The 57671-nt window shown below is 72.1% G+C and carries 51 protein-coding genes and 1 pseudogene (1 of these 52 only partly in view); 27 read left to right on the top strand and 25 right to left on the bottom strand.

From position 1 onward, the window contains the following. On the bottom strand, positions 1-144 hold the start of the coding sequence (locus ACF059_RS03915) for a WhiB family transcriptional regulator (RefSeq protein WP_392050922.1). The gene continues 273 nt to the left of window position 1, outside the view; the window shows 144 of its 417 coding nt (coding positions 1-144); it begins with the start codon at positions 142-144; its stop codon lies beyond the left edge, outside the window. Between the two features lie 411 nt (positions 145-555). Between ACF059_RS03915 and ACF059_RS03920 the strand changes: the two genes are divergently transcribed. Beyond that, the gene (locus ACF059_RS03920; RefSeq protein ID WP_392050925.1) at positions 556-936 is read left to right on the top strand and encodes an Imm10 family immunity protein; all 381 of its coding nucleotides are present in this window, start codon (positions 556-558) and stop codon (positions 934-936) included. A gap of 217 nt (positions 937-1153) precedes the next feature. Next, positions 1154-1477, top strand: coding sequence for a hypothetical protein (locus tag ACF059_RS03925; protein WP_392050928.1), 324 nt, complete (start codon positions 1154-1156; stop codon positions 1475-1477). A 199-nt stretch (positions 1478-1676) separates the two neighbouring features. On the opposite strand, the gene ACF059_RS03930 is transcribed toward ACF059_RS03925, so the two are convergent. From ACF059_RS03930 to ACF059_RS03940, 3 genes are all read right to left on the bottom strand, one after another. Then, on the bottom strand, positions 1677-2336 hold the full coding sequence (locus ACF059_RS03930) for a DUF5701 family protein (protein ID WP_392050931.1): 660 nt from the start codon (positions 2334-2336) through the stop codon (positions 1677-1679). Positions 2337-2498: 162 nt separating this feature from the next. Continuing rightward, positions 2499-3236: a VOC family protein gene (locus ACF059_RS03935; protein WP_392050934.1), complete on the bottom strand. Its 738-nt coding sequence runs from the start codon at positions 3234-3236 to the stop codon at positions 2499-2501. Between the two features lie 143 nt (positions 3237-3379). Continuing rightward, the gene (locus ACF059_RS03940) at positions 3380-3799 is read right to left on the bottom strand and encodes a subtilase-type protease inhibitor (RefSeq protein ID WP_392050937.1); all 420 of its coding nucleotides are present in this window, start codon (positions 3797-3799) and stop codon (positions 3380-3382) included. 377 nt (positions 3800-4176) lie between these two features. Here ACF059_RS03940 and ACF059_RS03945 point away from each other — a divergent pair, with 377 nt between their 5' ends. Continuing rightward, entirely contained in the window at positions 4177-4704 is a 528-nt protein-coding gene (locus ACF059_RS03945) for a GNAT family N-acetyltransferase (protein ID WP_392050940.1), read from the top strand. An 81-nt stretch (positions 4705-4785) separates the two neighbouring features. Further along, on the top strand, positions 4786-5790 hold the full coding sequence (locus tag ACF059_RS03950) for an SUKH-4 family immunity protein (protein ID WP_392050943.1): 1005 nt from the start codon (positions 4786-4788) through the stop codon (positions 5788-5790). An 85-nt stretch (positions 5791-5875) separates the two neighbouring features. Here ACF059_RS03950 and ACF059_RS03955 read toward each other — a convergent pair. Further along, positions 5876-6068, bottom strand: a pseudogene (locus ACF059_RS03955) (IS5/IS1182 family transposase); the annotation flags it as partial. 108 nt (positions 6069-6176) lie between these two features. On the opposite strand from ACF059_RS03955, the gene ACF059_RS03960 reads away from it, so the two are divergent. From ACF059_RS03960 to ACF059_RS03970, 3 genes are all read left to right on the top strand, one after another. Then, a complete protein-coding gene (locus ACF059_RS03960; protein ID WP_392050946.1) occupies positions 6177-6851 on the top strand; it encodes a hypothetical protein in 675 nt (224 codons plus the stop codon). 342 nt (positions 6852-7193) lie between these two features. Further along, a complete protein-coding gene (locus ACF059_RS03965) occupies positions 7194-8234 on the top strand; it encodes a vWA domain-containing protein (protein ID WP_392050949.1) in 1041 nt (346 codons plus the stop codon). 239 nt (positions 8235-8473) lie between these two features. Further along, positions 8474-9466: a glycoside hydrolase family 26 protein gene (locus tag ACF059_RS03970; RefSeq protein ID WP_392050952.1), complete on the top strand. Its 993-nt coding sequence runs from the start codon at positions 8474-8476 to the stop codon at positions 9464-9466. 747 nt (positions 9467-10213) lie between these two features. Here ACF059_RS03970 and ACF059_RS03975 read toward each other — a convergent pair. The 4 genes from ACF059_RS03975 to ACF059_RS03990 form a co-directional block, all read right to left on the bottom strand. Beyond that, a complete protein-coding gene (locus ACF059_RS03975) occupies positions 10214-10822 on the bottom strand; it encodes a hypothetical protein (RefSeq protein ID WP_392050955.1) in 609 nt (202 codons plus the stop codon). 208 nt (positions 10823-11030) lie between these two features. After that, positions 11031-12026, bottom strand: coding sequence for a UDP-glucose 4-epimerase GalE (galE, locus tag ACF059_RS03980; protein ID WP_392050958.1), 996 nt, complete (start codon positions 12024-12026; stop codon positions 11031-11033). 81 nt (positions 12027-12107) lie between these two features. Continuing rightward, positions 12108-12644 carry a hypothetical protein gene (locus ACF059_RS03985; protein ID WP_392050961.1) on the bottom strand — a complete coding sequence of 179 codons (537 nt, stop codon included), beginning with the start codon at positions 12642-12644 and terminating at the stop codon, positions 12108-12110. 471 nt (positions 12645-13115) lie between these two features. After that, positions 13116-13478, bottom strand: a complete 363-nt coding sequence (locus ACF059_RS03990) for a transglycosylase family protein (RefSeq protein WP_392050964.1) — start codon at positions 13476-13478, stop codon at positions 13116-13118. Between the two features lie 451 nt (positions 13479-13929). On the opposite strand from ACF059_RS03990, the gene ACF059_RS03995 reads away from it, so the two are divergent. Next, complete coding sequence (locus ACF059_RS03995) at positions 13930-14418, top strand: hypothetical protein (protein ID WP_392050967.1); 489 nt, start codon at positions 13930-13932, stop codon at positions 14416-14418. Here the strand turns inward: ACF059_RS03995 and ACF059_RS04000 are convergent. The 6 genes from ACF059_RS04000 to ACF059_RS04025 all read right to left on the bottom strand — a co-directional run bounded on the left by ACF059_RS04000 (position 14400) and on the right by ACF059_RS04025 (position 24375). Then, positions 14400-15674: an MFS transporter gene (locus ACF059_RS04000; protein ID WP_392050970.1), complete on the bottom strand. Its 1275-nt coding sequence runs from the start codon at positions 15672-15674 to the stop codon at positions 14400-14402. The two genes, ACF059_RS03995 and ACF059_RS04000, sit on opposite strands and share 19 nt — an antisense overlap. Before the next feature lie 62 nt (positions 15675-15736). Then, complete coding sequence (locus ACF059_RS04005; RefSeq protein ID WP_392050973.1) at positions 15737-19054, bottom strand: PEP/pyruvate-binding domain-containing protein; 3318 nt, start codon at positions 19052-19054, stop codon at positions 15737-15739. A 265-nt stretch (positions 19055-19319) separates the two neighbouring features. Next, a complete protein-coding gene (locus ACF059_RS04010; RefSeq protein ID WP_392050976.1) occupies positions 19320-20294 on the bottom strand; it encodes a cytochrome c oxidase subunit II in 975 nt (324 codons plus the stop codon). A gap of 175 nt (positions 20295-20469) precedes the next feature. Next, positions 20470-21783, bottom strand: a complete 1314-nt coding sequence (locus tag ACF059_RS04015) for an acyltransferase family protein (RefSeq protein WP_392050979.1) — start codon at positions 21781-21783, stop codon at positions 20470-20472. A gap of 2 nt (positions 21784-21785) precedes the next feature. Next, a complete protein-coding gene (locus tag ACF059_RS04020; protein WP_392053029.1) occupies positions 21786-23861 on the bottom strand; it encodes a bifunctional polysaccharide deacetylase/glycosyltransferase family 2 protein in 2076 nt (691 codons plus the stop codon). Between the two features lie 106 nt (positions 23862-23967). Continuing rightward, positions 23968-24375, bottom strand: coding sequence for a hypothetical protein (locus ACF059_RS04025; protein WP_392050982.1), 408 nt, complete (start codon positions 24373-24375; stop codon positions 23968-23970). A 363-nt stretch (positions 24376-24738) separates the two neighbouring features. Here ACF059_RS04025 and ACF059_RS04030 point away from each other — a divergent pair, with 363 nt between their 5' ends. Further along, a complete protein-coding gene (locus ACF059_RS04030; RefSeq protein WP_392050985.1) occupies positions 24739-25689 on the top strand; it encodes a glycoside hydrolase family 16 protein in 951 nt (316 codons plus the stop codon). A 69-nt stretch (positions 25690-25758) separates the two neighbouring features. Here ACF059_RS04030 and ACF059_RS04035 read toward each other — a convergent pair whose 3' ends face one another. Together ACF059_RS04035 and ACF059_RS04040 are read right to left on the bottom strand one after the other, a co-directional pair. Further along, positions 25759-26163 (bottom strand): ChaB family protein, encoded by a 405-nt coding sequence (locus ACF059_RS04035; RefSeq protein WP_392050987.1) that lies wholly within the window; start codon positions 26161-26163, stop codon positions 25759-25761. Positions 26164-26272: 109 nt separating this feature from the next. Continuing rightward, on the bottom strand, positions 26273-27205 hold the full coding sequence (locus tag ACF059_RS04040) for an SDR family oxidoreductase (protein ID WP_392050991.1): 933 nt from the start codon (positions 27203-27205) through the stop codon (positions 26273-26275). A gap of 191 nt (positions 27206-27396) precedes the next feature. Here ACF059_RS04040 and ACF059_RS04045 point away from each other — a divergent pair, with 191 nt between their 5' ends. Then, complete coding sequence (locus ACF059_RS04045) at positions 27397-27981, top strand: DUF6328 family protein (RefSeq protein ID WP_392050994.1); 585 nt, start codon at positions 27397-27399, stop codon at positions 27979-27981. 31 nt (positions 27982-28012) lie between these two features. Here ACF059_RS04045 and ACF059_RS04050 read toward each other — a convergent pair whose 3' ends face one another. Further along, a complete protein-coding gene (locus ACF059_RS04050) occupies positions 28013-29278 on the bottom strand; it encodes an MFS transporter (protein WP_392053032.1) in 1266 nt (421 codons plus the stop codon). A gap of 574 nt (positions 29279-29852) precedes the next feature. Between ACF059_RS04050 and ACF059_RS04055 the strand changes: the two genes are divergently transcribed. Next, positions 29853-30302: an Hsp20/alpha crystallin family protein gene (locus ACF059_RS04055; RefSeq protein WP_392050997.1), complete on the top strand. Its 450-nt coding sequence runs from the start codon at positions 29853-29855 to the stop codon at positions 30300-30302. Positions 30303-30332: 30 nt separating this feature from the next. Here ACF059_RS04055 and ACF059_RS04060 read toward each other — a convergent pair whose 3' ends face one another. After that, positions 30333-32648, bottom strand: coding sequence for a prolyl oligopeptidase family serine peptidase (locus ACF059_RS04060; RefSeq protein ID WP_392051000.1), 2316 nt, complete (start codon positions 32646-32648; stop codon positions 30333-30335). A 42-nt stretch (positions 32649-32690) separates the two neighbouring features. Next, positions 32691-34472, bottom strand: a complete 1782-nt coding sequence (locus ACF059_RS04065; protein WP_392051003.1) for an N-acetylglutaminylglutamine amidotransferase — start codon at positions 34470-34472, stop codon at positions 32691-32693. Between the two features lie 240 nt (positions 34473-34712). On the opposite strand from ACF059_RS04065, the gene ACF059_RS04070 reads away from it, so the two are divergent. Further along, positions 34713-35807 carry a glutamate--cysteine ligase gene (locus ACF059_RS04070; protein WP_392051006.1) on the top strand — a complete coding sequence of 365 codons (1095 nt, stop codon included), beginning with the start codon at positions 34713-34715 and terminating at the stop codon, positions 35805-35807. A gap of 40 nt (positions 35808-35847) precedes the next feature. On the opposite strand, the gene ACF059_RS04075 is transcribed toward ACF059_RS04070, so the two are convergent. Next, positions 35848-36018, bottom strand: a complete 171-nt coding sequence (locus ACF059_RS04075) for a hypothetical protein (RefSeq protein WP_392051009.1) — start codon at positions 36016-36018, stop codon at positions 35848-35850. Between the two features lie 278 nt (positions 36019-36296). Continuing rightward, a complete protein-coding gene (locus ACF059_RS04080; RefSeq protein WP_392051011.1) occupies positions 36297-36725 on the bottom strand; it encodes a VOC family protein in 429 nt (142 codons plus the stop codon). A 501-nt stretch (positions 36726-37226) separates the two neighbouring features. On the opposite strand from ACF059_RS04080, the gene ACF059_RS04085 reads away from it, so the two are divergent. The 10 genes from ACF059_RS04085 (at position 37227) to ACF059_RS04130 (ending at position 49700) form a co-directional block, all read left to right on the top strand. Further along, positions 37227-38525, top strand: coding sequence for a phenylacetate--CoA ligase family protein (locus ACF059_RS04085; RefSeq protein WP_392051014.1), 1299 nt, complete (start codon positions 37227-37229; stop codon positions 38523-38525). Then, entirely contained in the window at positions 38522-39910 is a 1389-nt protein-coding gene (locus tag ACF059_RS04090; protein ID WP_392051017.1) for an MFS transporter, read from the top strand. Before ACF059_RS04085 ends, ACF059_RS04090 begins: the two co-directional genes overlap by 4 nt. Beyond that, positions 39907-41052: a GNAT family N-acetyltransferase gene (locus ACF059_RS04095; protein WP_392051020.1), complete on the top strand. Its 1146-nt coding sequence runs from the start codon at positions 39907-39909 to the stop codon at positions 41050-41052. The genes ACF059_RS04090 and ACF059_RS04095 overlap by 4 nt, the downstream gene beginning before the upstream one ends. Positions 41053-41057: 5 nt before the next feature. Continuing rightward, a complete protein-coding gene (locus tag ACF059_RS04100) occupies positions 41058-42206 on the top strand; it encodes an acyl-protein synthase (protein ID WP_392053035.1) in 1149 nt (382 codons plus the stop codon). After that, positions 42203-44719 carry an acyl-CoA reductase gene (locus ACF059_RS04105; protein WP_392051023.1) on the top strand — a complete coding sequence of 839 codons (2517 nt, stop codon included), beginning with the start codon at positions 42203-42205 and terminating at the stop codon, positions 44717-44719. The genes ACF059_RS04100 and ACF059_RS04105 overlap by 4 nt, the downstream gene beginning before the upstream one ends. Positions 44720-45029: 310 nt before the next feature. Then, the gene (locus ACF059_RS04110) at positions 45030-45137 is read left to right on the top strand and encodes a keywimysin-related RiPP (RefSeq protein ID WP_158688462.1); all 108 of its coding nucleotides are present in this window, start codon (positions 45030-45032) and stop codon (positions 45135-45137) included. Between the two features lie 152 nt (positions 45138-45289). Next, positions 45290-47185, top strand: a complete 1896-nt coding sequence (locus ACF059_RS04115; RefSeq protein WP_392051027.1) for a lasso peptide isopeptide bond-forming cyclase — start codon at positions 45290-45292, stop codon at positions 47183-47185. Continuing rightward, the gene (locus tag ACF059_RS04120; protein WP_392051030.1) at positions 47173-47430 is read left to right on the top strand and encodes a lasso peptide biosynthesis PqqD family chaperone; all 258 of its coding nucleotides are present in this window, start codon (positions 47173-47175) and stop codon (positions 47428-47430) included. Before ACF059_RS04115 ends, ACF059_RS04120 begins: the two co-directional genes overlap by 13 nt. A gap of 70 nt (positions 47431-47500) precedes the next feature. Next, positions 47501-47917: a lasso peptide biosynthesis B2 protein gene (locus ACF059_RS04125; protein WP_392051033.1), complete on the top strand. Its 417-nt coding sequence runs from the start codon at positions 47501-47503 to the stop codon at positions 47915-47917. A gap of 16 nt (positions 47918-47933) precedes the next feature. Beyond that, positions 47934-49700 (top strand): ABC transporter ATP-binding protein, encoded by a 1767-nt coding sequence (locus ACF059_RS04130; protein WP_392053038.1) that lies wholly within the window; start codon positions 47934-47936, stop codon positions 49698-49700. A gap of 31 nt (positions 49701-49731) precedes the next feature. Here the strand turns inward: ACF059_RS04130 and ACF059_RS04135 are convergent, their stop codons facing one another. From ACF059_RS04135 to ACF059_RS04145, 3 genes are all read right to left on the bottom strand, one after another. Beyond that, positions 49732-51408, bottom strand: coding sequence for a N,N-dimethylformamidase beta subunit family domain-containing protein (locus ACF059_RS04135; RefSeq protein WP_392051036.1), 1677 nt, complete (start codon positions 51406-51408; stop codon positions 49732-49734). A gap of 133 nt (positions 51409-51541) precedes the next feature. Beyond that, positions 51542-52276 (bottom strand): hypothetical protein, encoded by a 735-nt coding sequence (locus tag ACF059_RS04140; protein ID WP_392051039.1) that lies wholly within the window; start codon positions 52274-52276, stop codon positions 51542-51544. A 178-nt stretch (positions 52277-52454) separates the two neighbouring features. After that, entirely contained in the window at positions 52455-52766 is a 312-nt protein-coding gene (locus ACF059_RS04145; RefSeq protein ID WP_392051042.1) for a hypothetical protein, read from the bottom strand. A 151-nt stretch (positions 52767-52917) separates the two neighbouring features. On the opposite strand from ACF059_RS04145, the gene ACF059_RS04150 reads away from it, so the two are divergent. From ACF059_RS04150 to ACF059_RS04170, 5 genes are all read left to right on the top strand, one after another. Beyond that, positions 52918-53706, top strand: a complete 789-nt coding sequence (locus ACF059_RS04150) for an alpha/beta fold hydrolase (RefSeq protein ID WP_392051045.1) — start codon at positions 52918-52920, stop codon at positions 53704-53706. Positions 53707-53794: 88 nt separating this feature from the next. Next, entirely contained in the window at positions 53795-54751 is a 957-nt protein-coding gene (locus tag ACF059_RS04155; RefSeq protein ID WP_392051048.1) for a GlxA family transcriptional regulator, read from the top strand. A 139-nt stretch (positions 54752-54890) separates the two neighbouring features. Further along, entirely contained in the window at positions 54891-55889 is a 999-nt protein-coding gene (gene gap, locus ACF059_RS04160) for a type I glyceraldehyde-3-phosphate dehydrogenase (RefSeq protein WP_361944499.1), read from the top strand. A gap of 165 nt (positions 55890-56054) precedes the next feature. Then, on the top strand, positions 56055-57110 hold the full coding sequence (locus ACF059_RS04165) for a MerR family transcriptional regulator (protein ID WP_392053041.1): 1056 nt from the start codon (positions 56055-56057) through the stop codon (positions 57108-57110). 28 nt (positions 57111-57138) lie between these two features. Then, positions 57139-57648: a hypothetical protein gene (locus ACF059_RS04170; RefSeq protein WP_392051051.1), complete on the top strand. Its 510-nt coding sequence runs from the start codon at positions 57139-57141 to the stop codon at positions 57646-57648. Positions 57649-57671: the final 23 nt, after the last annotated feature.

The raw sequence follows: 57671 nt of genomic DNA on the forward strand, positions 1-57671 counted from the left end.
GGCGTGGGCCAGGCATTCCGTGCGCACCACGCAGCCAGAGCAAAGAGCCTTCGCTCTCGTCTGCGCAGCGCCCTCCACGAAGAGCTTCTCCGGGTCGCCGGTCCGGCACGCGGCCCGTTGCCCCCAGCCCTGATCCCCGCCCATTGTTCGCCGCCCTCTCCCCGACCCGGCTCCCCCACCCCGCACTCCACGGGCGGCTTGAGCGCGACCGTACGGAAGGGTCCACCCTGCCGTCTACAACAGCAGCGGCACTGCCGTCTGGGCCTGCAACACCATGAACGGCGCCGGCGAAACCGTCGACATCAACACACGAGGCGTCGTGTACGTCGGCCACACGCCCATCACCGCCAGCTGCTGAGCCGGCCCCCGCAGAACGAACACCCCGCCGGAAGCGAACGTCCGGCGGGGCTTCTGTGCGAGCCGGGCGACCAGGGAGGGGCTGGAGAACCGTTCACGTCCGCATCGCGGCAGTGCTCGTTGGCGGAGGGATAGACGTCGGCTGTGCTGGGCCCCTGGTAGAACCGGTGAATGGCATACAGGTTCACAGCCCGTGCGGTGGCTGCCGAGATCGACGTTGATGGCGAGATGCAGGCTGGCGTGGCGGAGGAGGATGGAGGCTTCTTCCTGCTGTTCACGAGCGCCATGGGTGAGCCGTCCGCACAAGACGTCTCGCTCGGGCTCGACACTTACTGCGTGATGACCCCGGACCAATGCACGACCTATGGCTGTGTCCGCGAGGTCGCCCTGACAGGCAGCCTGCTTACGGTGTTGCTGGACCCCGAGTGTCTGGATGACTTGGAGTTGGAGGAAGCGAAGCTCGAGGCGGTGCTCGACGTACCGGCGGAGAGTATGGACGAGATGCGCGAGGTACTTGCGAAGGTGTTGACCTTCGGACGCGAGGAGGCCCGGCCTCGGCTCATCGGTTTGTCAGGTTGATCCCCCGGATCGGTGGAGTGCCTCATACGAGCGATGCGAGGCCGAGGCTGTCGTGATCCAGGCGGGAGGTGCCCTCCAGGGGCATCCGAGCGGACCGAATGCGCGGGCAAGGGGGCCGAGACAGCCGTCGACAGGCGCGTTTCGTAGGCAAACCGTTGTCAACACGTGGTTGCCCCGCGAGTCCGTCACCCGCATCCTGACGGTTCAGCACGATCACGTGGAAGAGAACGAAGGTTTCCCGCACATGCAGCACACCCCCGACCTCGGAAGCAACTCGCTCAGCAAGCCGGATCCGTGGGCCAAGTTCCGGGGGCTCGTCTGGTGGCAGTTGGTGCTCTCGATCGCGCCAGTCATCCTGCTGCCGATCGGCGGGGCGATAGGCGGCGCCTTCGGGGCGGCGGGGCTCTACGCGAATCTCTCCCTGGCCCGCAAGCCGTTGGGGACGTCGGTCAAGCTCTTTGTGATGCTGGGCGTGGTACTCGGCTCTTACCTTGGATACTTCCTCGTCGCCGGTGTCCTCTACAACATGTTCAAGGGCTGATCCCTCCAGTCAGGGGAGTGCTGATCTCGGCGACCGGGCCGCGGGCGCGGGGTAGCTGGCCCCACCCCGCGGGTTGGGGGGCAGGGCCGGGTACCCGGCCCTGCCCCCCGCGGCCGCACGTAGGCGGGACCGCCCGCGTCCGGCTCGTGGTGCAGTTCACCGGCGCCGCTCAGAACCGGCCGGCCTGGTGAAACAACCTTTAGTGTCCTCGGCCGGTGGCGGAGGCGATGCCGAGCCAGGTGTGGCGGTTGCCCCACCAGCACCAGCCGACCTTCGGGGCGTTGCGGTGCTCGCGGCCGTCCCGGCCCGAGCCGTTGCTGATCCAGATCGCCGGGGTGCGGGCGTCCAGCGAGCCGTTCGCCTTGCGCAGCCGGGAGCCGATGGTCATGAAGCAGCGGTTGCGCTCAAGGACCTCCGGCTGCTGCAGCACCCAGTGGATGCCTTCGGTGAGCAGCAGCGGGGTCCGGTCCTGTTCGGTGAGGGCAGGCAGCGCCTCCTCCGGGGTCCAGTTGGCCATGTGGTCGCCGCGGTCGAGGCCGGTGACGAGGTAGAGGGGGCCGTCGGGCAGCTCTACGGCGGAGGGGGTGAACCGGTCGACGTCGGTCATGTCGGTGACGACGAAGCCGGACTTGCCGTCGCGGTGGAGCAGCGGTGCGAGGACGGACGCGGGGGCGCGGTCCGGGTGGACGGCGAGCAGGGCGTCGGCGTCGGAGCTGCCGGTGGCTTCGGCGGCGAAGGTGCGCAGTTCGTCTTCGGTTATCCCCGCGAGCTCGTGCACCCCCAGCCGGATCAGGTGATCGGCCTGGGTGACCAGCGGCGGGAGGGGGAGCAGGGTGGCCGGGGACGAGGTGTCGGGCAAGGTACTCCTCGGTTCGCGGTGTGAGCAGTAGACCTGGGGCCAACGAAACGTCCTGCGGGATTGTTCCCGGCGCGGCGACCCTCCGCACCCTCCGCAGACCGGGCCGCCGCGGGACGGACCGGGCCGTCGCCTCGACGTCCTGGGCGGGCGGTGGGCTCCGCCTCAGCGCGGGGTGAGGACGCAGAACTCGTTGCCCTCCGGGTCGGCCAGGACCGTCCACGGCACGTCGCCCTGGCCGAGGTCGACGTCGGTGGCGCCGAGGGCGCGCAGCCGGGCCACCTCTGCCGCGTGATCGTCTCCGGGGTACGGGCGGAGATCGAGGTGGATGCGGTTCTTCACGGTCTTCACGTCGGGTGTGCGGACGAATTCGAGATACGGGCCGACGCTCTTGGCGGAGCGCAGCACCGCCTGTTCGTCGGTCACCTCGTGCACGGTCCAATCCATCGCCTCGCCCCAGAACCGGGCCATGGCCCGGGGGTCCGCGCAGTCGACGACCACCGCGGCCATCGGCCCCGTGTCCCGGTAGACGGCGCGAGGCTCCAGGACGCAGAACTCGTTGCCCTCGGGGTCGGCCAGGACCGTCCACGGGACGTCGCCCTGGCCCACGTCGGCGGGCGTCGCGCCGAGGAGCCGGAGGCGCGCGACCAGGTCGGCCTGGTGGGCCGCGGAGGTGGTGGCGAGGTCGATGTGCACCCGGTTCTTCACCGTCTTGGGTTCCGGGACGCGAACGATGTCGATGTAGAGGGCGGCGGGGTCGGGATAGACGAGGCCCACGGGTTCGAGGTTCGTCACGCCGGGTTCCTCACTGTCGATGCCCCAGCCGAGCACCTCCGCCCAGAACCGGCCGAGGGTGGAGTCATCGCGAGCGTCCATCGCAATCTGAACAAGCCGTGTCGCCATACCGCCGACCTTATGCACGCCGTCCTGCGACGACAAGCGCATGTGCTGTTGGGAGTCCTGAGTGTGTGTCAGGGACGCGCTGCCGCCCCCGCCCGGGGAGGGACGGGGGCGGAAGCGAGGGTACGGGCGACCCGGGTGGGCGGTCAGAACGCGAAGACGGGGTTTGCGTTGAAGGTCGCGGCCATGACGCAGGAGTTGGAGAAGGTGTGCTTCCAGGAGATGCGGCTGCCCTGCCAGACGCCGTCCGCGGTGACGGTGACGGGGGCGTAGTGCATCGGACAGGCGCGGTTCGTGTCCGGGGCGGCCAGGAGCCCGTCGAAGGTGCCGTCAGTGGCGGCGAGCGCCGCGCAGGCGGCCTTGGGGTCGGGGTGCGTTCCCTGGGCGGTCGGCGCGCAGCTGAGAGTCGACGCCCGAACGACGGTCGCCGCGTCCTCGCCCTGAGCGACGGTCAGGACCATGGCGGAGGGGGCGTACAGGCTGGCGGGCTGTGCCTCGGCGATACCGGTGGCGCCGGCCAGGGTGAGGAGGGCGGCGGCGGAGACAGCAGCGATGCGGTGACGCACGACGGAACTCTCTTTCAATTCGAAGGGTATTCGCAGGAGATGCCTGCGATATGCCGACTGGACGTCACCGAGTCTGTCGGTCGCGAGGGATACATGCACATCGAACGCCGATTATCAGACATCTCGTTCGATTATCGGCGAACGAATGGTCGTTCGGGCAGCTCGGGCCGGGTGCGCGCCTCTTCGTGATCAGGCAACAGCGGGTGGTAACGGTGGATGCGGAGGCCGTTCGTGAGGCGTTGACCTGCTGTCGGTCGCGCGCGGTTCACCGAACATCCATCCAGGCTGACCGGATAGCGCCGGTTTCGCCGCCGACGCGCCCCGGAGCATGCCGGTGCTCCCGGCTGCCGGGGACGGAAGCTCGTACGTTGCCTGTCATGACTGAACTTGGACCCGTTGTGTGGCCGCCCGCGCCTTTGCGGACCGAGCGGCTTGTGCTCCGCGCTTCGGAGGGCCGCGACCGTGCGGCGTTCATCGAGCTGTTCGCCTCGCCCGAGGTACGGACGTACCTAGGTGGCCCACGACCACGCGCTGAGCTTGAGAATGCGGTGCCGGAAGTACCCGGGCGGCGACCCGGCGTGTTCGTAGTCGATCACGAAGGGGTGACGATCGGCGTCGTCACGCTCGACCGTCGAGACCCGGAGCGTCCGGGGCACGTCCGTCCTGATGGCGGGGAGGCCGAGCTCAGCTACATGCTCCTGCCGGAGGCATGGGGACGTGGCTACGCCTACGAGGCTTGCGCCGCGACGCTCGGCTGGTTCGCGGACGCGTTTCCCGGCGAGCCGGTGGTGCTCTGCACCCAGGTGGCCAACGGCCGCTCGGTGCGGGTCGCGGCGAAACTGGGGTTCACCGAGGTGGAACGGTTCGACGAGTTCGGCGCGGAGCAGTGGTTCGGCGTGCGTTGATCGGTCCCGCGGGCTCCCGCTTCGAGCCGGAAGCCGCTTCGAACCTGGTCAGTTGGGCGAGCTCAATGATGTGATGGCCACATGGCGGACCCTCACGACGACGAACCCCCCGAGCACCGGCGCTATGCCCAACACCTCAAGGCTTTGGACAGCGTCGCCGAGGCGGACGAGGTGAACCTGCTGGCTGCCGTCCTCCGCGACGACGACACGTCCATGGCCGAGAGCGCCGTGAACCACCACCTTGAACGCCGGGCGGCCGAGCAGCTGACCAGCCCTCAGTTTCGCTGCTGGGCGCAGATGATGGCCACGGTCATCGGCGACCGTACATTCCTTAGCCGCCGCCTGCGCGAGTGGACTTTGCTCAGATCCATCGCCCTGGACGAGCCCTGGACCGACGAGGAGTTGCTGACCGCGTCCGACTGGTTCCAGCGCACGGCCGCCTCCGCGCAGCTCGTCACCTCGCCCGACGCCCTCCGCTTGCTCGCCGAGCACGGACGCACCCGCCGCGTCCGCAACGCGGCGAGCCGCAGGACCCAACGGCCACCACACGCCCCAGTGACTGGGCCACTCTCCGGCAGCCGCCCGTTCCGGTGGCTGCCCTATGACGCGAGCTCTCTCGCGCGCCTGGGTGTGGGCGGTGAGGCGGGGTCTGCGCTGGTCGAGCGGGGGTTGCCGACCGACTGCAATCGCATGTTCGTGCGGGACTCGGGTCGGGAACTGGATGTCCGCGACCTTCCGCCGGGTCGGGCTGCGTTCCTCGGTGCGTTCGAGGACGGCCTCAACACGTACTGGCTGCTGATCGACAGCGGTGAAGTGTGGATGGTCCGCGGCTATGAAGGCGAGGGGGATCAGCAGTACGGGCTGGTCAACTCTTCGGTCGGCGGTCTGCAGAACGTTCTGGAGGTGTGGGAGGCTTTCGCCTTCTCGGGAAAGAGCGATGCGGACGACGACTACGAGGACTTTGTCGAAGTCGTGCTTGAGCGGGCCCGCCAGAGCGATCCGCGGGTGTTCGAGGACGACAACGCCTGGTGGTCACGCGTTTTCGAAGAAGTCGAGCTCGGCATGTTGGTCCCGGAAGAGGGATAGCCGCGGGACGCGATGGTCACGGGCGGGGCCGATTGTCATAGCGACCTCATTGCGCGCGCCAGTAGACCGTCATGTCGAAGCCGGTGGGGCGTCCGCCACCCCGCCTTGGGACTCTGACCTGTTCGAGCACAGGTATGAACTGCGGGCGGGGCGTCACCCCACTGTTCGGATTGAATCTTGCAGTTCAGCCCTCCCCGGGAGCGGCCCAGGGCCTCGTCGGAACGGAGTCCGGCCGTGCGACTGCGGCCCAGAATGCGTGGCGCGCGGGTGAGCGCGCCGGTGCGAGTTCGTGGAAGCACGCGGGCAGTCATAAATGTCTGCCGCAGGGGGCGGGGTACGTGATTCGGCGTCATGGGTACACGTGAGTGCGTACCATCGCCTCACACATGCTCTCCCCCGCAGAAATCGAGGAACCCATGACGACAACCACCAACGTCACTCGCGTGCAAGACGACTACGCCCAGCAGATCGCCAGCGACCTCTCGACGAACCAGTCGGCACAGGAGCAGACGCGAAAGGAACTGGAGCGGCTGCAGCAGGAACTGGAGGAGCTTCAGGAAGGCGAGAAGGTTCTTCTCAAGATGCAGGAGGCCTTGGGTATTTCGGCGAAGCCCGCGTCCGCGTCCGCGCCGTCCGCCAAGCGCAACGTGAAGCGTGCCGCGGTGCCGGCCGCACGCAGCGCAGGCTCACGGGGTGCGAAGAAGGCTCCGGAGCCCAAGGCCGCAGCCACCGCGGCGCCGCGCAAGCGCAAGGCGGCCGGTGAAACCGAGGTGAAGAAGGACACGAGCGGCGGCCCCTCCTGGCTGGAGCTGGTCATGGCCACGCTGGCCGGTCAGACGGAGCCCCGGTCCGCCGCCGAGGTGACCGAGACCATCAGCGCCGCGCACCCCGAGCGCAAGGTCCAGGCAGCGGTCATCCGCAACACCCTTGAGCAGGGTGTCGCCCGTGGCCGCCTTGAGCGCTCCAAGCAAGGCCGGTCCGTCTACTACACCCCCTCCGGCTCCGCTCCGGCGGACGCGGGCACCGATCAGCCCCAGCCCAAGCCCCTGCCGCAGCCGTAAACCCCTCCCCCGGCAGCCCCGCTCCACCGCACACTCACCGAACCGGGCTGCGTCCGGTGCCCCACTGCACCGACAGTCCCGCGGGCGGCCAGGACCGCGCACGGCTCGACGCCCGCTCGGGACCTTCCGGACCCGAGCGCGAGCGGTTCACGGAGCTGGCCACCGAGACGCCGCCGTCCGAGGCGATCAGCCGACGGCGGCGGCAGCGGGGGCGGTGACGGTGGCCGACAGCCTCCGCGATGACCCCCGACCCGGCGCTCCTCGCTCCGCCGGGAGCCGAGATCGATTGTCAGTGGTGGGTGAGACGGTAGGAGCATCCAGTCGGAACGAGGGGGAGCTGCCATGTCCGGTACTCAGAACTACATCAATCACGTTGCTCTTGTGCTGGATGCCAGTTCGTCCATGTCACACCTGAGCCACAAGGTCGTCGACGTCGCCGATCAGCAGATCGCCTATCTCGCCCGCCGATCGAGGGAGCTGGACCAGGAAACCCGTGTCACGGTGTACGTCTTCGCCGACAAGGTGGAGTGCGTCATCTACGACAAGGACGTGCTGCGCATGCCGTCGCTGAAGCAGCTGTACCGGGTCGGCGGAATGACGGCTCTGCTGGCGGCGGCCCTGAAGTCACAGCGGGAGCTGGCACAGACGGCGCAACTGTACGGCGACCACAGCTTCCTGACGTTCGTGCTGACCGACGGACAGGAGAACGCGAGCCATCGCTGCCCGGACGCCCCCGCCAGGGACCCGCGTGAACTAGTCACGGCCGTGGCCGAGATGATCGAGAAGCAGCAGGACAACTGGACGCTGGCCGTCCTCGTGCCGGACCAGATGGGCAAGCGCGAGGCCATGCAGTGCGGTTTCCCCAAGGAGAACGTCGCCATCTGGGACGCCACCAGCACTCAGGGTCTGGAGGAGGCCGGGCAGGTCATCCAGCAGGCCACCGAGAAGTTCATGGTGGGCCGCACGAAGGGCATCCGCGGATCGCGCGCGGTGTTCTCCACGGGGGCGGACGCCATCAACAAGGACACCGTCGCGGCGGCCGGCCTCACCCCGGTGGATCCGACGGCGTATCAGCTGATTCCGGTCGCTCGTGACGCGGCGATCCGCGAATGGGTCATCGAATCCGGTCACACCTACCGCACCGGTGGTGCGTTCTACCAGCTGAGCAAGTCGGAGAAGATCCAGGCGCGGAAGCAGATCGCCGTGCTGGAGAAGAAGACGGACCGGGTGTACACGGGTCCCGAGGCCCGCGCCCTGCTCGGACTGCCGAGCGTGGAAGTGCGCGTCAAGCCGGACCACAATGACGACTTCACGATCTTCGTGCAGAGCACCAGCGTGAACCGAAAGCTCGTACCGAACACGCGGCTCCTGCTGATGGTCTGACACCCGCGATGTGAGGCGTGGGGCGGTTGGTGGCCCGCCGGGCGGGCGCCTACACGCAGAAATCGCGTTGATACGTGGACACGCGGGTACGGGTGGCGATGTTCACCCGATCGGGCCAGGCGGAGGCGGCCGACGGCCTCGAACGGCTCAACATCGGGACATCGGACAGGCCATACGTCCGATGAAATGCCTACGGTCACACACCGAGAGACATCGATTCCCGAACGTGTGGAGACGGCATGTCCCATCGAGGCCGCTGGCTGGCCGGCGCCTGCATCACCACCGCCCTCGCCGGCATACTCGCCACCGGGGGCGCCCGGGCCACACCCCCGGACGAGCCTTACGGCCCTGACGACGGGCCCGACGTCGCAGTGGGCGCCTATCTCCACTACGACTCAGCCGCCGTTGAAAGGATGGAGGGGCTCTCGCACTGGCTCGGCGGTGCCGAGCTGCGGGCCGGGCACACCTACCTGCCGGGCGACAAGTGGAGGAACATCGAGGGGGAGCCCAACTCCCTTGACAGCTGGGCCGAGTGGCGGCGGGCCGAAGCCGATCGGCTGTTCGTCCTGAACGTGCCCATGTTCGAGGGCAACGAGGCCGGTGTCCCCGACCGCCGGGTCGCCGAGCTGATCCGCTCGGGCGCGCAGGGCAAGTACGACCACCACTTCCAGCGGCTGGCCAGGCGGCTGGTCGGCCTCGGGATACCGGACACGGTGATCGTGCTCGGCTGGGAGATGAACGGCTTCAACTACACCCACCGCTGCCGGCCCGACCCGGAGAACTGGAAGAAGTACTGGCGGCGCATCGTGGCCGCCATGCGTTCGGTGGAGGGGCAGGACTTCCGTTTCGACTTCGCCCCCAACCGCGGCGGTGACGCGATCGCCTGGACCCGGTGTTACCCCGGCGACGACGTGGTCGACATCATCGGGATGGACAGCTACGACCAGCCGCCCGGCCATACCTTCGACGAGCAGGTCACCCAGCCCTACGGACTCCAGCAGCAGGTCGACTTCGCGAGGGCGCACGGCAAGCGGATCTCGTACCCGGAATGGGGGCTGTTCCGTAACGGCGACAACCCGGAGTACGTACGGAACATGCTGACTTGGATCTACGAGCACGACGCGCTCTACCACAGCATCACCGACTACTGCCCGCACGGTGTGTGGCAGTGCGGCAAGAACCCGCGCTCCTCGCAGGTGTTCCGGGAGTTCCTGTCCCCGGAACACGGCTGACGGGCCTCTCCGCGCGCGAGGCGCGGGGGTGGTGCCCGATTCCCGGCGCGCCGTCACCCGTCCGAGGGGTGCGGCGGGGGCGTCCGGGGCGCGCTCGGGGGTGTGTGCGGCACAGTGATCTTCATGCGCCGCTGGTCACTTCCCCTGCTCCTCGCCGCCCTTCTCGCGGCCTCCGGATGCGTCACCGTCGACCCCTTGCCCCCTCGCCCCGCCGGGGCCCCTTCGGCCCCGGTGCCGGCGGACCACGAGCATCCGGCCGTACGCCGGCCCGCGCGGCTCGGCCCCGGGGCGGCTCTGCCGCTGTCGCGCTTGCCCGAGGCCCCGCCGGCCGCCCCGGCCCCCGCCAGCGGGGCATCGGAACCGGAGCCCGCTGCTGGTCCTGGCCGCGCTAGGGCCGCGGGCCGCGATGCGTCCGGCGAGGGCCGGAAGGCGGGCCCGGCTCCCCGGCGCCAGGACGGACCCGGGTGGGGATCACCACGCCGGGCCACCGCACCGAAGGCGCCGGCGCGCAGGGCGGCGAAGCCCCAGCAGAAGAAGAGGCCGCATGCCCGTACCCCCGCCCCGCGTCGCCCGGCCCGCCCGACCCGCCCGGCTCCCGGGACCGGCGGCGGGGCCCGGGACATGGCGCAGCTGTGCCGCGCGGCGCACGGCGTCACCAGCCCCGGCGTCGCCGCCCTGTGCCAGCAGACCTACGGCCGGTGATCCACAGCCCGAGCCACACCGCCGCAGAGCCGGGATGGAGGCGGTTCAGTACAGGCGGTTGACGACGTTCTTGACGGTGGTGTTCTTGAAGTAGTCGACGGGAGGGGCGCTCCAGTTGCTCTCCCACTCGATGAGCGTGACCGTGTCGCCGTCCCTGCCCACGCCGAAGAGGTGGTTGTGGTACGTGTCGCCGAAGGTGTAGGTGATGCGCAGACCCTGGACGGTGGCGCCTTCCTCCACGTCCACCGTCCCGTAGTCGAAGCCGGTCTCGATGCTGAGGGGGCTGTCGTCGTACGTGGAGGGGCATTGCGCGTAGGTCTGCCGCGCCAGTGCGGCGAACGCGATCGCCTCCGCCTCCGTCTCGAAGACGACGGTGTTCTGGAGGCCTGCGGCGGTCTCGGACGTGTAGACCTCGCGGCTCCAGACGTTGACCTCGGGCACCGTCCACGAGCGGCCGCACATGGGAGTGCGCCAGCCTCGCGCGGCCGCCGCGCCGTACCAGGTCGTTCCGTCCTTCGGCATGTCGGAGAGGTAGACCATGCCCGGCCGGGGCCGCCAGTCGACGGCGGCCGCCTCCGCCCCTGAGGCCACCACCATCAGTGTGGCGGCCACCGCCACCGTCGTCGCGCCGCGCAGCCGCTTCCCTACCGTCATGCGATCCCCCCGGAGAGATGTGGGAGCCGTCGGCGGTGCGCCCACACTCGGGTCACCGCCCAGCCCGTGGGTCCAGCGTGCCGTCCGGCCCGCGCGCACGAGCTGTCGCGGAGGGCGGAATGGCGGGGACCTCCCTGATATCTGTCCGGTAGGGGCCGCCTCGTGCGCGGGCCCGGTCGGTGGGGCGGCCGGGCCTGCGGGGCGCCTCTCAGGCGCCCAGCACGGTGTCGCGCCGGGCGTACCAGCGGAGGGAGTCGCGGATGCCGTCCTCGAGGGAGCGCTCGGCCTTCCAGCCGAGGAGCTCCTGGGCGAGGCCGACGCGTGCGTACGCGCCCGCGGAGTCACCGGGTCGGCGGTCCGTCTCGAGGGTGGTCAGCGGGGTGCCGGTGACGGACTCGAAGGCCGTGACGAGTTCGCGCACGGTGGTGCCCCGGCCGGTGCCGAGGTTGAGCACCCGGTACGGCGTCGTGCGGGTGACCTCGTCGAAGGAGGTGAGGGCCTTGACGTGGGCGGCGGCCAGGTCCCACACGTGGACGTAGTCGCGGATCCCGGTGCCGTCGCCGGTCGCGTAGTCGGTACCGGTGATGGTGAAGGGCTCCCCCGCGTGGTGGACGTCGATCAGCTTGCCGAGGGCGTGCGTGGGCGTGCGGATCTGGAGGCCGCTGCGCAGGTGGGGGTCGGCGCCGATCGGGTTGAAGTAGCGCAGGGAGATGACGTTGAGGACGCCGGAGGCGGCGATGTCGCGCAGGATCGTCTCGAAGAGCGCCTTGGTGCGGGCGTAGGGGCTCAGTGGCTCGATGGTGGAGTCCTCGTCGACGGAGAAGTCGCCGGGGTCGGCCCGGTAGATCGATGCCGAGCTGCTGAACAGGAGGTTGCGGCAGTCGTTGCGGACGAGGTGGTCGACGAATTGGATGCCCTTGGAGACGTTCTCGCGGTAGTAACCGAGGGGGTCGGCCACCGAGTCGGGGACGACGATGAGGGCTGCGCAGTCGACGGCCGCATGGATGTCCGGGTGTTCTTCGAAGATGCGGTCGATGAGGTCGCCGTCGCAGATGTCGCCCTCGTAGAAGGGCCGCCCTTCGGTGAACTCGCGCCGTCCGGTGACCAGGTTGTCCAGGATCACCGGCTGGATGCCGCTGTCGAGACAGGCAGAGGCGATCGTGCTGCCGATGAAGCCTGCGCCGCCTGCGATGAGGATCTTCAAGATGCTCCTACGTTGGGGATGTACGGACGCCGGGGCCGCCGGAGCTGTCTGGGGCGGCCGGGCCGGCGGGGCTGGCGGGCCTCAGGCCTGGTCCACCCTGGACAGGGCGTTGGTGATCAGGCGTGTGGCGAACTCCCGGTCGTCCGTCAGCCGGTTGATGTGTTCCGCGAGCAGGAAGGCGGTGGCTTCCAGGGCGTTCATCTCGCTCTCGGTCCAGTCCCCGTACTGCTGGCGCCACAGGTTGGGGCTCAGACCGGTGCCTGCCGCGATGACCATCCCGGCCATGGTGGGGATCGCCTCGGGGCGGATGCTGCGGGCCATCGTGCGCAGCGTGCCCACGAGGTCCGGCACGACGTACTCGAAGACGTCCTTGTCGTGGGCCTCGTACGCCTGCCGCAGCCACGTCATGAACATGTAGATGAGCGTGCACGCGCCGTCGAGCAGATCGTGCGCTCCCCGGGGTCCCAGGGACGCGAGGAACTGGTCGGTGAGCAGGCGTTGTTGGGGGTCAGCCGCGGTCGTGCCGTCATAGATGGCTTTGAGCCGGGAATCGATCGCCATGAGCGCCGCGCCCACATCGCCGGCGGGAGCGTACTTGGGGTCGTAGGACGAAGACACTGGTTCCCTCCCTTGGCGACTGCAGCGTGCAGCACGCCGTGGGTCCTACCGTAGGGGGCCGATCAGACGGGATGCGGCGAATCGAGAGGGAATGCCTCGTGCTGGCCGAATCCCCCGCGTGCGGAAGGGCGCGAGCGCCCGCTCGGAGCCGCTCTGCCGCAGCAAGCGCGGGTGCTGGCTCAGGCGTTACGCGAGCTGTTCGACGGACTGGACGTCTCGGTGCGACGGTACGCGGCCCGCCGGGGCTTCTGGAGCGGCAGTTGGAGGCCGTGGAGCAGGCACGGCGGACCGCGGTGCCCCTGCCCGCAACGGCGTCGGCCTCGCACCCGGGACGTGCCGATCATCTTCCTCGCCGCCATGGGGCCGGTTCGGCGGGAAGATCGATGCGGTGGCCGCCAGCTGCTGACCCTAGGCGCATCGTGGGGGAACCGGCCCGACAGGGCGGCCGGGCCGCCCTGTCGGAGCGTGTGCTCAACGGCGGCGTGCGCAGGTCCAGGCCCCCATGCCCTGGATCTTGGCGAGTCTCCTCGCGGTCGCGATCTGTTCCGACTTCGTGGCGAGGTCGGCGCGTGGTGCGTACTTGCGGCCTCCCGCCGCGTTCCAACTCGACTGGGTGAACTGCAATCCGCCGTAATGGCCGTTCCCCGTGTTCGCCCGCCACCTCCCGCCCGATTCACAGCGGGCGATGGCGTCCCAGTCGGGCTTCGGTTTGGAGTGGACGGCGGCGGCATGGGCCCCGGAAACGTCCAACAGGGCCAGGGTCAACATCATTGCGGCGGCCATCAGTTGGGCGATCCTGCTTCGGCTTCGCCGGTCCTTCGGGTGGCGCGACATCAGTCCTCCTTCGCTGTTGAGGCGGGCTCGCCGCGAACAGCGGGTGGGCCCGCGTACGACCGTCTTCCGGCCGTGGCCACAGCAGAGCACGGACCGAGGTCCATCCAGCGGCACTTGCCGTCGGTGAAGGTCTGACGCCACCCGAACGGACGCTCTATAGCCCCTCATAGGGGCCACTGCGGCCGCGATGAGGGGCGCTGTGGTCGCGGTGGCCGCTGGCTGCCGGCGAGCGGGCCCGTTCGCGCGCCCGGGCCGTCGTCGCAGGAGCCGCGACGGCCCGTGATGCCCGCTCCCCCGGGCCCGCCACCCCCGCGCCGGAGCCGCGCGCGGCCCGGCGTCCCGGGGCGGCCCTACGCGCCTGGGAGTGCGGAGCCTGCCCGGATGGGGGAAGCTGGGCATGGCCGCATGCGTCGCCGGCACGACGGCAGGACGGACGGGCGAGGAGGGCCACGTGGATGCATCAGGAGACGGCCGGCCCGTCCGCGCGCCCCGACCGGGGGTACGGGCGGCCACCTTGCTGTGTGCGGCGGCGGCTCTCGTGGCGACCGCGGTGCCGGCCTCCGGGCAGGCGCACCCGCGGGCCGTAGCGGATCCGCCGCCGGGTCCGGTCGTGGTCGTCGACTGCTTCTCGCAGGCTCAGGTACGTCCCACCGCATACCTGCTGGCCTGCGGGGACGGAAACAACCGCCTCGTCGGACTCCGCTGGGACACCTGGGGTCCGAAGACCGCGACGGCCACCGGCACCGACATGGTGAACGACTGCCGCCCCTACTGCGCGGCCGGCCGCTTCCGCCCCTACCCCGTGACGGTCACCCTGAGCAGCCCGGAGCCCTGGCCGGGCCAGGCGGACGTCCGGCGCTTCACCATGATCCGGCTCCTCTACACGGACACGGCACCGTCCCCCGTCCCGAAGGACGTGACCTACAAGCTCGTGTACTGACCGCCGCGCGGCAGCCGCTTCAGGACGACGCCCACGACGAGGAGCAGCAGGCAGGTGGCCGCCGCCGCGTGGACCAGGAGCGCGTCGAGGCGGTCCGCCGCCAGGTAGGCGCCGACGGCCAGCGCCACCAGCGCGCACACGCCGCGGTCGATGATGGACTCCACCGACAGCAGGGTCGCCCGGTAGGGGGTCGGCGGGATGGCCCCGTTGATCAGGTTGCGTTGCACCGGGTACGCGAGGCCCGCCGCGGCGGCGAACACGCAGAGCCACAGGATCGTGCCCGCGCCTCCCGACAGGGTGGTCGCCGCGAGCGTGAGGGCCATGACCACGCTGAGGACGGTCACCACGGTGGTGTCGGAGAGCCTGCCGCGCACCCAGCCGGTTCTGGCCGAACCGACGGCCTCGGCGACCGTCATCGCCGACAGCACCGCACCGTGGTCGGCGACGGGGAGGTCCTTATCGAGGAGTAACGGTTGGAAGAGGTTGACCTGGCAGATGCGGGCCAGGGTGAAGACGGCTACGCCCTGGACCATCAGGGGCCCCAGGGCCCGCGACGTTCTGAGCACCTTCGCGGCCTGGCGGGCCCCGGCGAGGAACCCGACGCGCTCCTCGGGCGGGTGCGAGCCCCGGCGGGCGGCCAGGACGGCAGGCACGGCCGGCAGGGCCGGGAGGGCCGCCGCGCAGGCCAGCGAACCGAGCGCGGAGAGCGCGGTCAGCACGTACGGAGCGTCGTGCCGGACGTGCATCAGGACGCCGACCAGGGGCCAGCAGGCGATCTTCGCCCAGAGGCCGAGCGCCCGGGCGGTGCCCTCGGCCTGGACGTAGTAGGCGCCGGCACCATGCGCGTGCAGGTACTCGTACAGGTAGGCGCTGGACGCCCCGGACACCAGCGAGCGGGCGGCGGCGATGGCGAGGAAGTGCGCCATGAAGCCCACGAAGGACGGCGAGACGACGGGGAGGAGGTTCGCGGCGGTCATGGCGGCCGCCCCGAGCTGCATGCAGCGGCGCTGTCCGATGCGGTCGGCGATGAAGCCGGTGGGTATCTCCAGCAGGCAGAACGCCACGTAGTAGACGCTCTGGATGCCGAAGATCTGACTGTCCGAGAGGCCTGCCTCCTTCTGGTACTGGTAGAAGACCGGCATCCACCACAGCAGGTTGAACAACAGCTGGAAGCCGTTGTTCAACCGGATCACGCGGAGCGCCGCGGCGGGCGGGCGGACGCGGCGTTTCGCGCGCGTGCGCAGGAAGACGGGCATGGGCGACCTCGGGTGGGGCGGTACGCGGAACGTACGGACCGGTCAGCTCAGGTCAGGTCAGCTCAGGCGCTGTACGGGCGCAGCTGGAGGATGTGGAGCGCGCCTCCCGGCCCGAGCAGCCACTCGATGTCCAGCGGGCCCGCGAAGGTGTAGTCCGTGGCGAAATGGGACTGGAGCAGGCGGCCCGCCAGCGCGAGTCGGCCCAGGTGGGCCCGCGTGTCCTGCGGCAGGTCCTCGGTGGCCGCGCCCAGCGAGACCGTGCGGCCGCCGCCCTCGACCGTGTTGTACAGGTACTGCAGGGGCATCGTCCGGCCGTCGACGACGTCGGCCGTGGAGCCGTGCGCACAGTTGAGGTACACGTTGCGGAAGTCGGCGCGGTTGGTCGGATTGCACGTGACCATGACGCCTCCGAGCGGGGACGGCTCGTAGCGCTGGACGATGACGCCCATGTAGGTGTCGTCCAGGGAGATGCCGGCCTGGTGGCGCAGGCGCACGCTGCGCGGGGAGAGCAGCGAGGCCCACACCCTGCGGATGGCGTCCAGCACGCCGGGCAGGTCGGTGACCTTGGTGTGGGACTCGTAGATTCCGGCCGCGGAGAAGCCCGGCAGGTCCTCGGCGTTCGAGGAGGACCGCACGGCGAAGCGGCCCGTGCCCGTCAGGTGTTCGACCAGCTGCGTGTCCAGGGCGCGTACCAGGTCCTCGGGCACCGGGAGGGTGCGTACCACGTGCTGCAACTGGAGGCAGAGCGTGTCCACGGCGTCCATGGAGTTCAGCTCCAGGGCCATCTTCAGCTTGCCGATGCTCTGTTGCACGGCCGGCGACGAGTCCAGGAAGCGCTGTTGGACGGAGAAGGGGACGGCGATGCCCGCGGGCGCCTGGACGTGCCGGGTGAGGAACTCGCTCGCGTACTGGGCGAGATCGCCGTCCTCGGGCATCCCCAGCCGGGCGGCCAGGTGGCCGAGGAGGTCGGCCCGGGGTGGGCGGGGCACGCCGTAGTAGCCGGTCAGGCGGCTCGATCCGTGGCGCAGTACGTGGTGCAGTTCCCCGAGGTTGGCGGCTTTGGTGCCGTAGCGGTTGCGGTCGCCTGCGCGTAACGCGGACAGCGGTACGAGCGGTACGTCCGTCACGTGCGGCGTGTCGAGGCGGACCCGCTGCGTGTGCCACGTCGGTTCGGCGAGGTCCGGCGGCTGCGGCGCGGGCTCGATGACGTACCCGTCGGCGGTGACCTCGTAGCGGACCCAGGAACCGTCCAGCTTCTCGTCGGCGATCGTGTCGAGGACTCCGCGGACGATGGCGTTGGGTATGCCCCAGCCGGCCGCCAGCATGTTGGTGTGGGAGAGCGGAGTGGTGGGCTGGGAGTTGATCAGACCGGCGAGCCGGGGGATGTCGTCGGGGACCACCGGCATGGCGACGATGTCGTACCACGTCAGGTCCGCTCGGGCGGCGAGGTACTCCTCGCGCGAGGCGAAGGCGCGGAGCCGGCCGGTGGCCGAGGCGAGCGTCAGCGGCACGAAGGGCGTGGTCGCGAGGAGGGCGTGGCCGCGTGCGCGGGGCACCACGGTCTCCGGGACGGCGGCGAGGGCGCTCTCCTGCGCGTGGTTGGCCGGCTTCACCAGCAGCTCCAGCGCGGGATCGAGGTGGGCCCGTACGAAGGCGTGGAACTCGGTGAGCAGGTCCGCGCCCATGGTGTCGGCCTCGGTGGTCTCCAGGACCATGAACGGCTCGTCGCGCTCGGGGCCGCCCCGGGAGTGGAGCGAGAGGACGCCGAGGAGGAAGCGCCGCGCGGGGTCCTGGTAGACGTCGTGGTTGAAGCGGTCGAGTTCGGCGTCGAGCTGGTCGAGGCTCAGCCCCTGGATCTCGGTGGCTATGTAGTTGACGTGGAAGGAGTGCACGGAGCTGTCGAGGACGTGCCAGCGGCCCTGGTCGCGGTCCACGACGACCTTCACGTACGGGTGTCCGCCCAGCATTCCGGCCAACTGTTCGAAGAGGGGCAGGGTGAGCAGGGTGTCCACGGCGGCGCCCCGGGGGGCCGGGTCGGCGGTGAGGGCGTGCGGCAGCGCGGCGAGGATGCGGCCGCAGTCGGCCAGCAGCTGTGGCGCGGACTCGGCGGTGAGGAAGCACAGCGCGGCCATGGAATTGGCGCCTCCCGCCTCCTCGTACGGCGGGATCGGGCTGCCCGGCGCGAGGCTGTGCTCGCGCACCAGTTCCACGCGGGATCCGGGTGCGACCAGGGCGGGCCAGTCGACGGCGTCGAAGTCCCAGGCGGGCCGTTCGGTCCAGGGCCGGCCCTCGGGGTCGGCGGCGAGGATGACGAGGGATCCGGCGGCGCCCTTGCCCTCGGTCAGCATCTTCTCCGGATAGCCGACCTCTCGGCCGAGCAGCTGGCGCACCAGCATGCCGATCATGTCGAGCCCGAAGACGGTCTCCACTTGGCGGGTGGTCATCACCCCACCGAAGCGGGCCGCGGTCTCGATGAGCCACATGGCTCCGGCCGGACCGAGTTTGATCTCGGTGTGGGTGGCGCAGGTGTCGAGTCCGAGCGCGTCGACGGCGGCGCGCGACACCTCCTCGATCCTGTGCTGGAGGGCGGTCGGGAGGGCGGCCGGGGCCAGGCTCGCCCGCTCGGTGAAGGGCGCGATCGTCGGCATCCGCCCGGTGATGCACAGCGGGTGGTAGTGGCCGTCGGCCACGATCCCCTCCACGCTGGCGTAGTCGCCCCACCCGTCCCCCTCGAACCAGTCGGAAGCCTCTCCCGTCACGATCTCCTCCAGCAGGAAATCGCTGACGCCCTCGTCCGCGGCGTGCAGTTCCGCGTACCCCTGCGCGGAGGAGGCTTCCATGACGCGGCGTCCGGTCTTCCAGGCCGCCGCGGCCTGCTGCTCGTTCCACACCGTGAGGTGAGCCGTGGAGCCTGCGCTCCAGGCGGCCTTCAGGAGGAGCGGCGGCGTCAGGGTGTCGAAGGCGGCCTTGATGTCCTGCGGGGTGTGGACCTCCGCGAACCCCGGTACGGGCAGCCCGGCGTCCCGCCATATCCGGCGCATCAGACGCTTGTCCCGGGCCCCCGCGACCCGCTCGCCGGCGCCGCGGAGCCCCAGCCGCAGGCTCGCGTGGGCGACGGCCACCACCGCGTACTCCGAAAGGGTCAGCACCGCCTCGGCGCCGACGCGGCGGGCGTGGGAGCAGATCAGATCGACCAGTTCCGCCCCCTCGCCCGGCGGGGCCGTGGTGACCGACGCGCATTCGGGCCGCCACACCGGTTCGGTGGTCCGGGGCAACGGCGCGAGCGCCAGGACGTGCACGGCGGCGTGGGCGGCGATGCGCGGGACGGCGTACTCCAGCGGAGGGCCGCCCTTGGCGTAGACGAACAGGACCGGGGTCATGGTGCTCCTGGGGTCGAGGAGACGCGGCGCGCTGCGGCGCGTCCCGGCGGACGATCCGTACGCGGTGGAGCCGCGTACGGACCAGGGCTGACTGGACCACGACGGAAAACTGTGGGCGTACGTACGGATGTACGCCTACTCGGTTACGCGTTCGCCAAACAACCGCGCTCGCCCGAGGGAGCCGGCATGAGGGTGTTTCAGCCATCCGGGCGGGGAGCCCGGCGATCGGTCCTCCCCGGGGGCCGGGGCACGGACCGCGAGGGGGTCACAGCTTGCGGGGTTCGGAGTTCCTGGCCGGGTCCGTGATGGTGGTGCCCGCGGGGATGAAACCGCGCTGGCCCTTGGCGGCCAGGTCCTTCAGGTGCTGCCGGTAGCGCTCGGGCGAGACGACCTTGGCGTTGAAGAGCATCCGGGAGTGGTCGACGCCGCAGAGCTCGGCGCACTTGCCCCGGAACGTGCCCTCCTGGCTGGGCGTCACCTCGAAGACGTTGACGTTGTGGCCGGGGAAGACGTCCTGCTTCATCAGGAACGGCAGCACCCAGAAGGAATGGATCACGTCCCTGGACGTCAGGATGAACCGGACCTTCTCGCCCTTGGGCAGCCACAGCGTGGGGCCGGGGTTGCCGGTCTGCGGGTTGCGCGTGCCGGGGACTCCTACGTCGTAGACGCCCTCGGCGCCCGCCGGGAAGGCCTCGATGGTCCTGTCGGGAACGATCTGGAGGTTCCGGTCGGCCTTCGCGTCGCCCGTGTCGGCCTTGCCGTCCACGTCCTCGATGTAGTTGAAGCCCCAGCTCCACTGGAATCCGACCACGTTGACGGTGTGGGCGGGCTTCTTGCTGAGGGCGAGGAGCTGGGCCTCGTCACGGGCCGTGAAGTAGAAGAGGACCGAGACGATGATCAGCGGGACCACCGTGTAGAGCGCCTCGATGGGCATGTTGTACCGGGTCTGCGGGGGAATCTCGACCTTCGTCCTGGTGCGCCGGTGGAAGACGACCGCCCAGATGATCAGACCCCACACCAGCAGTCCGACGACGAGCGCGGCCGCCCACGAGCCCTGCCAGAGGGAGAGGATCCGCGGCGCCTCTTCGGTGGCGGGGGTCGGCATGCCCAGACGCGGGAAGTCCTGCCAGTTGTACTCGCAACCGGAGGTCGTCGCCAGGAGCAGGACCGCGATCGGCACACGCTGCGGCCTGCGCCGCCTGGGCCGCTGCGGGGAGCTGTCACAGCCGTTGAGGTTCACGTAGCGCCTTCCCGGGGATGCTGCCGGCAGACCCGGGACGGACGGCGACCGGCTTCCCGCGCGGTCGCCGACCCGACGCCGGCAGGACGTGCAGATCTTTATGCCGGCAAAACACTACTGATCAGGGGTGGGCGAGGGCTCCAACGCGCCGACGCCGTACGTGAGCGGCGTCCCTTCAGGCGGCGCGGCGCCTGCCCCGTTGACGGCGCGGGTACGGGAAGATCCGCGGGGAGCGCTTGGCGGCCACGTCTTCGACCCAGCCGAAGGTCAGGACCAGCAGGCCGAGCAGCGGGATCGCCACCAGCAGCGTGAACCAGGGGCTCATCAGCAGCCACTGGAGGTGCTGGTAGAAGAAGCGGACGCTCCAGAGCGGGTCGATCAGCGGGACGGCGACGACCAGCGCGACCTCGTGCCAGAGGTAGACGCTGACGGCGCGTGCGTTGAGTAGGCTGACCAGGCCGTTCCAGCGTTCCAACGGTTTGGGCCACTGCTCCCAGGACGGGCTGACGTGGAGCAGGATGGCCACGAAGCCGAGGGACCACAGGGCCTGGGCGATGGGCCAGGACTCGATGTCGGTGGGCTCGCTCGGATTGACCGGGCGCGTCTGCAGGTACCAGAGGCCGGCCACCATGATCAGCGGCGCGATGGACGGCACCACGTACTGCGGGATCTTCTTGAGCAGTCCCTCCTGGTGGGCCATGCCGAGGATCCAGCAGGAGCCGAACATGGTGAAGTCGTTGGCGGTCTCCCAGACCCGGCTGTAGATGAACTCCTGGTCGGCGAAGAAGGTGTTCATGACGATCGACAGCGCCAGCGGGGTGAACAGCGTCACCACCGGGAAGCGTCGCAGGGCCCGCAGCATCAGCGGGGAGAGCAGGACGTACCACAGGTACGCCCGGAGGTACCAGAGCGGGACGATGATCTGCGCGGCCCAGGTGGCTTCCACGTGCTGGAAGCCCGCCAGGCTGTCCGCGTACGGCGGAGTGCTCAGCGGCAGGATCCAGAACGCCAGCTTGGACCACCACCAGGTGGCGTGGCCTTCGGACTGGGGGCCCCAGCCGTCGAGGATCTCAAGGGTGATCATGACGGCGCCGAACAGCCACATGGGCGGCAGGAGCCGGCGCAGACGGCCGCGGATCACGCCGAGCGCGGGACGGCTGAGCGAGCGGGCCATCAGCGAGCCGGCCAGCGCGAACATCACGCCCATCGACGGGAAGACCAGGGGCAGCCAGAACCAGCCCATGTTGTGGTAGAGCACCACGCGCACCAGCGCCAGCGCGCGCAGCAGGTCGAGATAGCGGTCCCGGCCGCCCTTGCGCGGGGAGGCCGCCTGCGGCTCCGTCTCCGGCTCCTGCTCCTGTGCCGGCTCCGGCTCGTGTCCCCACTGCGGCTCCGGGTTCCGCTCCGGCTCCGGCCTCGGTCGCAGGCCGGCGGGGATGCTGAGCTTGAGGGTGTCGTGGGTACGCCCGAACTCGATGGGTGCGGTCATGGTCAGGCCTCCACGGGTGCAGCGACCTCGCCGGTACGGCGGAGCTTCTGCCAACGCAGCCGGCCACCGGTCATCGCCGTGATCGCGGACTGCAACAGGACGATGTACATGAGCTGCCGGTACACCACTTGCTGGATCGGCAGGCTGATCAGGTGCCAGGGCTTTTCGTGGTCGAGCCGGAAGGCGTACCAGGACAGGGCGCCCTGGAGCAGGATGAAGCCTCCCCAGCTGGTGAGGGTGATGGTGGCGTCCGCGAACAGCACGCCGTACAGCAGGAAGATGTCGACCAGCGGCGCCAGCAGCGGGGCGACCACGCCGAACAGTACGACGAGCGGCAGCCCGACCCGGCCGAAGCGCCCGGCGGGGCCGCGGGCGGTCACGGCGCTGCGGTGCTTCCACATCGCCTGCATGCTGCCGTAGCTCCAGCGGTACCGCTGGGACCAGAGCTGCTGGAGGCTGGCCGGAGCCTCGGTCCAGGCGCGGGCGCGCTCGGCGTAGACGATGCGCCAGCCGTCGCAGAGGACCGCGATGGTGATGTCGGTGTCCTCGGCGAGGGTGTCGTCGCTCATCCCGCCCGCCTGACGCACGGCCTCCTTGCGGAAGGCGCCGACCGCGCCGGGGATGGTCGGGATGACATTGAGCATGTCGTACATCCGGCGGTCCAGATTGTGTCCGAGGACGTACTCGATGTGCTGCCAGGCGCCGATCAGGCTCTCGCGGTTGCCGACCTTGGCGTTGCCCGCGACCGCACCGATCGCCGGGTCGCCGAAGGGCTGGACCAGCTCGCGCACGGTGGACGACTCGAAGACGGTGTCGCCGTCCATCATCACGATGATGTCGTGCGAGGCCGCGGCGATGCCGGTGTTGAGGGCGGTGGACTTGCCACCGTTGGCCTGGCGGATCAGCCGGACGAACGGCAGGTCCATCTCCTCGACGATGTCCGCGGTGCCGTCCGTGGAGCCGTCGTCGATGACGATCACCTCGATGGGATGGTCACTGGCGGCCAGGGATATGAGGGTGTTGGCTATGCACTCGCGCTCGTTGTAGGCCGGGACGAGGACGGTGACCGGCTCGGTGACGGGCGGTCCCCAGGCGTCCAGCTTCTTGGAGCGGCGTGCGTGGATCGGTGCGAGCACGAGCATCAGCGCGAACCGGCCGAAGTTGAGGAAGCCGACGAGGGCCAGCAGCCCGACCAGCACCGGCAGGGTGAGCACGGCGGCCTGGCTGGCCGCGATGAACCCCTTTCCCGCCCACAGCTGGAAACCGTGCACCGGCACGGTGGCGTTGGAGGCGCCCAGGGCTTCCGAGATGGTGGTGAAGCGGTAGCCCTCACCCTTCAGCTTGACGATGATCTGTTCGAGCGCGGCGATCGTCTGGGTCCGGTCCCCACCCGCGTCGTGCAGCAGGATCAGCTCGCCCGCGCCGGGCTTGGACGGCATGGCCGCCTTGACGATCGCGTCGACGCCGGGCCGCTTCCAGTCGTCGGTGTCGCGGTCGATGAACGCGGTGAGATAGCCGCGCGCGCCCACGTACTTGATGACCGGGTAGTTCCAGTCGTCCAGCGCCGAGGCGTCGGAGGAGTAGGGCGGGCGGAACAGGGCGCTGTGGACGCCCGCGACGCCGGCCAGCGCCAGCTGCGTCTGCGCCAGCTCCCAGCTGACCCGGGCGTGGGACTGGTACACCAGGTCGGGGTGGGTGAAGGTGTGCACGCCGAGTTCGTGACCGTCCGCGACGATCTTCCGGATCAGCTCCGGGTGGCGCGTGGTCATGGCGCCGGTCACGAAGAAGTCCGCACGGACGTCGTGGGCGGCGAGCAGCTCCAGGATCTTCGGGGTCCACTCCGGTGAGGGACCGTCGTCGAAGCTCAGCACCACGGTGCGGTCGGGAATGTGGTAGCTCACGGGGTGCGCGTTCTTGGCGCCGCGCGCGTCGATGACCGGTCCGCCCTTGAGCAGGTTGTCCGGCACGGTCGTCTTGTCGACCGAGATCGCGATCCGGTCGTCGTGGAACACCTCGTTGGTGGCGAGGCCGCGCAGGACGATGAGCGCGAGCAGGCAGGCCAGCAGGGACAGCGGCATGAAGAAGCGCAGTGGCGGCGCGGCCAGTCGGCGCGGCCTCAGCAGGGACTGACGGCGGCGCTGGTGGCGGGACAATGGCGCTCCTGGAGATGGGTGGTGCGGACGATCAGGGGTGCTTGGCCGGCTGGCCCGAGGGCTTCGCCTTGGCCGCGCGCGACGCGGTGGCCGTGGGTTTCGGCGTGGCGGCCGTGGTTTTCGCCTGCGGTGTCGCGGACCGCGTGGCCGTCCGGGGCGGGGACGACGACGAGGACGACGACGGGCGGGACGCGGTGGGCGACACCGAGGCCACGGGTGACGGCGAGGGGGCGGCCGACCGCGAGGGCTGCGCCGGTACGCCCATCGCCGGGGCGTCCGCCTGCACACCGATCAGGCTGCTGCCCATGGCGACCGCGAGGATCGCGCCGACCACGGAGACCGGCCAGCCGAGGCCCCGCAGCAGGCGGCCGCGCAGACCCGACTGGTCGACGAACACCGGTGCGGGAAGGGCGGACTCCGCAAAGCTCGACTCGTACATGTCAGGCTCTGGGTGCGCCGACCCGCGTTCCAAGGAGGTGATGACTGGACGCACCGTGCGAGGCCTTTCAGTGCCGGGTCCGCAGACCCGGGAGCGTAGGGCGAACGCTAGCGGACTGGCTTGAAACCAATCCGCTCGATGTGTGCATTTGATCCGATGTATGGAGGTGATGTGATCGGATTGAAATGCCAATCGGCACGTACCCACCAGTAGGCGGCCCCCGCGCGCCCACCCGGAGCCGCGTCCTGCCCGGAGTGGTAGCTTGCACGCCTCAAGAAGATGACCACCTCATGTGATCAGCCACTGATCTCATGTAAAAGGGTGTGTCCTAAAACCACCTGTACTGCCCCTCAAGGAGCCCGTGTGAGCCAGCCCCGCCGCACCTCTCGTCGCCGCGCGTGGACCGTGCTCACGCTGCCCGCCGTCCTGTGCGTACTCGCCGCGTGCTCCGGCGGCCCGGCATCCGGCTCGGGCGACGATGCCGCCGGGCCCGGGCGGAAGGCCTCGCCGACCCCGTCGGGACCGCCGGGAACCCTGTTCGACGCCTTCCACTACAGCGGCGCCGACGATCCCGAACTCAGCGCCCACGGCTGGCAGGTCCGTACCGACGGGGGCGGCCCGGGGATCAAGGACACCTGGTCCACCGCGGGCGCCGGTTTCCCCTCCGACCCGACCGCCCAGGGCGGCAGGGCCATGCAGCTGCAGTCCTCCACCGACGGCACCCAGCAGGGCACCAAGCAGGTGGAGGTGCAGACCACCGGCACCAACCTCTTCACCGGGACCTTCGCCGCCCGGGTCCACTTCAGCGACAAGCCCGCGAGCGGCCGCAACGGCGACCACGTCGTGCAGACCTTCTTCCCGATCTCCCCCTCGGACTCCTCGGCCAACTACAGCGAGCTGGACTTCGAGTACCTGCCGAACGGCGGCTGGGGTTCGGTGGGTCCGCGACTCGACAACGTCAGCTGGTTCAAGGCCGACCCGCCGGACCGGGTCAACAAGACGCTCAAGCAGCGCCTTGAGGGGTGGCACCTCCTCATGATCACCGCCGTGGACGGCAAGGTCACGTACGCGCTGGACGGCAAGGAGCTGTTCACCAGCTCCGGCAAGTACGTCCCGCGCGAGAAGATGAACGTCCACTTCAGCAACTGGTTCATCGACCTTCCCTTCACCGGTGGCCCGCGCACCTGGGACATGAAGGTCAACTGGGTCTACTACAAGGCCGACCAGGCCGTTTCCCAGGCGGACGTCCAGAAGACGGTGGACGGCTTCTACGGCGCCGGCACCCACTACGTCAACACCGTGCCGAAGTCCTGACGCGGGCCTGCCTCCTGCCCCGCGCCCAGGGCCCAGGGCGCGGGGCGCGGGGCGCGGGGCTGACCGGGCCTACCGGGAGCGGGCCTCACGCGTCCTGGAACGGTTCTCCTTGCGGATCGCCTCCACCAGTTCCGACCGGCTCATGCGCGACCGGCCGCCGATGTCCAGCCGCCGGGCCAGCTCGTACAGGTGCTGCTTGCTGGCGTTCTCGTCGACGCCTTCACCGCTCGGGGCCGACGTGTCCCCATGCGTCGCGGCGCGCGCGTCGGAGGGGCCCATGCGGCCGTGTTCCTTCCGCTCCCAGTGGTCCGCGACCTTCTCGTACTTGTGCTTGAGCGCGCTGAAGGCCACCCGATGGGCCCGCTCGCCCTCCCCGTACTGCTCCACGGCCGAGTCGTGGGCCTTGATCCAGGTGTTCTGCGCGTCCTTGGGCGAGCGCTCCAGCGTCGAGGGAAGTTCTTCACGTCCGGGCATGATCCACCTTCCGACTCAGCGGGCCGGTTCCTTCTCGCCGACGCCGGCCGACTCCTCCACGACCTTCGCGCGCCGTCCCGACGGGGCCGCTGTCCACTTCCAGTTCGAGTTACGGCTTCTGGTCCGGCGGGCCCGTCCGAGCGCTCGGCGCGGCCGCGGCCGCCTCGCCGCCGGGCCCGAGGAGGCCGGTGGGGGGCAGCGGGCCGTCCCGGCGCGCGAGCACCCGCCGCGAGCGGTGCGCGACCAGCGACGGCAGGCAGGCGCGCACCAGCTGGGCGCCGCGCAGCCAGGCCGGTGCGTACACGCGGGCCGACCGGCGTTCGATGCCGCGGACCATGACGCCGACGAACGGGGCGGTGCCGTGGACGACCGAGGCCGGCCAGGGCAGGTGGGTCCTCAGCTCGTGGAAGACCTCGGTCCTGTCGCCTTCGCGGATCATGTCGGTGTCGGCCCAGCTGAGGTAGGCGATGCCGACGGCGACGCCCCGGTGCCCGACCTCCGCGCGCAGCGCCTGCGCGAAGGCCTCCGCCCCGGACTTCGAGGCGCAGTACGCAGTGAGGAGCGGGGCCGGAGCCAGGGCCGCGAGGGAGGCCACCTGGAGGTAGTAGCCGCGGGTGCGCAGCAGATGGGGCAGGAAGCAGCGGGCGGTGAGGGCGCTGCCGACGAGGTTGACGTCGATCACCCTCCGCCAGTCCCCGGGGTCGCACTCCAGCAGCGTGCCTCCGAGGGCCACACCGGCGTTGGCGACGACCACGGAGGCCTCGCCCAGCGTGCCCCGCACGGCTTCGGCGGTCACCGAGAGCGCGTCCGCGTCGGTCACGTCGGCGTGCCAGTGGGCCGCGCGGCCGGGCAGATCCGCGGCCAGCCGGGCCAGCCGCTCCTCTTCCAGGCCGATCAGGGCGACCCGGGCGCCGCGCCGGGACAGCGCGTACGCCAGGCCCGCGCCGAGCCCGCGGGCCGCGCCGGTCACCACCGCGACGCGGCCCTGCAAGGGGCAGGAGCCGTCCGTACGGTACCGGGGGCCGGGGCCGCGGGCTGTCATGGCAGGCACCTTCCCGCCGGACCTGCTCGCACACCCGGATGCGAGCGAGCCCCGGCCCGCTGCGCGAGGGGGCGTGTCGGCGGCCGGGCCGGGTAGGCGGCTGGGTGAGGTGGTGGGGCCGCGACGCCGGATCCCAGGAGGTGGCCGATCATGGTCATGGACCTGCATGCTTCTTCGCACGGCGGTGCGCCGTGATCGCGCGAGCGGCGAACGTGGGGCAGCGTCAGGAGACCTGCGACGAACGCGCCGACCGTCTCTGGCTGGAACTCATGCACGAGCTACGGGTGGTGCTCACCGCCGTCCAGCTGCTCCTGGCCTTCCTGCTCGCGGTGGCGTTCACACCGGCCTACGGTCAGCTGCGGTCCACCGACCGGGCGCTCTACCTCGTGTGCGTCCTGTGCGGGGTCGGCGCGATGGCGGCGCTGACGGGGCCGGTGGCCCTGCACCGGCTCGTGACCGGCCTCAGGCTCAAGACCGAGATGGTCGCGTGGGCGTCCCGCCTGGTCGCCGTCGGCATGACCTTGCTGCTCGCGATGACGTCCTTCGGCCTGCTGATCGTCCTCCGCCAGATCACCAGCCCCGGCGCCGCCCTCCTGCTGGACACCGCCCTGGCGTTGTGGTGCGCCGCGTGCTGGCTCGTACCGGCGTCCCTCCTGCGCCGCCGCCGGAGCCGGACCGGCCCCGTCCAGCGGCCGTCCACCGCCGCACCGGCAGCCCCCGTAGGCGAGCCCGGGCAGCCCGGGCACCGCACGCGGCATCAGACGCCGGTCAGCTGACCCAGCAGGTCAACCGACTGAAGCGGGGGCCTCAGGCCGCCGTGCTCAGGCCCGGGCGCAGCGCCGACGGGCTTCCCTCGGACAGGTAGCGGACCTCGACGGTGGTGCGGCGACGGCGCAGCAGGAAGCCGGAGCCGATCGCGGCGGCGGTGGCGATGCCGCCGAGGACCAGGGCTCCCCGTACGCCGGCCGCTTCCATGAGCAGGCCCAGCAGTGGCGGCGCGGCCAGGCTCCACACCGTGCGTACGGTGCTCCACACGCCCAGGACCCGGCCCCGCAGGTGCGCGGGGGGATCGGTCTGGAGCACGGTGGTCCCGGCGGTGTCGGAGACGGACTCGACGACCGCCATCGGCAGGACGAGCACCAGCAGTACGGCGAGGGAGGGTGACAGTCCGGCCGTCACCTGGAGGAGGCCGCCGGCGGCGGCGAGCACGCCGACCATCCGTACGGTGGGCTTGCGCAGCCGGGCTCCGAGCACCGCGCCGACGATGCCTCCCGCCGCCAGGACGGTGGAGACCGTGCCGAAAGCGGCGGCGTCGCCCGCGAGGGGGCCGGTGACCAGTACCGCCAGGGTGAGGCCGTAGTTACGTCCGAAGAGGGCGCTGACCGCGCTGATGGCGGCGAGCGCGACCAGGCGCGGACGGCTCAGGAAGAAGGCGAGCCCCTGGCGCGCGGTCATCGCACCGCCGGGTGCGCGGCCCTTGTCCGCCGTCCCCTTCTCCAGGGGTTCCCGCGCGGCGCCCCAAGCCCGTCCGGCGGGCTTGAGGAACGGGATCACCGCGGCGACGAAGAGGAAGGAGACGCCGTTGCCCGCGTAGGCGGCCGCCGTACCGAGGAAGGCGACCGTGACGCCGCCGAGGGCGGCTCCCGCGAGGCGGCCCGCGTTGTGGACCAGCGAGCCCACCCCGATGGCGGAGGGCACGTCCTCGGGACGGACCAGGTCATTGCCCAGCAGGGCGCAGGCGGGCCCGTCGACCGTGGCGATGAGTCCCGTGACGGCGGCCAGCGCCATCAGCACGCCGAGGTTGAGGTGGCCGAGTGCCACGAGGACGGCGGTGACGAAGGCGACGGCTCCCAGCAGGGCCTGGCTCACCGCGGCGGTCAGCTTTATGGGCCACCGGTCCACCGCGGCGCCGCCCATGAGCCCCATCAGCAGGCCGGGGGCCGCCTGGACGGAGAGGGAGAGCCCCGTCGCGGCGGCGGAGCCGGTGATCTGCAGCACGAGCAGGTTCTGCACCGTGAGCTGCATCCACGTCCCCGCGTTGGAGACGAAGTGGGCCACGGACCACCAGCGCATGCTGCGGTAGCGCAGGGAGCGCCAGGGCGAGCGGTCGGGGGCGGCGGAGGGCAGCGAGACGGCAGGGGAGGGCGACGAAGAAGACACAGTGGGGTACCTGAAAGAGCGCAGGGCTCGGCTGTTCGCGAGGGCGGAACCGGGGGACGGGACGACCGCCATGCTCCGGCGTGCCTACCGCGGGGCGGTGGGGGCGGCTGGCGGAACGCGGCTCGGAGGGGTCTCCGTCCCGCCGATCCATCGTGGCAGACGCTGCTTACAGCCCACGGCCGGGACCCGTCCGGCGGACGGTTCACGGGGCCCAATACGCCTGGACGGTGCGTGCGTTGGCGCTTCGCGTGGGTTTGCTCACAGGAACCGGGTCCTGACCTTGCGGTGACCGCCGTCACCCCCGGTCGGAAGGGGTGCCGCACGCGCCGTGGAGGCCGCGCGGGCCCGTGCCCCCGTCCCGGCGGGGCAGGTCCTCTGGGTGCTTGAGCGTCGCCGCCGTGGGAAGACGCCCGGGCAGCAGCACAGTGGCCATATGCACCGCTCGGCGCGGGACGTGCGCCGAGCGTGACGAGCAGCGGAGATCGCGATGAACCTTCCCTCCTTCGACTCACGGCAGAGCGGCGACGCGGCATTGCGGGGGCGCCGGCGCGGTGGTCTGGACCCCTGGCACGACTTCGAGAGGGTCCAGGGCCAGATGGGCCGCCTGCTGGAACAGGTCGCCTCCTCCCCCGGCGCCGTCCCGCCGTCGGCGGCGCCCGAGGTCGAGGAGGCGGAGACCGGCGGGTCGTACGTGGTGAAGGTCCGGCTGCCCGGCGTACGCGGCGAGGACATCGTGATGGAGCTGGACGGGCAGGACCTGCACATCACCGCCGACGCCTACGGCAGCCCCATGGGCGGGATGCGCACCCGCCGGCGGAGGCGCTTCGCCCACCACAGCACCCTGCCGCGCGCGGTGGACGGCGAACGGGCCCGGGCGAGCTTCCACGAGGGCGTGCTGACCGTACGGATCCCCCTGGCGGCCGAGGCCGCCGCCTGAGCCCAGACCCACCCCGCCCCGGCCCGCGGCTCAGCCGCCCGTCAGGGGCAGGGTGAGGTGCTGTTCGAGCCAGTCGGCGGCGGCCCGCCGGTACAGGCGGCGGTTGTCCGCCCGCAGGAACTCGTGGCCCTCGTTGCGCAGGGTCAGCAGCTCCGCCTCGACCCCGTGGTCGCGCGCGGCGCGCACGAACTGCTCCGACTCCGTCGGGGGGACGTTGGTGTCGTGCTCGCCGTGCACGGCCAAGACGGGCGCGCGCAGCCGGTCGATGCGGCTCATCGGGGACAAGGCGCGCAGCAAGTCCCGGTCGCGCTCGGGATGGCCGTACTTGGCGGCCGCGGACTGGGCGATCCAGGGCTCGGTACCGGCGAAGAACGTCGCGAAGTCCGACATGCCGCACACGGCGACGCCCGTGCGGAAGAGCTCCGGGTGCCAGACCAGCGAGGCCATGGTGAGGTAGCCGCCGTACGAGCGGCCCATCACCGCCAGCCGCAGCGGGTCGGCGTATCCGCCGGCGACCACGTGGGCGGCGCAGTCCGCGACGTCCTCGATGGCCGCGAACCGCCCGGTGCCGAGGTCGGCGTCGACGAAGGACCTCCCCCAGCCCGAGGAGCCGCGGACGTCGGGGGCGAAGACGTCCAGGCCCCGGCCGAGTATCTCGTGGTAGAGCGGGCTGAACACCGGTCGCTCCTGCTCCTCGGGTCCGCCGTGGAGGTGGATCACGCACGGGCCCGGCCGGCCGGGGTCGCGTTCGGGCGCCCGGTAGTACCAGCCGCCGAGCAGCAGCCCGTCCCGGGCCCGGCAGCGCAGGGGGACCGGGCGGACGGGGGGCCGTCCGGGGGGCGCCGCGTCCTCGTCACGCGCCGTTCCGCCGGCGTGCACCGGCGGGAGGCCGTCGGTCAGCTCCCAGATGCCGGGCCTGCGCCGGGAGCCGGACAGGGCGGCGAACAGCCCGCCGCGCCCGAGGGGCGCCATCCGGGTCACGACCTCGTGCGGCAGGGGCGACTGGTGCGCAGGGCCCACGGCGTCGTCCGCGTCGGCGCCCGGGAGGCCGACGCTCTCCAGCTCGCTCGCGCCGTGCACGTTCCAGGCCAGCAGGGCCCAGCGGCCGTGGTCGGGCAGGCTCAGCAGGTCGAGGGCGCTCTCCTGCCGCTCAGCGGCCACGGAGAGGTCTTGCGGCGCCGCGTCCTCGTCGAGGCGCACCCGCAGGAGCGCGGCGAACTCGCGGTCCGCGTCGCTGCGCAGCCACAGGGTGCGCGAGTCGTGGGAGAGCCGGCCGATCCAGGGGTCGCCGTCCGCGACCGGCAGCCGGAAGGTGACGTGTCCCGAGGTCCGGTCCAGCAGGAGCGCCTCGCGGCGCCCGCGCGGCCCTCGGCGCAGCAGTACGAAGCGGCCCTCGGTGCCGATGTCGCACACGCGCAGTGAGGCGGCGCCCGCTTCGCTGTACAGCAGGGCGGGGGCCTGCGTGCCGTCCGGGTCGAGGAGGTAGGCGGCCAGCCCTCCCCCGGCGTCCGGCCCGGCGGCCGGCGGCATGCCGGTGGGGCCCGCGGCGAGCGAGGCGGCTCCCGGCGTCGGCGTGAGGAGCGGCAGACCACCCGGATGCAGCGTCGCCGCACCTCCTCCCGCACCGGGCAGCGGATCGAGGAGGGTCGCGCGTCCGTCGCGCTCGGTCCAGGCCGGCTCGGAGGGGACGTCCGGGAGGGCGGGTCCCGCGTCCTGCGGCAGGTGGCCGGCGCCGCTGTGGCTGCCGGGGGCAGCGGAGGGCTGGGCGACCGTGACGGCGAGTGCTGAACCGTCGCGGGTCCAGCAGCCCAGGTGTGCGGAGGCTCCCGGTTCGGCGCCCGCGAGCACCTGCCGGCCGGTGCCGTCGGGCCGTACCGCCAGGACGCGCGTGTGCTCGCCGCCTCCGGGCGCCGAGGTGTAGGCGATCCAGCGGCCGTCGGGCGACCACGACACCTCGGTCACCGGGTCCGGGTCGGCGTCCAGGACGTGCGGCTCCCCGCCGCGCGCCGGAGCGCTCCACAGCTGGGGCACGCCGGCCCTGTCGCAGATGTACGCCACGTGCTCGCCGGTGGGATCGGCCGACGGGTACCAGCACCCGTGGGCCGGGAGCACCGCGGGCGGGTCCGCCGCCGGGGTGTCGGCCAGCTGGAGGGGGACGGGGGCGGGCGCCGGTGCGGGCGGCGGTGCGGCCGACGGACCCGGCGCGGCGCCGCGCGCGGGTCCGGCGCCCGTGTCCGTGTCCGGCAGGCGTTCGGCGGGCGCGCCGTCGGAGTGCGGGGCCCGGCCCGGCGCCGGGGCGTCGGCGGGTCGGGAACGGTGCTGGCGTACGGAGCGGTCCAGGGGCATGTGGGGCCTCTTCGAGGGCTTCCGGGGGGTCACCGTTCGGGGTCAGTTGATGCCGTGGGTCTGCAACCAGATCTCCAGCGAGGCCACCTGCCACAGGGTGCTGGCTCCGCGTTTCGTGCGGTGGCGGGCGGGGTCCGCGAGCAGTCGGGCCACGCGGTCCTGGTCGAAGAGGTTGCGGCGGCGCGCTTCGGGAGCGGTCAGGGCGTCCCGTACCCGGGTGAGCACCGGCTCGGCCATGTGCCGGACCGCCGGCACCGGGAAGTAGCCCTTGGGCCGGTCGACGACCTCACGGGGCAGGATCTGCCGTCCGATGTCCTTGAGCACGCCCTTGCCCTCCTGCGCGAGTTTCAGTTCCGGGGGACAGGCGGCGGCCAGTTCGACCAGTTCGTGGTCCAGGAACGGCACCCGTGCCTCCAGGCCCCAGGCCATCGTCATGTTGTCCACCCGCTTGACCGGGTCGTCGGCCATCAGCATGTGCACGTCCAGGCGCAGGGCGGCGTCGAGGGTGCTCTGCGCGCCCGGGGTCGCCATGTGGGCGCGTACGAACTCCCGCGAGGCGTCGTGGTCGGCGACCGCGTCCGGGTGCAGCAGGGCGGCCACGTCGGCGTGCGTGCGGTCGAAGTATGCCTCGGCGTACGCGTCCGGTGCGTCGGCGCGCCCGGCGGCCGCTATCCGGGGGTACCAGTGGTAGCCCGCGAACACCTCGTCGGCGCCCTGGCCGCACAGCACCACCTTGACGTCCTTGGCGACCTGCTCGGACAGCAGGTGGAACGCCACCGCGTCGTGGCTGACCATCGGCTCGCTCATGGCCCCGATCGCCGTCTCCAGCGCGGCGGGGAGCCGGTCGGAGGGAATCATGAACTGGTGGTGGTCCGTCGAGAACCGGCGGGCGACCAGGCGGGAGTAGTGGAATTCGTCGCCCTCCTCGTCGCCCTCCGACTCGAAGCCCATGGCGAAGGTGGCCAGGCCGCCCTGCCCCTCCTGCGCCAGCAGGGCCACGATGAGGCTGGAGTCCAGGCCGCCGGACAGCAGCACCCCGACGGGCACGTCCGCGACCGTGCGGCGCCGTACGGCCGTGAGCAGGGCCTGCCGCAGGGCTTCCCGCCACTCCTGCGGGTCGGTGCCGAGGTCGGCGCGGCGGGTGTAGGAGGGCTGCCAGTAGCAGCGGTCACGGTACGTCCCGTCCGGCTCGACGACGCGCACGGTGGCCTGCGGCAGTTTGCGTACGCCGGACAGTACGGTGCGTGGCGCCGGCACGGTGCCGTGCCAGCTGAGGTACTGGTGGAGCGCCACCGGGTCGAGGGAGGTGTCGACGCCTCCGCCTGCCAGCAGGGCGGGCAGGGACGAGGCGAAGCGCAGGCGGTCACCGTCCTGCGTCAGGTACAGCGGCTTGATGCCCAGGCGGTCGCGGCCGAGCACCACACGGCCGGTGTGGTGTTCCACCACCGCGAAGGCGAACATGCCCACGAGCCGTTCGACGCAGGCGTCGCCCCACTGGCCGTAGGCCTTGAGGAGCACTTCCGTGTCGGAGTCGGAGAAGAAGCGGTGGCCCAGTCCTTCGAGGCGCTGCCGCAGCTCCCGGTAGTTGTAGACGCAGCCGTTGAAGACGCCGGTGATGCCCAGGTTCGGGTCGGTCATCGGCTGCGCGCCGCTCTCGGAGAGGTCGATGATCTTCAGTCGGCGGTGGCCCAGGGCCACCGCGCCCTGGGACCACACGCCTCTGCCGTCCGGACCCCGTTCCTCCATCTCGTCCGTCATGCGTTCGACCGCGGCGAGATCCGGCCGCCGTCCGTCGAAACGCACTTCCCCACTCAGGCCACACATGCGGGCACCCCTCACTGCGCTTGCACTCCGGGGCCACCGCATCGTGGGCGCACCCGGCGATCTACATACGAGGCGCCTGCCCGCCCAGAGGTCTCTTAAGCGACGTGTTCGATCTCCGGGCCCTGCGAAGGAGCGGGGCGGGGGTGGGGCGGGGGCTGGGCGGTGGCCGGCGTGCGGGGCGCCACCCCGGAAAGCGGGCAAAAGTGAACGAATCGGGCGGAGGCTGAAATACTCGCCCAGGTGATCACTGTCGGAGTCGAGGAAGAGTACCTCCTGGTGGATCCGGGCACGGGCCTTCCGGTCCCGAAGCTCGACGCGGTCCGCGCGGCCGCGGGTCTCGATCCGGTCACCACGGAGGGCGAGGTCCAGGCCGAGCTCCTGCAGGCCCAGGTCGAAGTCGCCACTCCGGTGTGCACCGACCTCGGTGAGGTCGGCGGCCACCTGCTGCGCCTGCGGCACGCCATCGGTTCCGCGGCCGAGCAGATCGGCTGCCGGGCGGCCCTGACCGGGGCGGCGCCGGTCAAGGCGGACGTACGGGTGCCCGTCACGCGCAAGACGCGGTACCTCCAGATGCGCGGCCACGCCCCCCGCCTGGTGGACGAGCAGCTGATCAACGGCATGCACGTGCACGCCGCCGTCCCGGACCGGGCCATGGGCGTGGAGGTGCTCAACCGGATCCGCGTCTGGCTCCCGACGCTGCTGGCCATGTCGGGGAACTCCCCGCTGTGGGAGGGCCGCGAGACCGGCTTCGCGAGCTGGCGCACCCTCGTCTTCGGCCGCTGGCCGGTGAGCGGACCCACGCCGGTGTTCGCCGGCGTCGACGACTACGACCGGCGCGTCACCGCCCTGGTGGAGTCCGGCGTCATCGCGGACACCAGGCAGGTGTACTGGCAGGCCAGACTGTCGGAGACGTACCCGACCGTCGAGATCAGGTGCGCCGACGTCCAGCTGCGGGCCGATGACGCGGTGATGTTCGCGGGCATCGTGCGGGCCCTGGTGGCCACCGCCGTCCGGGACGCCACGTCGCAGGCGCCGCTGCCGGAGTGCCCCCAGGAGCTTCTGCACGCCGCGACCTGGCAGGCCGCCCGGCACGGCATGAGCGGCCCGCTGGTGGGGCCGTGCGGGGGGCGCCACAGCGCCCGCGACGCCGTAGCCCTGCTCATGCGGCACATCGGATCGGCTCTGGAGGAGGCCGGGGACACGCGCGAGGTGACGTCCCTGGTCCACCGGCTGCTCCGGGACGGCGCCCCGGCCGAGCGCCAGCGCCGGGCAATGGCGGAGGGCGGCCTGCCGGCGCTGATCGACCTCATCACCACCCAGAGCACCGCACCCTGAGGTCCGGGCCCGCGGCTGGGCAGCGACGGAGCACGGGGCGTCACGTTCGACTGGCCATCACGAAAACGCCGATGAAGAAGGCCATGTACAGCAGAAGGAGCGCACCCGCTATGGCCGCCGCGACGAGGACCGCCTTCATCACCTTTTCCGCGGCCCGGCGGTCGCGGGCGGGCCGCACAGGGCCCCGGGGAGCACGCTCGTGATCAGTCACAGCGCCATTCTGCCGCTGGGGTTGGCGGCGGGATATCCGTAGAAGTACTCACCTGCGACGGCAGGTTCGCCATCCCGTGCGGGAGCGATGGTGCTCCCGCATCCAGCCCGGGAGTGCCTCACCGCAGTGGCGGCGGGGCATCACGAGCCGGTGGGGTGGAGCCCGGACGCGAAGGCGAGGAGGTCGCGACCGCTTCACTCAGCACCGAGCCGGGCGCGCCGGCCGCTCGGCCGGTGCGCACCGGCCGCTCGACCGGCGGGCCGTCGGGTACCCGTCCGTCAGGGACGTACGTAGGGCCGGGTCATGATCTCCATGTTGTGACCGTCCGGGTCGTCGAAGTAGGCGCCGCGGCCCCCGAACCAGTGGTTGATCCGGCCGGGTTCGGTGTGGCTGGGGTCGGCGTAGTAGGTGACCCCGACCGTCTCCATACGGGCGATCATCGCCTCGAACTGCTCGTCGGGCACGAGGAACGCGTAGTGCTGGGACTGGATCGGCTCGTCCCGCTTCTCGTAGTAGTCGAGCGTCACCCCGTTGCCGAGGTCGACGGGCAGGAACGGCCCGAACGGGGCACCGACCTCCAGGCCCAGGATCGCGGCGAGGAACTCGGCGGACAGGTGCCGGTCGCGGGCGTAGACGGCGGTGTGGTTCAGCTGGACGGCGGCCGTCGGCCGCTCGGAGGCGTGCGGGGGCTGCTGGGCAGGGGACATCAGGGATGGGTCTCCGGTCTCGGGGTCTGCTGGGTAAGGGGCGCCGCGCGCGGGCGCCGGAGCAAAGACGCGGAGAAGACGGGCGGGCCTCTGGCCCGCCTCGTGCTCACGCCGAGGCCGGGAACCTTACTCGTGCATGGCCCAAGGCCGACCCGGCAGTCACCCGACCGACCTTACTGATCCACACGGCCCGGGGCAACGTCGGCGCAGTGGAGGTCCTGAAATCGAGGGTCGGCTCTCCTCCGACGCGGAGGGGGCGAGCGGGCGCGTGACACGAATCATCGTGATTACAGCCGCAATGGCCGGAAATCCTTGGCCAATTTGGTGACAAGCGCACTGATGTTTCATCATCGTGACTGCGCGTCAGTTCTTGGCGTGCAGCCGAGGAGGCGGGGCGCCGGGGGCCCCCGTTCACACCAGCGGATCCCGCAGACGATCTCTCGCTTCGTCGCGCCCTGCCGTGGCTCCTCCCACCCGTTCCCGTCACCTAGGCAAAGGCCCATGTCCGCCCAGCACCTCTCGGACCTCATACGTTTCGCCCGCCACAACTCGCCCTTCTACCAAGACCTTTACGCTTCCCTGCCACCGCACTGCGACCGCCTGGCCGACCTGCCCGTGGTTGACCAGCAGGCGTTCTGGGCGGCCAACGCACTGCCCGACAGCCGGGTGTTGACCGGCCCGCTCAGCGAGGCCACGCTCTACAAGACCGGGGGCACCACCGGGTCCCCCAAGTTCTCCGTCTACACCCGCGACGAGTGGCGCACGTTCGTCACCGCCTTCGGCCAGGGGCTCGTGGACACGGGCCTGCGCCCGGGGCACCGGGTCGCCGACCTCTTCTACGCCGGGGAGCTGTACGCCAGCTTCCTCTTCGTCCTCGACTCGCTCGCCCACGCGCCCGTGGACAACGTCCGCCTCCCCATCGGCGGCGGCGCGCCGCTGGAGTCGACGATCCCCACCGTGCGGGACCTCGCCGCACAGGTACTGGCCGGCACGCCCACCACCTTGTGCCGCCTCGCCGAACACGTCATGTCGTCCGGTGTCCGGCTGGATGCCGTGGAGCTGCTCCTCTTCGGCGGCGAGGCCCTCTTCGACGATCAACGGCGGCTGCTGGCGGCCGCGTTCCCCCGTGCCGAGGCGCGTTCCATCGGATACGCGAGCGTGGACGCCGGCCTGCTCGGCCGCCCCGTACCCGGCTCCGACGCCCGGGTCCACCGACCCTTCACGCCGTACTCGGTCGTCGAGATCCTCGACGACTCCACCGACGAGCCCATCACCGAACCGGGACGGCCCGGCCGGGTCGTCGTCACCAGCCTCTTCCGCCGTCTGATGCCGATCATCCGCTACCCCGCCGGCGACCGGGCCGAGTGGACCGGCACCGGGCCCGGGCACTTCCGGATCCTCGGCCGCGCCGAGGAAGGCGTACGGGTGGGTCCCGTGTCCCTCTACACCCAGGACGCCCAGGACGCCGTGGCCGCGGCCGACACGGCGGGCCGGGTGGTCGGCATGCAGCTCGTCGTCCGGCGGTGGGACGGCCGCGACGGGCTCGTCCTGCGGCTGGCGACGGCGCCCGGCGACCAAGTCGTCGGTGACCACGCCGTCGGTGACGAAACCTCCGGCCGGGAGGCGCTGGCCAAGGCCGTCGTCGCGGAGCTGGAGAGCGTACGGCCGCTCTACCCGGACAGCGTGCGCGCCGGATTCGTCCATCCGCTGTCCGTCGAGTGGGCACGCCACCGCGACCTCGTCGTCAACCCCCGCTCGGGCAAGCTCGTCCGCGTCCTCGACGAGAGGCCGACCGCATGACCGCCGCCTCCGTGGCCGTGAGCGAGGCCGAAGACGGCGCAGCGGCCGGCGCCGGTGGCCGGCGCGCTCCGCTGATCCTGCGCAACCGCGCCTTCGGCGCCGTATGGCTCGGCCAGGTCCTCACCCAGGCCGCCGTGCGCATGTTCCAGGTCGGCGTGTCGTGGTGGATCGTCGCCTACGCCGTGCAGGACGCCCAGGGTCTGGCCTCCGGGCTGTTCATGGCGGCCTGCACGCTGCCCGCCGTGGCGCTGGCACCGGTCGTGGCCCGGGCCGTCGCCCGGTTCGCCCACCGTTCGGTCCTGCGGACCGCCGCCGGCCTGGCCGGCGCCGCCTCGGGAGTCCTCGCGCTGTGGGCGCAGGGGGACGGCCTGCCGCTCACCGCCGTGTACGCCGCCGCTCTCGCCCTGGCCACCTGCCAGGCGTTCTTCGACCCCTGCCTGACGACATCCGTGCCCGCGCTGGTCGACGACGCCGACATCGAGACGGCCACCGGCTTCGAGCTGTCCACCCAGTCCCTGGCCGGTCTCGGCGGAGCGCTGCTCGGCGCACTGATCGTCGACCGGGCGGGCGTGGCCGGGCTGGCCGCAGGCTGCGCGGCCGCCTACCTGGGCGCCGCCCTCCTCGTCGCGAACGCCCGCTTCCGCGCCGCCGCGACGGACGGGGTGGAGGCTGCCCACGCGACCGACGCGACCGACGCCGAGGCGACCGACGCCGTCACGGCCGCGCCCCAGCGTCGTACGCTGCGCCGCATTCTCGCGGAACTGCCGTACGTACGGCGGATCCTGATCTGCTTCACCGCGGCGAACCTCTTCACCACCGCCGTGTTCGTGGTCATCCCCCTCTACACCCGCTCGGTCCTCTTCGGCGGGGGCGGCACCGTGGCCCTGCTGGAGGCCTCCCTGGGCGCCGGCGCGCTCCTCGGCGCGTTCACCGGCGCCCGCGTGCCGGGGCGTCCCACGGTCGCCGGTGCCTACTGCCTGGGCCTGATGGCCCTCGCCCTGGCGCTGCCCGGGCTCTTCGCGCACCGCCTCGTCATGGCGGGCTGCCTGGCCGTGGCCGGCTGGTGCGCCGGGGCCGTCAGCGTCCGATTCGTGGCCCTCTTCCAACGGCTGGTGCCGGCGGCGGACAAGCCCGGCTTCTTCGCCGTGATGCAGGCCGTCCTCGGGGCCTCCCTGCCGGTGGCCTCCCTCGTGTTCGGCTCCGCCGGCGATGTCCTCTCGCCCCAGACGCTGTGCCTGGTGCAGGGCGTCGGGTTGCTCCCCGCCGCCTGCGCGCTGGCCTTGCTCGGGCCGAGTACGCCCGGTACGCACGGTGCACCCGCCCCGTCCGCCTCGCCCGCAGCCGGTCAGGACGCCGACACCCACCCCGTCGGAGGCCGGCCGTGAACCCCGTCATCACCCCGGCCGTCTGCGCCGACATCGCCGAACTGCGCCAGCTCTACTACGCCGTCTACGGGCCGCACTACCCCGTGGCCCTCGGCACCGACCCGGCCGAGATGGCCCGGCTCATCGAGGACCCGTACTCGCTGTGGCTCGTGGGCCGCTGCCCCGAGACCGGGGCCCTGACCGGCTCCGCCGCCATCCACGGTGAGGCGGGCAGCCGCATCGGCCGTCTGGAGGGCATCGCCGTACACCCCGGGCACCGCTCGACGGGCCTGGCCGGCGCCCTCACCGGGGCGCTGTGCGCGGAGATGCTGGACACCGGGCGGCTGGACTCGGTGTACGCCACGGTGCGCACCGTCAGCGCCGGCCCGCAGCGCGTCGTGGCGCGCAACGGCTTCCGCCCGCTGGGCATCCTGCCCAACGCCGTGGATCTGCGCAGCCGCGAAAGCCTCGCACTCTACGCGCGTCACTCCGCCGGAGTGCTCGACCGCCGGATCCCCGTCACCGAAGTGCCCGCCCCGTTGCTGCCGTTGCTGCGCACGGCCGGGGCCGCGCTCGGCATCGACTACCCCGCGGTCCGGGCCGCCGCGGCCCCGCTCCCGGCGCCGGCGCCGCAAGAGGCCGTCGAGCGGCTGGAGTTGATCGAGGCACCGGCCTTCGTACGCCGCCGGTTCCGCGAGCAGTTCCCCGGCGCCGAGGGCTGGTTCTACCCGCTGCACACCCCGAACGTGCTGCTCACGCCCGAGGACGGCCGCTTCGAGGTGTACGCCTACCTCAACCGCGCCGGGGGCTACTGCTCCCTGCTGACCGCCCACCCCGATCCGGCCGCGGCGGCCGCGTACCTCGGGCCCGTCACCCGGGCCCTGGCCCGCGCGGGCGCCGGCTACGTCGAGGCGCTGGTGCCGCTCGCGCACCGGGAGGCCCTCTCGGCCTTCCTGTCGCAGGGGTTCGTCGCCGGGGCCGTCTATCCGGCGATGCGCGCCGACGGCGACGGCTTCCACGACTACGCCGTGCTGTCCCGCTCCAGCGAGCGGATCGACTTCCGCGGCGTCGCCGTCGAACCGCCCCTCCAGCCCTATCTGGACTGCTACGTGTCGGCCTGGGCGTCGACGCACCTGCCCACATCATCCGAGGTCGCCCCATGAGCCCCATGAACCCCCATCTCGCGCCGGTCGCCGTACCGGACCCGGCCCTCCTGCCCCACGTACAACAGCTGTGCGACCTGACCGACCCCTACGCCTTCGGGCCCGCGCAGGACGAACTCTTCGCCGCCGCCATGGCGGAGACCAACGCCTGGCACGCCGAGCGCTCCCCGTTCTTCCGCTCCCTCTACGAGGCCACTCCCCCGGCGGAGCCGTACCGCGCGCCGCTCGTCCACGCGAACTTCTTCAAGCGGCACGAGGTGCTCTCCATCCCGCGCGAGGACGTCGAGCTGCACCTGACCTCCTCGGGCACCACCGGCCAGAAGTCGCAGATGTTCTTCGACCACTGGACCATCCGCTCCGCCCAGCGCATGGTCGCCCGGATCTTCGAGCGCAACGGCTGGATCACCCCGGACCAGGAGGTCAACTACCTCCTGTACAGCTATGAGCCGGCTCCCTCCCTGAACCTGGGGACCGCCTTCACCGACAACTACCTGTGCGACTTCGCCCCGGCGCGCAGCGTCGCCTACGCACTGCGCAACACCGGCGGCGACCACGAGTTCGACCCCTTCGGCTGCATCGCCGCGCTGCGCCGCTTCGAGCGGGAGGACGCCCCGGTCCGCATCCTCGGCTTCCCGGCCTTCCTCTTCTTCACCCTGGAGCGGATGCGGGCCATGGGACTGCCTCCGCTGCGCCTGCCCGAGGGCTCCCTCGTCGTCCTCGGCGGCGGCTGGAAGGGGCACGCCGACCGGCGCATCGGCAAGGAGGAGCTGTACGCCCGCGTCACCGAGCAGCTCGGCATCCCGGGTGAGCGGATCCGGGACACCTTCGGGTCGGTCGAGCACTGCATCCCGTACATCGAGTGCGACCACCACCGGCTGCACGCGCCCGTCTGGTCCCGGGTGACGATCCGCTCCACGCGCTCGCTCGAACCCCTGCCGTACGGGGAGCGGGGCTACCTGCACCTCGTGTCGCCGTACATCACCTCCGTACCGGCGCAGAGCGTGGTCATGGGCGACCTCGCCTCCCTGCGGCCCGGGGAGGACTGCGGGTGCGAGCTGCAGACCCCCTGGTTCACCGTGCACGGCCGTGCCGGGGTGAGCCGCAACCGCAGCTGCGCGGTGGCCGCAGCCGAACTGATGAAGGGCCTGGCGTGAACGAGACCGAGAAGCACCACTACTGGCAGGGCGCCTTCGTCCACGACGAGGAGGCCGGGCGACGCCTCGCCGACCTGCCGGCCGCGGTCGAGGCCGCGCTGGCCTCGGTGCTGGAGACCGAGACCGTCCTGGCCGCCTGCGACGCGCTCGCCGGCGCGCTGCGTGAGCCGGCCCACCCGGTCCACGCCCGGCTGGCCGCGCACCTTCCCGCCGGGCAGGACCCGGCCGTACTGGCCGAGCTCGGCGCCCTCCTCGGCCGGCGGGAGCTGACCCGCAAGCTGCGCCGGGAACTCGGCGGCGCGGCTCCCGGCCGGCTGAACCGGGCCGATCCGCGCGAGACGGTCTACGAGGCGTGGGCGCCCGTCGGGCTGGTCGCGCACATCGCCCCGGGCAACGCCGCGACGGTCGCGCCGCTGAGCATCGTCGAGGGCCTGCTCGCCGGAAACGTGAACGTCCTCAAGACCAGCAGCGCCGACACCCTGCTGACCCAGCACCTGATGGCCGAGCTCGCGGCGCTGGACCCCACCGGTGCCCTGGCCGCGCGGATCGTCATCCTGCGCTTCCCGTCGTCCCGGCAGGAGTGGCTGCGCCTGATGTGCGCGCCCGCGGACGCCGTCGCCGTATGGGGCGGGGAGGGCGCCGTCGAAGGGGTCGCGGCCCATGTGCCGGCCGGCTGCCGGCTGGTGGAGTGGGGGCACCGGATCTCCTTCGCGTACCTGACGGGGGACGCCTGGTCGGACGCCTCCGTCCTCGAAGCCCTCGCGGACGACGTGTGCCTGCACGAGCAGCAGGCGTGCTCCAGCCCTCAGGTGGTCTATCTCGACACCGAGGACGAGGGCGAGGTGTTCGCCTTCGCGGAGCGGTTCGCCGCGGTCCTCGGGGGCCGGCCGGCGGCCGTGACCGCCGCTTCGGACGGCGAGCCGGATCCCGCCGAGGCGGCCGAACTGACCACGACCGAGCTGATGGCCCGGCTGGAGGAACACCTGGGCCTGACCCGGGTGTTCGCCGCTGCCGACGGCTCGTGGCGGGTCATGGCCGACACCCGGTCCCCGCTGACCGCCTCGCCGCTGCACCGCAGCGTGTGGGTCAAGCCGCTGCCCCGCAAGCGGCTGATCGCCACGTTGCGTCCGATGCGCCGCTACCTGCAGACGGCGGGCCTGGCGGGCAGCCGGACCGACATCGCCGAGCTCTCCCGCACCGTCCTGGCCGCGGGGGTCACCCGCGTCACGCCGGTCGGCGCGATGCTGGAGAGCTACGCGGGCGAGCCGCACGACGGGGTCTACGCCCTCCAGCGGTACAGCCGCCGCGTCGCCGTCCAGGCGGACCCGGCCCGCTTCGCCACCACGGCCTGCCTGGACGACCTGGCCCTGCCCGTCGTCCTGCCGCCGCCCGCGGGCCCCCTGCTGGGCAAGGAGGACGTGCAGGAGCAGGGCCGGCAGCTCACGCGGGCCGATGCCGAGCTGTACTTCCGCAGTGGCGGCAGCACCGGCGCACCGGCGCTGTCGGTCTTCAGTTACGACGACTACGACACCCAGATGCACGCCGCCGCCCGCGGTCTGCTCGCCGCCGGCTACGACCCGGTCGGGGACCGCACGGCCAACCTCTTCTACTGCGGCGGCATGTACGGCAGCTTCATCAGCTTCTTCTCGGTGCTCGAACGGCTCGGCGGCGTACAGCTGCCGCTGTCGGCGGGGCCCGACCATCGGGCGACGGCGCAGGCCCTCATCGACCACGGGGCCGACACCCTCTTCGGCATGCCCTCCTACCTGTGGCAACTGCTCCACGCGGAGGCGGACTCCCTGCGGGCGTACGGCGGCCTGCGCAAGGTCTTCTACGGTGGAGAGCACTTCACGGAGGAGCAACGGCGCACGCTGAAGGCCGACTTCGGCATCGAGGCCGTCCGCTCGATCACCTACGGCAGCACCGACCTCGGCCCGCTGGGCTACCAGTGCACCGAGAGCTCCGGCGGTGTCCACCACCTGCACGCCGACCTCCACACGATGGAGATCCTGGACCTGGCCGAGGACCGGCCGGTGGCCCCCGGCGAGACGGGCCGGCTGGTCTTCACCACGCACGCCCGGCGCGGCCAGGACCTGGGCCGCTACGTGATAGGCGACCTCGGCCGGGAGACTCCGGGCCGCTGCGCCTGCGGCCGGCACGCGCCCCGCTTCGAGCTGAGGGGCCGCACCGGTGACGTGATGCGCGTGGCGACGTACTTCCTCAACCACCGCCGCTTCCTGGACCTGGCCGAGGAACAGGGCGGCCACCGCGGCGAACTGCAGATCCGGCTCGACGCCGCGCAGGAGCGCGAGCGGCTGACCGTACGGGTGGAGCGGGCCGCGGCGACGGACCCGCAGCGGCTGCGGGAGGTGTTCCTGGCCGGCTACCCGGAGCTCCGCTCGGCGGTGACCGAACGCCTGCTGGACCTGGTGGTCGAGGCGGTCGACGGCGCGTCGCTGGACCGCAGCCCGACCAGCGGCAAGCTCCTGGCGGTGGTGGACGCGCGCGGCTAGGCGCGTTTCCCGGCGGGCGCTCAGCGGCTGCGCAGTTTCCCCCGCCACCTAAAAGTATGTTTATGCGTCCCTGGTGGTACGGGCGGGGCGCATGCGGCCGTTGTCCGCGAAGGGGGCGGCGGGCGGGACCGTTCGGGGGCGCGCGCCGCCACGTTCGCGCCGCGGGCGCACCGCGAGAGAACCGGAAGCGCCCTGTGATGATCCGCTCGTCCTACCTAGCGTGGTGAAAGCGGAATGACCGATCTCCGGATCGGAAACCGCCGCATGCGCATGCAGACCGTACGTCCCCCCAGCGAAAAGGAGTTCGACCATGACGTATGAGCGCCCCACCCTCACCAAGGCCGGCAGCTTCCGCAAGGTGACCGGGATCAAGAACACGGGGCCCAAGGACGTCCTCGGCGGCAAGCAGCTCCTCTGACATGAGGGTCCGGCCGCGCCGCTGACCGGCGGCGGCCGGGTCCGCGGGTGGCGGCACCCAGCCGCCACCCGCGGACCCGCCCGCCCGGCCACCTGTCCACCCGCTCAGCCGGTCACCTGCTTCCCGCACATCGCCGACCGAAGGCCGAAGTCTTGGAAGACTCCCTGTCACTCCAGGCCCTGCCCACCTGGTTCGCCGTCCTGCCCGACACCGACGCGGCCGCCACCGTCGCCGCCCCCGCACTCGCCCACGCCGACCAGGCTCTGCGCCATCCCTCCGGACGCCCCTGGCTCGTGGGGCGCTGGACACCCTCCGGCATCGTGGTGGGCGAGTGCGGAGGAACCCGTATCGCCGTGCTCGGCGAACACTCCGTCACCGCCGAAGCCGCCCGGCGCGCCGCCGCAGCCGTCGACGGCACCTCCCTGTCGACGCTCGACCGCATCAGCGCCACCTGGGCCGGCAGCTTCCACCTCGTGGCCAGCCGCGACCGGCGGGTCCGGGTCCAGGGCGGTGTCGTCGGCATCAAACGGGTGTTCTTCACCGACGCCGCTCTCCCGGCGGCCGGCGGCGTCAGCCTGGCCTCCGATCGGGCGGACGTACTCGCCGAACTGGTCGGCGCCCCGCTCGACGAACGCAGGCTCGCTCTCGAACTGCTCACCCTTGGCGTGCCGCACCCGCTGTCGGGCTCCCCGATGTGGAAGGGCGTGCGCGCCCAGCCCGGCGGCCACTATCTGACCCTCGACCCCGACGGACGGGCGCGGGAGACCCGCTGGTGGTCGCCGCCCGAGCCCCACCTGTCCCTGGCCGAGGGCGCCGTGCGCTTCCGGGAGGCGCTGACCGCCTCCGTCGCCACGCGCACCCACGGGCGCGAGCTGGTGACGGCGGACCTGGGCGGCCTCGACTCCACCGCCGTGTGCTGCGCCGCCGCCCGCGGGGACGCGAAGGTCGCGGCGTACACCGCGGCCATCCACGACGAGCTCGGTGACGACGTGTACTGGGCGCGCCGGACGACCCGGGCCCTGGGAACGGTCGAGCACCACGTCGTCCCGGCGGGCGAACTGGCCATGACCTTCGACGGGATCGACGTACTCGACGACCTCCTGGACACCCCCAGCATCCTCACGGTCGACCGCAACCGCCGCATGCACATCGTCGCCCTGGCCGCGGCCCGCGGATCGAGCCTGCACCTGACCGGCCTGGGCGGCGACGAACTCCTCGCCGGAGCGCCCGCCCGCCTGCACACGATGACGGGTACGCACCCCCTCACCGCGCTGCGGGACCTGCGCGGATACACCGCGAAGTACCAGTGGTCCCGCTGGCGCGTGCTGCGCCAGCTGCTGGACCGCCGTTCCTACCGCGCCTGGCTCGGCCGGGTCGCCCGCGACCTGGACGCTCCCCCGGCTCCGGCGGACGAACCGCTGCTCGACTGGTCGGCGCCGCCCCGCATGCCCGGCTGGGCCACGCCCGAGGCCGTGGAGGCGGTGCGCGAGCTGCTCCGCGCCCACCTCCCGGACGCCGAGCCCCGCGGCCGCGGGCACGGCGAGCACCGGGAGATGGCCGCGATGGACGGCATCTCCCAGTGGACCCGCCACATCGGCCAGATGGCCGCCCCGCTGGGCATCACGGTCGCGGCCCCCTACTACGACGACCGGGTGATCGAGGCGGCCCTCGCCGTGCGGCCGCAGGAGCGGATCACCCCGTGGCGGTACAAGCCGCTGATCGTCGAGGCCATGCGCGGCATCGTCCCCGAGGCCAGCCGCACCCGCGGCACCAAGGCGAACGCGACCTTCGAGGAGGAGGCGGGGCTGCGCCGCCACCGCGCCCGTCTGCTGGCCTTGTGCGAGGAGTCGCGCCTCGCCCGGCTGGGTCTCGTCGACGCGAGGGCCCTGCGGGAGTGGTGCCGCCGCGCCCTGTCGGCCGAGAGCGAGAGCTACCTGCTGCACCCGACGGTGGCCTGCGAAGTATGGCTGCGCTCCCGGGAGATGACGCCGTCGCCGAGGCGGCGCCCCCCTGACGGAACGGGAAAGGTGATCCGATGTGCACGCTGAAGCCCGGGATCCTGCTGACCGAGACCGAGTACGGCATGGCCCTGCTCGATCAGAAGAGCGCCGAGTACTGGACCCTCAACCCCACGGCTGCCGTCGTGCTCCGCGAGCTCCTGGACGGGCACGGCGCCGAACGGGCGGCGGCGGCCCTCGTCGAGCGGTACGAGGGCGTGGACACCGAGGTGGCCACCCAGGACGTCATGAGCATCGTCGAGGAATTCCGCTCCGCAGGGCTCATCACGCCATAGCCGGGCGCGGCCGCCGGGCGATCACCTCACCGCCGGCCGTTGGCCGCACCCGCTGAAGGGACACGCACAGATGTCGACCCCGGAAGCCGTTCCCTACCGCCCCCGCTCCGTCCCCCTGGCCCGCCGCCTCGGGGCGCGCGTCGTGATCGGCTGCGCCCACGTGCTGGCCCTCCTGCCGCCCCGGCGGATCCGGGCCGTGCTGGCCCTGCTCCGCCGCGGGTCCCGGCCCGCCACGCTGGCCGAGGCGGAAGCGGCGCGGGAGACGGTGCTCGCCGTGAGTCTGGCCGCGGGCGGGCACAAGGGCTGTCTGCCGCGGTCCCTGGCCACGGTGCTGCTGTGCCGCTGCCGCGGCCAGTGGCCCGCCTGGTGCGTGGGGGTGCGCACCCGCCCTCCGTTCGCCGCGCACGCCTGGGTGGAAGCCGAGGGCACGGCGGTCGGCGAGGGCACGCCGGCCGGATACTTCCAGCGCTTCTTCGCGGTGGAGTGAGCCCGTGCCCCCTGCGATGCGCGCCCTCATCGGGCACCTCCGACCTGAGCGCGGCCGCATGGGCGCGGGCGTCCTACTGGGTCTGCTCGGGAGCGTGATGGGGCTGGCCCAGCCCCTGGCGGCCAAACAGGTGATGGACGACATGGGCCGGGGAAGTCCGGCGTACGGCCCCGTGATCGCCCTGAGCGTGCTGGTGGCGGCGGGCGGAATCCTCGCCGGCCTCGGGCACTACGTACTGGACCGGTCCGCGGAGTCCATCGTCTGCACCGCACGGCGCCGCCTGACGGACCGTCTGCTGGCGCTGCGCGTACCGGTGGTGGAGCGCACCGAACCGGGGGACCTGATCTCCCGCGTCACCTCCGACACGGCGCTCCTGCGGCAGAGCGCCCCCCAGGCGGTCTCGGCCGCGGTCACCGGCACCTTGATCACCCTCGCGACGGTGGTCATGATGGGCCTGCTCGACCCCGTGTTGCTCGGGGTCACGCTCGGAGTGATCGCGTTCGTCGGCGTCGTCGTCGCCGTCGTGTCCCCGCGGATCGGCCGGGCGACCCGGCGTACGCAGGAGGCGGTCGGCCGCATGGGCGCCGCGCTGGAACGAGCCTTGGGCGCCTTCCGTACGATCAAGGCCTCGGGCGCCGAACAGCAGGAGGCCCAAGCGCTGTACCGGGCGGCCGAGCACGCCCGGCGCACCGGTGTCCGCGCCGCCGCCTGGGAAGCGGTGTCCGCGACCCTCTCGACGGTCGTGGTCCAGGTCTGCTTCCTGGTCGTGCTGGGGGTGGGGGGCGCGCGCGTCACCTCGGGCGCCATCGGGGTGTCCACCCTGGTCGCGTTCCTCCTCTACCTCTTCGCACTCGCGCCCCGGATCGGCCAACTGGTGGAAGGCGTCGTCCAGTTCCAGATCGGTGCGGCCGCCGCCGCCCGGATCCTCGAGGTGGAGAGCCTGGAGGTCGAGGGCCTGGGGGTGGAGGGCCTGGAGGTCGAGAGCCAGGACGCGCCGCACTGCGGAACGGGAGGGGGTACGAGCCGGCCGCAAGGCGATCCCCCGCCCGCCCGCGTGTCCTTCCGCGAGGTCCGCTTCGCCTACCGCCCCGGGCTGCCCCTGGTGCACCACCGTGTCTCCTTCACCGTCCCCGGCGGAGGCCTGACCGCGTTCGTCGGCCCGTCCGGCACGGGCAAGACCACGGTCTTCTCCCTCATCGAACGCTTCTACGAGCCGGACGACGGGCACGTCCTGCTGGACGGGAAGGACGTGCGGCAGTGGCCCCTGGCCGAACTGCGCGCCGCCATCGGATACGTGGAACAGGACGCGCCCGTCCTCGCCGGCACCCTGCGCGAGAACCTGACGCTGGGCGCGGTCGACGCCACGGAGGAGGAGCTCCGCCACGCCCTGCGTCTCGTCCGCCTCGAAGCGGTGACGGACCGCCTGCCCCAGGGCCTCGACACCGCCGTCGGCCACCGCGGCAGCAGACTCTCGGGCGGGGAGCGCCAGCGCGTCGCGATCGCCAGGGCCCTGCTGCGCCGCCCGAGACTGTTGCTGCTGGACGAAGCCACGTCGCAGCTCGACGCGGCCAACGAGGCGGCGCTGCGCGACACCATCACCGACATCGCCGGCCGCATCACCGTCCTCGTCGTCGCCCACCGCCTGTCCACGGTCACCACGGCCGACCGCATCGTCGTGATGGAGGCGGGCCGCGTACGGGCGGTGGGCACCCACGCCGAACTCTTCACCGCGGACGCCCTCTACCGCGAACTGGCCACCACGCAGCTGCTGAACGGCCGGTGAGCGCCGGCCGTGCGATGACGAGGTCGAGCCTTCACCTTCGCTCGACGAGCCCTGTCGTGGGGGGTGTGTGCTCGGAGGAGGATGCGCTGGTGTCGCCGTACAGGGCGGCCAGATTGTCCTGGGCGGGCCGGCTCCGCCCGGCCGCCCTCCGTGCGAACGCGCGCAGGACGTTGGCGGTGACCGTGCGCGTGAAGTGTCCCGCGCGTGCGTCCAGGCCGTGGGGGGCCTTGCCGAGCCCGGGCACCCCGGCGTCGAGGGCCTCGACCCAGCGCATGGTGCCGGTGGCGAAGACGGCAGCGCCTCCCGGCAGGGTCAGGTAGGCCGTATCCGCGTACGAGCGCCGGCCTTTGCACGTCACCGGCGAGTGCGCGAGGACCTCGATCGGCCGCGGCGTCGGATGGGAGAGGTTCACCCGGTCGAACTCGATCCCCACCAGGTGGGGGAAGGAGTCGCCGGCCCGCGCGCCGGTGCCCGCCAGCAGCCAGTGGTCCGGGTGGGAGACGACATAGGGGGCGTTGACCGGATAGCCGTCGTAGATCACGCCGAGCAGCGAGCTCTCGGGCTCGGGGGCGGGCTCGCGCCGGAAGTCGTTCGTGGGCGGGAGTCCCTGCTGGAAGCCGGGGTCCTGGGCGTAGTCGCTCTTGTAGCAGACCACGATGCGGTCGGACGCGGTGGAGGAGGCGGCGAAGCGGATCCTGCGGTAGCAGCAGTTCGCACCGAGGACGGCGAGGTTCGTCCCCGCGTCGCGCGCCCGGGTCACGTGGCGGCGCTGCTCGGGACTCCAGTATTCGTCGTGGCCCGGGGACACCATGGCGGCCGCCCCGCGCAGGAGGTACGGATCGCGTGCGACGTCCAGGCCCGTCGTGTACGCGAGCGGAAGAGCGAGGCGCTCGGCGAGCGCGATCAGGGGCGCCTCGAACACGAGGAACTGGCCTGCGCCTTGTCTGTTGGCGTACGGGCGGTCGAAGGAGACCTGGAGGGACCGCGACCCGCTCTTGCCCGTCGAGCCCTTGTAGAGGTCCGCGCCGCCCCAGCGGTTGTACGCCTGCCACGTGGCCACGGCGTTGATCACGACCGTGCGGCCGGCGGTGGAGGAGGACCGGACGGTCAGCGGCACGTAGCGCTGGGCCCGCCCGTCCTGGGTGTCCAGCCGCAACAGGTAACAGCCTTCCGGCCAGCCCGTGGTGTCCACCCTTGCCGTCGGCTCCCACGGAGCGTGCGCCATCCGCGTGCCGGGGTCGATCCTGGCCGGCGGTTGGCGGACACCCGGCAGCGCGGCCGACTTCCAGACCAGGCGGGCCCTGGCGCCGCCGTACCAGCCCATCCGGTACGCGGAGACGGTGTAGGACGCCGAGGTCGTCGACACCCGCAGGGTGAAGGGCTCACCGGGGCACACGCTGACCCGGTCGGCGAAGCCCTCGACGGCGCCCGCCGGCCCGGCCCGGGTGATCCGCCAGTCGGGGGAGCCGGGCAGCGCGTTCTCAGCCTCTACGTCGAGCCCGTGCCCGCGCCGGACGCGATCCGCGGCGGGGTCGGTGACGTCGGCTGAGTCCGCTTCCACCGCGGCCTCGGCGGCCTGCGCAGCCGCGGCCGTCGTGAGGCCGGCGGGCCAGGGCGCGAGCACGGCGGCGGCGAAGCCCAGGAACAGCCGGCGTCCGGGCGCCCTCCGGCGCTCCCCCGCCCCGCCGGGCGGCCCCGTCTCCTCCACGACATCACCCCGAGCGTCGGAACCACATGGGAAGACCGTTCTAACCCATGACGCCCCCGCTCCCCCGCGCGCCACGAGGGCGAGCGGCCGGACGCCGCAACGATCCCGGTATCGCGCTGCGTGGCCCCCCGCGTCAGGCCGGGGCGTCCCAGGCCGTCGTGAGCCCGTCCAGCCACGCGGGCGGCAGCGCCGCGGCGTCCCACTCCTCGCGCAGCTCCTGCGGCGCGGCCACGAGCCGCTCCAGTACGGCGATGCTCGTGGCGGAGTGGAGGAGCGAATAGCGGCCGTGCACGGTGATGGAGCTGTCCGGTCCGTACGCCGCGAACATCCGCTCCAGCCGCGCGCGGTGGGCGGCGACGAACTCGGCCAGCCGTCCGGCGTACCCGGCGCGCCGACGGCGGCTCATCGTGCCGAGGACGGCGGCGAGCACCTCGTCGGTCACCTCCGGGTCCAGCTCCGAGCCCGCGGTGAACGACAGGTACAGAGGGGTGACCGCCACGCGCGCCCGCGCCACCTCCATCCGCCCGGCTCGAGGACGCTCCCCGGCCCCGGCCGGACCCTGCTGCCCGTCCTCCCCCACGACGCGGACCAGGGTCCGCTCGGCGACGGCGCCGAGCCCGTCCAGGAGGCACCCGGCGCCGTCGAGCCAGCCCGACTCGTAGGCCTCGCCCTTGTCACCCGGCACGGTCAAGCCGCCGCTCAGCTCCTCGTGCGCGAGGGCCAGCGCACCCGCTTCCAGGAGCCCGACCAGTTGCCACGCGTCACCGGCCGGGATCCCCGCGCGCGCGAGGAGCTGCAGCAGCGTCGTCCTCGCGTTGTCGACACTGACCTCGTCCGGCCACTGCCGTCCCTCGTCGGCCGCGCTCATCAGTTCCTCCTCATCCCAGGTAGTGCGGGGTGGGCAACGCGTTCGCTGCCCTCTACGGTCCAACGCCCGACGGCCAGGCTGTGCTCCCGTCACCGGACCGGTCTGGCGACAACATCATCACAGGCCGGGGCCGGCGCGAGGCCGAGGACGATCAAAGCCGTCCGGTCAGACCGCCGGGTCAGTGCGCCGGCCGCGCTCCCGCCGTGCCGCACAGGGCGGTGCGCAGGTGGACGAGGGCGTCGTAGTCGGCGATGTCCGTGAACCGGGCCAGCAGGCGGTCGATGAGCACGTCGTCGCCGACTGCGACCGCGCGCACGATCGCCTCGACCGCCTCCCGCACCGCGGGGGACGGCTCCTGAGGACCGGCCGGGGCCCAACCCGGAGCAGCCCGTGGCCCGGTGGGCCACTGCGCCACCTCGACCCGTACACCGCGGGCCGCGCCGAGCCGGGCGCGCACCGGCCTGACGGCGAGCCCTCTCTCCATGGTCATGCACCGATCCTGGACCGCCTGGAAACCGGCCAAACCCCCTCGCCTCACGGAAAGGTCGCAGGACGGGAGTGGTCCGGCGGCGCGCTTTCCGGCCATCGACGTGCCCTCGCGCCCCGTCGGGCGGCCGCGCCTGCGTCGTTAGCATGCGGGGGTGGAGATCCGAGCGGGCCGAGTGCCGGTCCACTACGTGGAGCACGGGACGGGCCTGCCCGTGCTGGTGCTCCACGGCGCCGGCGTCGATCACCGTGAGGCCGAGGCGTGCTTCGAGCCGGCCCTCGACGGCGTCGCCGGGCTCCGGCGGATCTATGCCGACCTCCCTGGCATGGGCGGAACCCCCGCCCCCGAGACGCTGCGCAGCGCCGACGACGTCCTGGACACGCTGCTCGCCTTCGCCGACGAGGTCACGGGCGGGACCGCGCACCTCCTCGTCGGTCACTCGGCGGGCGCGTACTTCGCGCAGGCGATGGCTGCGCGGCGCCCCGCGCACGTCGCCGGTCTGGCGCTCGTCTGTCCCCTGACGGCGGGGCTGCGCGACGTGCCGGAGCACCGCGTCGTCACCGGACCCGGTGAGATGGGTGAGATCGGTGACGACGCATTCCGCAGTTACTTCGTCGTCCACACCGCGGAGATGCTCGAACGGTACGAGCGTTACGTCGCCCCGGCGGCCGCGCTCGTCGACGAGGCGGCGCTGGAGCGGATCGGCGAGCGGTGGGCGCTCACGCCCGATCACACCCCGGCCTACGCGGGTCCGACCGTGGTCCTGGCCGGACGGCTGGACTCGACGGTCGGGTACGCCGGCGCGGTCGACCTCGTCGACCACTACCCGCACGCCTCCCTCGCCGTGCTCGACGACACGGGACACGCCCTGCCCCACGAGCAACCGGAGCTCCTGCGCGCCCTGCTCACCGAGTGGCTCGCGCGCGTCGAGCGCTCGATCTGAACGGAAGCGGTGCGGCCGGGATCCGGCCGGGATCTTCGGAGGCTTCCCCTCCGCCTTCGTGCGCACCGGCCCCGCGTACGCTCGACCCGTGCCAGCCTCCCGCCTCCACCGTGTCGCCGTCCTCGTCCTCGAAGGTGCGAAGCCCCTCGACGTCGGCATCCCCGCGCAGGTCTTCACGACCCGGGCGAGCATGCCGTACGAGGTACGGGTGTGCGGCGCGGCGCCCGGCCTCGTGACCGGCGGCGACGGCCTGTCGTACCACGTGACCCACGGGCTCGACGCGCTCGCGTGGGCCGACATCGTCTTCGTCCCCGGCTACCGCTTTCCCGACCGCGACGACCCGCCGCAGGCCGTCATCGACGCCCTGCTCGCCGCCCACGCCCGTGGCGCGCGGCTCGCCGCCATCTCGACGGGCGCGTTCGCGCTCGCCGCGACGGGCCTGCTCGACGGCCGACGTGCCACCACCCACTGGCACTACGCCCGCGCCCTCGCGGCCCGGCACCCCCTCGTCCGGCTCGACGAGAACGTCCTCTTCGTCGACGAGGGGAGCGTCCTCACCTCGGCCGGCGCCGCCTCCGGCATCGACCTGTGCCTGCACATCCTGCGGGGCGACCTCGGCGTGGCCGCCGCCAACCACGCGGCCAGGCGGCTGGTCGCGGCCCCCTACCGCAGCGGCGGCCAGGCGCAGTACGTGCCGCGCAGCGTGCCCGAGCCGCTCGGCGAGCGGTTCGCCGCCACCCGCGAGTGGGCGCTGCACCGGCTCGGCGAGCCCCTGACCCTGGAGGCGCTCGCCCGGCACGCCGGGGTCTCGCCCCGCACGTTCTCGCGCCGCTTCGCGGAGGACACGGGGTACACGCCGATGCAGTGGGTCATGCGCGCCCGGATCGACGTGGCCCGGGAGCTCCTCGAACGCTCGCAGCGCGGCATCGAGCAGATCGCCGCCGACGTCGGTCTCGGCACGGGGGCGAACCTGCGCTCCCACTTCCAGCGCATCCTGGGCACCACCCCGACCGAGTACCGGCGCACTTTCACCCGGGGCGAGTAGCCGGCCGTCGGCCCGCCAACGCGCGCGCCACCGGCCCGCCTCCCCGGGTGGCGAGATCCTTTTGAACCATGGCGATCACGCCGCTGTCGCGGCCAGGCGCAGGGCGCGAACCTGAGGGCGAACGAAAGGGACATCGCTCATGACTCGCATCGCCATCAACGGATTCGGCCGCATCGGACGCAACGTGCTGCGTGCGCTCCTCGAACGCGACAGCGACCTCCAGGTCGTCGCCGTCAACGACCTCACGGAGCCCACCACCCTCGCGCGGCTGCTCGCCTACGACACCACCTCCGGGCGGCTCGGCCGGCCGGTGACGGTCGACGGAAACGTTCTCGTCGTCGACGGCCACCGCATCACGGTGCTCGCCGAGCGGGAGCCGGAGCAGCTGCCGTGGGCCGAGCTCGGCGTCGACATCGTGCTGGAGGCCACCGGCCGGTTCACCTCGGCCGAGGCCGCCCGTGCCCACGTCAAGGCGGGTGCCAGGAAGGTGCTCGTCAGCGCGCCGTCCGACGGCGCCGACGTCACGCTGGCGTTCGGCGTCAACTCCGACGCCTACGACCCGGACGCGCACACGATCGTCTCGAACGCCTCGTGCACGACCAACGCGCTCGCACCGCTGGCCGCGGTGCTCGACGACCTCGCGGGCATCGAGCACGGTTTCATGACGACGGTGCACGCCTACACGCAGGAGCAGAACCTGCAGGACGGCCCGCACCGCGACGCCCGTCGGGCCCGCGCCGCCGCCGTCAACATCGTGCCGACGACGACGGGCGCCGCCAAGGCGATCGGTCTCGTGCTGCCGAACCTGGAGGGCAAGCTCTCGGGCGATTCGATCCGCGTGCCGGTGCCGGTCGGCTCGATCGTCGAACTGAACACGACCGTCGCCCGCGACGTGACGCGCGAAGAGGTCCTGGAGGCCTACCGGGCCGCGGCCGATGGCCCGTTGGCCGGTGTGCTGGAGTACTCGGACGACCCGCTCGTGTCGTCCGACATCACGGGCAACCCCGCCTCGTCGATCTTCGACTCGGAGCTCACCCGCGTCGACGGCCGCCACATCAAGGTGGTCGCCTGGTACGACAACGAGTGGGGCTTCTCCAACCGTGTGATCGACACGCTCACCCTCCTCGCCACCCGCTGACGAGAGGGCCCCGGCGGATGACGCCGGGAGCACGGCTCGCAGCTCCGCGGGGCCGCCACCCCGTCCGGTGGCGGCCCCGCGGCGCGTTCGGGGGCCTCGGCGCCACGAAGTTGACCTTCGAGTGGGTTGAAGCCCAATGATGGCGACGTGCCACATTCCGAGTTGATGCCCATCGGGGTCTTCGCCCAGCGCACTGGTCTGACCTCCAGCGCGTTGCGGTTCTACGCCGACTCCGGGCTGCTGCCCCCCGCCGAAGTGGACCCGGTCTCGGGTTACCGCTACTACGCCGCCGACCAGGTTCTGCGGGCCACCGCGCTGCGGCGGCTCCGCGAGATCGCCATGCCCCTCGCCGCGGTCGAGGCGGTCCTCGACGCCGGGGCCGACGAGGCGGCGCGGCTGATCGACGCGCACGTCGCCAGGATCGTCGACGACGCGGCGGCGGCCCGGCGGAAGGCCGCCGCCCTCAAGTCCGCGCTCGGCGGCGAGCTGCCCGGTCTGCTGATCGCCGTGCTGAAGGGGCCCGTGCTCGCGGATGCGGTCGAGCAGGTCCTGACCGCGACCGCGCACGAACCGGGGATGGCGGTGCTCGCCGGCCTCCACATCGAGGCACGGGCAGGGGCGCTCGCCCTGACGGCGACCGACCGGTACCGGCTCTCCACCCGGACCCTGGTGCCGGCGCGGCCGACGGAGCGGACGTGGGCCGGCACGATCGACGGCGACGACCTGCGGGCGGCTGCCGCCACCGTCCGGCGCAGCGCGCTGGTCCGCATCGAAGCGGTGCCGCACGGAATCCGGCTGCGCATGCCCGAGCGTGCGGACCGGCACTGCCGGCTGCTGTCCGAGGACTTCCCCGACCACCGGCTGATGCTCGCTTCCCTGGGCGAGGTCGGCACCCGCGTGACGGTCCCGAAGGACCTTCTGCTGCGCGCTCTGGAAGACCACCCGGGCGACCGCGTCACGCTGCACGTCTGCGCCGACGGAGTGACGGTTCAGCCCTCGCACGACGACGGCCCATCTGTTCAGCTGCCCGCCGCCGTGACGGGCACGGCTCTCCGGATCCGGTTCGAGATGACCACGCTCTATCCCGCCGTGAGCACCGCCATCGGTCCCGACGTGATGGTGGACCTGCGAGGACACGACGGACCCGTCACGATCCGCTCCGCCGACCGCGGCGATCTCACCACCCTCGCCATGCCCGTCGCATGCGCCCCCTCTGCCTGAGCCCGAGACCGACCACGAGGAGCACGTCATGCCCGCCACACCCGCCAGTCCGGACCCGACCATGGAAGCCATCGCCCAAGCCGTCGCCGAAGGCCGTTCGGGGAATACTCTCTCCGCCCGCCAGAAGCTCCTGGAGCTGTGGTCGGCGCTCGGTGTCACCGGCGACCCGCTGCACCGTTGCTCACTGGCCCACTACCTGGCCGATCTGTACGAAGATCCCGCCCAGGCCCTCGCCTGGGACGTCCGGGCCCTGGACGCTGCCGACGCGGTGACCGAGCAGCGGGTCCAGGAGCACCACGCCGGCCTCCACATCGCCGGGTTCTACCCCTCCCTCCACCTCAACCTGGCGGACGACTACCGCCGGCTCCAGTCCTTCGACGCGGCCACCGAGCACATCAACGCGGCCAAGGAGCACATCCCGCACCTCCGCCAGGACGCCTACGGCGCCCACCTGCGTACCGCCGTCGACGAGGTGGCGGACGCAATCTCCCGACGGGACACCACCAAACGCCCCTCCGCCCCCGGCCCCGCGGCATGACACGGTCCTCGCCTGGCCCTCCC

The organism is Streptomyces sp. NPDC016562 (genome assembly GCF_043076955.1).
Classification (GTDB): domain Bacteria; phylum Actinomycetota; class Actinomycetes; order Streptomycetales; family Streptomycetaceae; genus Streptomyces.

Coding starts and splice junctions, on each gene's coding strand:
- ACF059_RS04035 (WP_392050987.1), bottom strand. CDS start 26,163: ATGCCCGGACGTGAAGAACTTCCCTCGACGCTGGAGCGCTCGCCCAAG.
- ACF059_RS04090 (WP_392051017.1), top strand. CDS start 38,522: ATGACCGCCGCCTCCGTGGCCGTGAGCGAGGCCGAAGACGGCGCAGCG.
- ACF059_RS03975 (WP_392050955.1), bottom strand. CDS start 10,822: ATGACGGTAGGGAAGCGGCTGCGCGGCGCGACGACGGTGGCGGTGGCC.
- ACF059_RS04170 (WP_392051051.1), top strand. CDS start 57,139: ATGCCCGCCACACCCGCCAGTCCGGACCCGACCATGGAAGCCATCGCC.
- ACF059_RS03990 (WP_392050964.1), bottom strand. CDS start 13,478: ATGTCGCGCCACCCGAAGGACCGGCGAAGCCGAAGCAGGATCGCCCAA.
- ACF059_RS04145 (WP_392051042.1), bottom strand. CDS start 52,766: ATGACCATGGAGAGAGGGCTCGCCGTCAGGCCGGTGCGCGCCCGGCTC.
- ACF059_RS04040 (WP_392050991.1), bottom strand. CDS start 27,205: ATGACAGCCCGCGGCCCCGGCCCCCGGTACCGTACGGACGGCTCCTGC.
- ACF059_RS04005 (WP_392050973.1), bottom strand. CDS start 19,054: ATGACCCCGGTCCTGTTCGTCTACGCCAAGGGCGGCCCTCCGCTGGAG.
- ACF059_RS04055 (WP_392050997.1), top strand. CDS start 29,853: ATGAACCTTCCCTCCTTCGACTCACGGCAGAGCGGCGACGCGGCATTG.
- ACF059_RS04130 (WP_392053038.1), top strand. CDS start 47,934: ATGCGCGCCCTCATCGGGCACCTCCGACCTGAGCGCGGCCGCATGGGC.
- ACF059_RS04085 (WP_392051014.1), top strand. CDS start 37,227: ATGTCCGCCCAGCACCTCTCGGACCTCATACGTTTCGCCCGCCACAAC.
- ACF059_RS04110 (WP_158688462.1), top strand. CDS start 45,030: ATGACGTATGAGCGCCCCACCCTCACCAAGGCCGGCAGCTTCCGCAAG.
- ACF059_RS03935 (WP_392050934.1), bottom strand. CDS start 3,236: ATGGCGACACGGCTTGTTCAGATTGCGATGGACGCTCGCGATGACTCC.
- ACF059_RS04020 (WP_392053029.1), bottom strand. CDS start 23,861: ATGCCGCTGTCCCTGCTGGCCTGCCTGCTCGCGCTCATCGTCCTGCGC.
- ACF059_RS03965 (WP_392050949.1), top strand. CDS start 7,194: ATGTCCGGTACTCAGAACTACATCAATCACGTTGCTCTTGTGCTGGAT.
- ACF059_RS04165 (WP_392053041.1), top strand. CDS start 56,055: ATGCCCATCGGGGTCTTCGCCCAGCGCACTGGTCTGACCTCCAGCGCG.
- ACF059_RS04015 (WP_392050979.1), bottom strand. CDS start 21,783: ATGACCGCACCCATCGAGTTCGGGCGTACCCACGACACCCTCAAGCTC.
- ACF059_RS04080 (WP_392051011.1), bottom strand. CDS start 36,725: ATGTCCCCTGCCCAGCAGCCCCCGCACGCCTCCGAGCGGCCGACGGCC.
- gap (WP_361944499.1), top strand. CDS start 54,891: ATGACTCGCATCGCCATCAACGGATTCGGCCGCATCGGACGCAACGTG.
- ACF059_RS04140 (WP_392051039.1), bottom strand. CDS start 52,276: ATGAGCGCGGCCGACGAGGGACGGCAGTGGCCGGACGAGGTCAGTGTC.
- ACF059_RS04025 (WP_392050982.1), bottom strand. CDS start 24,375: ATGTACGAGTCGAGCTTTGCGGAGTCCGCCCTTCCCGCACCGGTGTTC.
- ACF059_RS03945 (WP_392050940.1), top strand. CDS start 4,177: ATGACTGAACTTGGACCCGTTGTGTGGCCGCCCGCGCCTTTGCGGACC.
- ACF059_RS04065 (WP_392051003.1), bottom strand. CDS start 34,472: ATGTGTGGCCTGAGTGGGGAAGTGCGTTTCGACGGACGGCGGCCGGAT.
- ACF059_RS04100 (WP_392053035.1), top strand. CDS start 41,058: ATGAACCCCCATCTCGCGCCGGTCGCCGTACCGGACCCGGCCCTCCTG.
- ACF059_RS04060 (WP_392051000.1), bottom strand. CDS start 32,648: ATGCCCCTGGACCGCTCCGTACGCCAGCACCGTTCCCGACCCGCCGAC.
- ACF059_RS04125 (WP_392051033.1), top strand. CDS start 47,501: ATGTCGACCCCGGAAGCCGTTCCCTACCGCCCCCGCTCCGTCCCCCTG.
- ACF059_RS04120 (WP_392051030.1), top strand. CDS start 47,173: ATGTGCACGCTGAAGCCCGGGATCCTGCTGACCGAGACCGAGTACGGC.
- ACF059_RS04000 (WP_392050970.1), bottom strand. CDS start 15,674: ATGCCCGTCTTCCTGCGCACGCGCGCGAAACGCCGCGTCCGCCCGCCC.
- ACF059_RS03970 (WP_392050952.1), top strand. CDS start 8,474: ATGTCCCATCGAGGCCGCTGGCTGGCCGGCGCCTGCATCACCACCGCC.
- ACF059_RS04050 (WP_392053032.1), bottom strand. CDS start 29,278: ATGCGCTGGTGGTCCGTGGCCCACTTCGTCTCCAACGCGGGGACGTGG.
- ACF059_RS03950 (WP_392050943.1), top strand. CDS start 4,786: ATGGCGGACCCTCACGACGACGAACCCCCCGAGCACCGGCGCTATGCC.
- ACF059_RS03960 (WP_392050946.1), top strand. CDS start 6,177: ATGCTCTCCCCCGCAGAAATCGAGGAACCCATGACGACAACCACCAAC.